Origin of the sequence: Rathayibacter sp. AY1E3, assembly GCF_002932235.1 — a bacterium.
Classification (GTDB): domain Bacteria; phylum Actinomycetota; class Actinomycetes; order Actinomycetales; family Microbacteriaceae; genus Rathayibacter.
Genome location: NZ_PSVN01000003.1, coordinates 1 through 57,671 on the forward strand (window position 1 = coordinate 1; position 57,671 = coordinate 57,671).

Here is a 57,671-nt window from a genome sequence, read left to right on the forward strand (position 1 = left end):
GGGAGGGGGCTGGGAGGGGGCGGCCGGGGCGGCGGGCGCGGCGGGCTGGACGGCGCGCGGGCCGGAGGTGCGGCGGGACCTGCCGAGTCTCATCTGCCCAGACTAGGCCCCGGCGCATACCCCGCGCGGTATCCCCGGGGAGTGCTCATGCAGCGGCGCCGACCGCCGCCTGCTCCGGTGCCGGAGCGACCGCGACCGGGCGCCGCGCGGGCAGCACGCCGACCCGCTCCCCCGGCTCGAGGCGGTGACCCGACGCGTGCTGGACGGTGACCTCCTCGCCCGTCGACAGCCGGACGGTCGAGCGCCGCACCGGCCCCAGGAAGCTCGAGGCGAGGACGACTCCGGGCAGGGAGTCGGGAGCGCCGTCGGCCACGACGGCGAGGTCCTCGGGGCGGAGGAACACCGACACGGGACCGTCGGCCGCCGCCGCGTCGACGAGCGGCAGGCGCACGCCGAGCGCGAGGACCGATCCCGACGAGACCGTCCCCGCGACCACCGTCGAGAGGCCGACGAAGCGGGCCGTGAAGGCGGTCGCCGGGCGCGCGTAGAGGTCCTCCGGTGCACCCAGCTGCTCGATCCGCCCGGCGTTCATCACCGCGACGCGGTCGGCGACGGCGAGCGCCTCCTCCTGGTCGTGCGTGACGAAGAACGTGGTGATGCCGATCTCGGACTGCAGGCGCTTGATCTCGTCGCGCAGCTGGACGCGGACCTTCGCGTCCAGGGCCGACAGGGGCTCGTCCAGCAGCAGCACCCGCGGCCGCGTGACGAGGGCGCGCGCGAGCGCCACCCGCTGCTGCTGGCCGCCGGAGAGCTCGTGCGCGTAGCGGTCGCCGAGGGCGCCGAGGCCCACGACCTCCAGCACCTCCCCCGCGGCCGCCCGGCGCTCGCGCGCCCCGACTCCCCGGGTGCGCAGCCCGAACTCGACGTTCTCGCGCGCCCGCAGGTGCGGGAAGAGCGAGTACGACTGGAAGACCATGCCCATGTCGCGCTTCGCGACGGGGACGTGGGCGACGTCCTCCTCGTCGACGAGGATCCGCCCCGCGTCGATCCGCTCGAGACCGCTGAGGGCGCGCAGGGCTGTGGTCTTGCCGCAGCCGGAGGGGCCGAGCAGCGCGATGAACTCACCCGGGGCCACGTCGAATGAGACGCCGTCGAGCGCTCGCGCGGAGCCGTAGTGCCGCTCCACGTCGACGAAGCGCACGCGGGCGCCGGGGAGGGTGGGAGCGGTCACGAGGAGCCTTTCGAGGAGCGCGCCCGGCCCGTCGGCAGGCCGATCCGCGCGAGGCGGCCGATCCCGAGCAGGAGGGCGAAGGCGAAGAGGAGCGAGAGCAGCGAGAAGATCACGGCGACGTAGGCGTCGGACTTCGACACCTGCACCAGGCCGGTCTGGAGGGTGGTGCGGCTGAGGAGCGAGGCGATCGTGTACTCGCCGAGAACGACTGCGACGGTGATCAGCGCGGCCGCGACCAGGCCCCGGCGCAGGTTCGGCAGGAGGACCCTCCCGAGCACCGCGAGCGGGCCCGCGCCGAGCGAGCGGGCCGCCTCCGAGAGCGTCACGGCGTCGAGACCGGCGAGGTCCGCCGCCACGGCGCGGTAGGCGTAGGGCAGGACCAGCACCCCGTAGGCGAGAGCGAGCGTCCACGGCGCGGAGCCGGCGAGCTCGGTGACCACGGAGTAGACCGGCGCGAGGCCGACGACGAGGACGATGGCGGGCACGGTCAGCGGGAGCAGGCAGACCAGCTCCAGAGCCCGGCGCAGGCGCGGGAGCCGGATCTCGACGAGCAGCATCGTCGGCACCAGCAGGACCAGGACGATGAGGGCGGTGACGACGGCGAGGACCAGCGAGTTTCCGATCCCCTGGAACAGCGAGCGGTAGGCGCGCTCGTTCTCCGGGTCGAGGATCGCCGTCCAGTGCGAGAGGTCGTGGCCGCCGGCGCCGCGGAGCGTGAACTCCGCCATCGCGACGATCGGAACGGCGAACACCAGCCCGGTGATCACGAGCACCGCCCCGGACAGGAGCCGCGCGGGCCTCATCGCTGCCACCGCCGGGCCCGGCGCTGCAGCAGCGCGTACCCGGACATCAGGACCACCATCACCGCGAGCATCCCGAGCGCGAGGGCGCCCGCGAGGTTCTCACGGCCCAGCACCGTCTCGCTGACCAGCGCGGCGCGGATCTGCAGGGGGACGATCTGCGCGCCCTGGCTGATCAGCGCCGCCGCGGTGGCGAAGGAGGAGAACGCGTTCGCGAACAGCAGCAGCACGCAGCCGAGGAACGACGGCGCCAGCACCGGGAGGGCGACGTGCAGCCAGTAGCCGAGCCGGCCCCCGCCGAGCACCGCGTTCGCCTCGGCCCACTCCGGGCGCAGACCCTCGAGCGCGGGCAGGAACGTGAGCACCGTCAGGGGCACCTGGAAGTAGAGGTAGGGCAGGACGAGCCCGGGAAGCTGGTAGAGCCACACGCCGTCGGCGTAGAGGTCGACGCCCGCTCCCGCGAGGAGGGTGGTCACCAGCCCCTGCACGCCGATCGTCGCGATGAAGGCGAACGCGAGCATCACACCGCCGAACTGCGCGAGGACACTCGCCGCCGCATCGACGACGGTCCGGAGCGCCCCGCGCGGATCGGAGCCGAGCAGGGCCAGGCACACGACCGCGCCCAGCACCGCGCCGACGACGGCGGTCACGGCCGAGAGCCCGAGCGACGCGCCGAAGGCGGACAGCACGACGGGATCCCCGAGCGCGAGCACGTTAGCCGTGGTGAAGCGGCCGTCTCCGTCCGTGAATCCGGTCGCCACGGCGAGGACCGTGGGGACGGCCAGGAACAGCAGGACGTAGAGCGCGAAGGGGGCGACGCCCAGCACGGCCGGGGTGCCGCGCCGTCCCCGGGGCGCGGACGCCCCGGAGACGGCCTCGGCGGGAGCGGTGGTCACTGGATCGCCGCGGCCCACTTCTCGGCGAGGAGCGACGAGGCCGCCTCGGTCTGCTCCTCCGTGAACTGGACGAGGTCGGAGGGAGCGGCGCCGACGGCGTCGAGCGCGTCCTGGTCGACCGTGCCGGCCTCGGTCATCGCGGCCAGGCGCACCGGGTAGGCGCCGGCGGCGAGGTAGAGGTTCTGCGCGGCGTCGGAGTAGAGGTACTCCTGCCAGAGCCGCGCGGCCGCGGGGTGCGGAGCGTCGGCGTTGACCGCCTGGTTGTAGTAGCTGCCGACGGCGGAGCCCGGGAGGACGGTCGTCGTCCACTCGCGGGTGCCCTCGTTCGCCTTCCCGGCGGCGAGGTTGTTGTAGCTCCAGTCGAAGACGACAGGGGTCTCGCCCGAGGCGATGGTGGCGTCGGTCGGGTCCAGCGGCAGGAAGTTGCCGGCGTCGTTCAGCTTCTCGAAGAAGTCGATCCCCGCCTGGACGTCGTCGGCGGAGCCGCCGGACTGGAGAGCCGCGAGCTGCACTGCGGCCGCGGCGGCTCCCGCCTGGGTCGGGTCGCCGTTGATCGCGACCGAGCCGCGGTAGTCGGCGCCGAGGAGGTCCTCGAGCGACGCGGGCGCAGGCACCGCGGCCGCGTCGAACCCGATCGACATCAGGCCGGTGTAGTCGTTGACCCAGAGGCCCGACTCCTCCTTGTTCCCCTCGGGGATGTCGTCCCAGGACTGGACCTTGTACGGCGCGAACACGTCCGTGTTCGCCAGAGTGACGGCCGGTCCCAGGTCGAACACGTCGGGAGCGGTGTCCTGCCCGGCGAGGTTCTCCGCCGTGCTGATCTCCTCCGCGGAGGAGACGTCGGGGTCGGCGGAGTTCACGGTGATGCCGTACTCGTCCTCGAAGCCGCTGATCAGCTCGCCGTAGTTCGCCCAGGTGTCGGGCAGGGCGATGACGTTGAGCTCGCCCTCGGCCTTCGCCGCCTCGACCAGGGCGTCCAGCCCGCCGAGGTCCGCGGCGGACGTGGCGGACGCCGCGTCCGCGCTGCCGCCGTCGGACGAGGCGGTGGCGCCGCCGGAGCAGGCCGAGAGCGTGAAGACGAGGGCGGTGCCGGCGGCGGCGACCGCGGCGGTGCGCGACAGGCGCTGAATGGTCAAGGGTCCTCCAGTAGTCGGGTGGGCCGCCCCTGTGGGACGGCCTCGGGAACGGTAGGAGCGCCACGAGACGGCGAGGGAGCGCGGCGGTGAGTGCCGGGCGAACGCCGGGGGCCGAATCGGGGACGGCGATGTCGGGGGCGTTCGCTAGCGTGGGCGGACCATGACCGAGCAGCTCTCCCCCGCGCTCGCGCGCCGCATCGCCCTGGCGGCGCAGGGGTTCGGCGTCCCCCGTCCCTCCCGGGTCGACGCGCGCCGGGTGCGCGCCGCCGTGGACCGGATCCGCCCGCTCCAGCTCGACTCGGTGAACGTCTTCGAGCGGAGCCACTACCTGCCGCTGCTCGCGCGGCTCGGCCCGTACGATCGCTCCCTCCTCGACGCCGCGGCCCTCTCCCCCGACGGCCCCTACGTCGAGTACTGGGCCCACGAGGCCGCCCTCGTCCGCCGCGAGGACCTCCCGCTCTACCGCTGGCGGATGGAGCACTACCGCCGGGTCCGCCTGCCCGAGCACGAGGGCTGGGCCCACGAGAACCGCGCCACCCTCGACTGGCTCCGCGCCGCGCTCGCCGACGGTCCCCTCCGCGCCTCCGAGATCGAGCACGAGGCCAACGTCCGCACGGGCCCCTGGTGGGGCTGGTCCGACATCAAGCGCGGCCTCGAGGTCCTGTTCCGCTGGGGCGAGGTGGTGACGGCGGGGCGCACGCGCTTCGAGCGCTCCTACGGTCTCGCCGAGCGGCTCCTCCCGAGCGCGGTGCTCGACGCCGACGTGCCCCTCCCCGACGCCGTCCGCGAGCTCGTGCGCCGGGCGGCCCGGGCCCACGGGATCGGCACCCTCGGCGACCTGGCCGACTACCACCGGCTGCTCCAGTCCCCCACGCGCGTCGCGATCGACGAGCTGGTCGAGGCGGGCGAGCTCGAGCGCGTCGAGGTGCGCGGCTGGGAGCGGGGCGGGCGGCCCGTTCCGCTCTGGCGGCACGTCGACGCCCGACGCCCCCGCACGCTCCGGGCGGACGCGCTCCTCTCGCCGTTCGACCCCGTGGTCTGGCACCGGCCGAGGGCCGAGCTGTTCTTCGGCTTCCACTACCGGATCGAGATCTACACCCCGGCCGAGCAGCGGGTCCACGGCTACTACGTCCTCCCCGTGCTCCTCGACGACGTGATCGCTGCCCGGGTCGACCTCAAGAGCGAGCGCAAGCGCCGGGTCCTCCTCGTGCAGGCCGCCTGGCTCGAGCCGGGGGCCCCGGCCGACACGCCGGAGCGGCTCGCCGCACTGCTGGTCGAGGCGGCGGCCTGGCAGGGCCTCGGCGCCGTCGAGGTCGTCGGTCGCGGCGACCTCGCGGCCGCCCTCGCCGCAGCACTGCGGAGGATCGCGTGAGCGCGCCCGGCGGCGTCCTGGCGCTGGCGCTCTCGGAGCGCTGCGTCGCCCGTCTGCTCGAGCGCGGGAGCGTCGTCGGGGTCGGCACGGGCGAGCTCGCCCACGCGGCCGGCGTCTCCCTCCGGACCTTCCACCGGTACCTCGGCGGGAAGGAGGACTGCGTGCGCCCGGTGCTCGCCGCCGCGATCGCCGCGATGGGACGCGCCCTCCTCGAGCGCCCGGCCGCCGAGCCGCTGAACGCGGCGCTCGGCCACGCCTTCGCCGCGGCGGCCTCCGGTCCCCAGCTCGACCGCACCCTCCGGCTGATCCCCCTGCTCACCGAGACCTCGGCGATGCGCGCCGTCTGGGCGCAGTCGCTGCACGACGGCGAGGAGGCGCTGACGCCGTTCCTCGCGGAGCGGATGGGGCTCGGCCGCACGTCCCCGCACCGGGCGGCCGTCCTGGCCACCGTCGTCCTCGCCCTGGTCCGGCGGGCGCTGGTCGACGCGGCCGCGAGCGGCATCGACCCGGCGCCGGTCTTCGCCGAGTACCTGACGACCGTCGACGGCGGTCCGCTCGCGGCTCCGACCGGGTGAGGTCCCGTCCGGCACGGTGACGGGCGCACCTCTGGCCGAAGCGGGAGGCGGTGCGGGGCGGCGATCGACGACCGGGCGTCGGCCGGATCGGCCTGCTAGAAGCGCGAGCCCATCTCGGAGAGGCGGGCGACGCGGTCCGCGATCGGCGGGTGGGTCGCGAAGAGGCGCGCGACCACTCCCGGCTTCGACGGGTCGGCGATCCAGAGGTGCGCCATCGAGCTGTTCTGCCGCTGCATCGGCCGGCCCGCGGACTCGAGCTTGAGCAGGGCGCGGGCGAGGGCGTCGGGGTGGCGGGTCGTCAGCGCGCTGGTCGCATCGGCGAGGTACTCGCGCTGACGGGAGATCGAGAGCTGCACGACCGAGGCGACGATCGGCGCGAGGACCATCGACACCAGCCCGACGATCAGGAGCGCCGGGTTGCCCCCGCCGTTGCCGTTGCCGCCCCGCCCGAAGAAGGCCAGGCGGAGGAAGGCGTCCGAGAGGAAGCCCACCGCGACGACGAGACCGAAGACGATCATCGAGACGCGGATGTCGTAGTTGCGGACGTGGCCCAGCTCGTGGGCCATCACGCCCTCCAGCTCGGCGTCGTCCATGATCGCGAGCAGGCCCGTCGTCGCAGCGACGACGGCGTGCTCGGGATCACGGCCGGTCGCGAACGCGTTCGGCGCCGGGTCGTCGATCAGGTACACCTTCGGCATCGGCGTGCCCGTCGCGATCGAGAGGTTCTCGACGATGCGGTACAGCCTCGGCTCGTCCGCCTTCTCCACCGCCACGCCGCCGCTGAGGGCGACCGCCTGGCGAGCGGCGAAGAAGTACTGGAAGAACGCGTAAGCGGCGGCGATCACGAGCACCACCACGACGATCGCCGTGCTGCGGTAGACCGCTGCCGCCAGGGCGCCCAGGCCGCCGATGATCACGAGGAACAGGACGAGGATCAGGACCGTGTTGCGCTTGTTGCGGGCGATCGCGCTGTACACGGCGGCTGCCTAGAACTGGACGCGCGGGGGCTCCGAGATCGCGGCGAGATCGCCGACCTCGAAGAACTCGCGCTCCGAGAAGCCGAGCCGGCGCGAGAAGAGCGTGTTCGGGAAGACCTTCACCTTGGTGTTCATCTCGCGTACACCACCGTTGTAGAAGCGCCGGGCCGACTGGATCTTGTCCTCGGTGTCGACCAGCTCGCCCTGCAGCTGGAGGAAGTTCTGGCTCGCCTGCAGCTGGGGGTACGCCTCCGCGACCGCGAAGATCGACTTCAGCGCGCTCTGCATGTGGTCCTCGGCGACCGACGCCTCCGCCGGGCCCTGGGCCTGCAGCGTCTCGGCGCGAGCCTGCGTCACCGACTCGAAGACCTGGCGCTCGTGCGAGGCGTAGCCCTTCACGGAGTCGATCACGTTGGGGATCAGATCCGCACGGCGCTTCAGCTGGACGGTGATGTCGCTCCACGCCTCGTCCACGCGGACGTTGAGGGTGACCAGCGAGTTGTACGTCGCCCAGAGGTAGACCCCGAGGATGACGACGAGCGCGACGACGACGATGAGCGGGACGAGCCATTCCATGCCGTCCAGTGTAGGGACGGCGCGCTCCCCGGCACCTGTCGATGAGGCGCATTCGCAGGGGCGGGTCGGCCCTACTTGAGGGTCTTCTGCAGCAGGACGGTGCTGAGCCAGCGCTCGAACTTGAAGCCGACGCGGCCCATCCGGCCGACCTCGACGAATCCGAACTGCGCGTGCATCGCCAACGACGCCTCCGCGCCCTTGTCGGCGATGACGGCCATGATCTGACGGATCCCCACGGCCTTCGCGCGCTCGAGGAGCTCGGCCATCAGCGCCCGGCCGAGGCCCTTGCCGGTGGAGGCCGCCCGCAGGTAGATCGAGTTCTCCACGGTGAAGCGGTACGCCCGCTTGGAGGACCACGGCGACACCATCGCGTAGCCGAGGATCTGGCCTGACGGCGAGACGGCCACGATGAAGGGCAGCCCGAGCTTCTGGTTGCGGGAGAACTTCCTCCGCCACTCCTTCAGCGTCGAGTCGTCCTCGTCGAAGGTCACCACCGTGTTGCGCACATAGTGGTTGTAGATCTCGCGGATGTCCGGCAGGTCGGCGTCGCGGGCGTCGCGGATCTCGAACGAGAAGCCGGGCTCGGGAGGCGGCGCCTTCCGCAGGTGCGGCGGCAGGACGCGCCGGCTCTCGTACTCTTCCTCAAGCATCCGGCTCCCCTTCGGCTCCGCCCATCGATCCGGGCCAGCGTAGCCGCCCCGCGGGCGAGCACCCGGTCACGCGAGAGCACTCCAGTCGACCGGCTCCGCGCCGCGCTCCTCCAGGAGGGCGTTGGCGCGGCTGAACGGCCGGGAGCCGAAGAAGCCGCGCGAGGCCGACAGCGGGCTGGGGTGCGCGCTCTCGATCACTCCGGCCTCCCCCAGCATCGGGCGGAGCGACGCGGCGTCGCGGCCCCAGAGGATCGCGACGAGAGGCGCGTCCCGGGCGGCCAGCGTGCGGATCGCGTGCTCGGTGACCGCCTCCCAGCCCTTCCCGCGGTGCGAGGCGGGAGAGCCGGGGGCGACGGTGAGGACCCGGTTGAGCAGCATCACGCCGCTCGAGGTCCAGCCGCTGAGGTCGCCGTGCTCGGGCGGCTCGACGCCGAGATCGTCCCGGAGCTCGCGGTGGATGTTCTGCAGGCTCCTCGGCAGCGGGCGCACGTGCCGCTCGACCGCGAAGGACAGCCCGATCGGGTGCCCGGGCGTCGGGTACGGGTCCTGTCCGACGATGAGGACGCGCACGTCCGCGAGCGGGGCGGCGAAGGCGCGGAGCACGTCGCGGCCCGCGGGGAGGTAGGGCCGACCGGCCGCGACCTCGCCGCGGAGGAAGTCGCCCATCGCGGCGATGTCCCCGGCGACGGGGGCGAGGGCCTCCGCCCAGCCCCTGTCGATCAGTCCCGAGGCCGCGAGCTCAGCGAGGTCCACCGGGTCAGCCCGCCGCGAGCGTCGCGACGACGACTCCGGCGTCGCTGCCGCTCACGCACCACACCGAGCCGGCGCCGCCGACGCGGAGCGCGCCGGTGCCGACGATCAGCACGGTGGACTCGTCGAGCGCGACGCCGCCGTCGACCAGGCCCGCCTCGACGGCCGCGACCAGGCGGCCGAGGGTCCCCCACTGCGCCGCGTGCACGTCGACCGTCACGTCGATGAGGCCGATGCCCTCGAGCACCGTGACCTCGTCGAGCTCCTCCGCCGCACCCTCCGGGACGACGGCGACGCCGCCGATCCGGTGGCCGCCGACGAGGGCGCGATCGGCCGCGACGGCGGCTCCCGCCGAGTAGCCGGCGTACGGCACCCCGGAGGAGACGAGATCGCGCAGCCGCGGGAAGCAGGCCTCGAGCGCGTCGCGGTAGGCCGGGGTCAGGCCTCCGCCGACGAAGATCCCGTCGACGTCGTCGAAGACCGCGGGATCGATCCGGCCGCCCTCCGGCTTCATCACGGCGAACGCGTCGAGCGGGCCGACCGTCGCGAGCAGTGCCGCGTAGCCGGCGTAGGCCTCGGGGCCCAGCCCGTCGTGGACGACGACGATCGCGATGCGCGGGCCCTCGATCCGGCCGGCGTCGACCGCGTGGGCGCGCGCCTCCGCGAGGAACGCCCCGTACAGCTGCTGGTCGTGCTCGACGCCGCCTCCGCCGCCGATCAGGTGGACGCTCACTCGTCGTCCTCGGCGAGGGCTCCGTCCACCGGGGGCAGAGCCGACCAGGGGAAGACGATCCAGCGCGGGGTGCGGCGCCAGAAGAAATCGGGCTCGAGCACCGTGCGCGGCTTCGTGTACAGGGTCACGGTGCGCACCTCGGCACCCATCGCGCGGATGAGCTTCACCGAGAGGGCGAGGGTGTGGCCGGAGTCGGAGACGTCGTCGACCAGGAGGATGCGCTTGCCGCGCACGGACGCCTCGTCGAGCAGCGGCGGCAGCACCACGGGCTCCGCCAGGCGCGCCTCGACACCGGTGTAGAACTCGACGTTCAGCGCGCCGCAGCTCTTGATGCCGAGCGCGTAGGCCACGGCGCCCGCGAGGAGCAGACCGCCGCGCGCGATGGCGACGACCAGCTCCGGCCGGTAGCCCGACGCGACCACGTCGTCGGCCAGGTGCCGAGCGGCGTCGCCGAACTCGAGCCAGCCGAGCACCTCCTTCTCCGTGGCGGCGAGGAGGGCGGCGGAGTCGTCGGCGTCGGAAACCATGAGGGACAGGCTAGGCCGTCGCGGGCCTCCGCGTCACATCGGTCAGGCGCGCGGGGCCAGGGGTCCCTTCGCGACCTTGTGCGGGGCCGCCTGCGCGACCGGCTTGATGGTCACGAGGTCGAGGTTGACGTGGGCGGGGAGCTCCACCGAGGAGACGATCGCAGCGGCGACGTCCTCCGCGACCAGCGGGTCGGGGACCTCGGCGTAGACCGCGTCGGCGCGCTCCCGGTCGCCGCCGAAGCGGACCAGCGAGAACTCGTCCGTGTGCACCATCCCCGGCGCGATCTCGATCACGCGGATCGGCTCGCCGGCCAGCTCGAGCCGCAGCACGGCGACCAGCGCGTGCGCGGCGTGCTTGGCGGCGTTGTACCCGCCTCCGCCCTCGTAGGCGACGTGGCCGGCGATCGAGGTGACGGTCACGATGTCCGCGGAGGTGCCGCTCCCCCGGATCCCGGCCCGCAGCAGCGGGAGCAGCGCGCTGGTCACGAGCTTCACCGAGAGCACGTTGATCTCGAACATGCGGCGCCAGTCCTCGGGGTCGGACCTCTCGACCGAGTCGAGTCCGAGCGCGCCGCCCGCGTTGTTCACGAGCGCGTGCACGGGCCCGGAGGAGGCGAGGTGGTCGCGCAGAGCGTCGACCTGGGAGGCGTCGGTGAGGTCGGCGGCGAAGTACCCGGCGCCGGTCTCGGCGGCGAGCGCCTCCAGCCGGTCGCGCCGGCGCGCGACGGCGACAACCTCCCAGCCGTGCTCGCGGAACAGGCGGACCGTGGCCGCCCCGATCCCTGAACTCGCTCCTGTCACGACAACGCGTCGATCCACGCCCGTCCCCTTCCGTCAAGCCTCGGACACCCTCGACTCCGTCGTCGCAGGCCAACGCTAGTCTGGCCGCGTGCCGCCCGCCGACCCGGTTCCCGCGACCGCCGGGACAGCCGTCACCCCGAAGCGCCGCGTGCCCCTCTGGGACAACGCGCGCTTCGTCTGCGTGACCCTCGTCGTGATCGGGCACGGCGTCCAGAGGCTGACGGCCAACTCCGACACCTCGCTCATCGTCTACCTGACGATCTACGCCTTCCACATGCCGGCCTTCGCGATCATCTCGGGCTACTTCTCCAAGAGCGGCGCCCCGAGCGGGCGTGCGATGCGGCGGGTGCTGACCGACATCCTCCTGCCCTACCTGATCATGGAGACGATCTGGACCCTGGTGCAGTTCCTGGTCGAGGGCAAGCAGGAGTTCAACCCGACGAAGCCGAGCTGGACGCTGTGGTTCCTGCTCGCGCTGGGCATCTTCCGCCTCGTCCTCCCCTACCTGGCGCTGCTGCGCTGGCCGCTGCTGATCAGCGTGGTGCTCGCGGTCGGGGTCAGCTACTACGACAACATCGACTCGACCTTCTCGCTCGCACGCGCGATCGGGATCCTGCCGTTCTTCGTGTTCGGCTGGCGCCTGCGCGGCTTCGCCCCCGGCGGCCGCTCCGCCGTCGAGCGCTGGCTCGATCAGCCGCCGTCGCGGGTCCTCCTCGCCCGGATCCTCGCCGTCGTCCTCTTCGCGGTCACGGCGGTCGTCATGACCGTCAACATCGAGGCGTTCCGAGCGGCGGACCTGCGCTACTGGTTCTTCTACGACCGCCCCTACGACGCCCTCGGCGAGACCCAGTGGTGGGCCGGGCTGGTGCGGCTGGCCCTGATGGCCGGAGCGGTCGTGCTCTCGCTCGCGCTCTTCGCGCTGGTTCCGCGCCGCCGCACCCCGCTCACCGCCTGGGGGCAGTCCACGATGTACGTCTACCTCCTCCACAGCTTCGTCCTCTATCCGCTGCGGGAGTCCGGGATCCTCTCGCGGACGGAGAGCACGCTCGCCCTCGTGCTGATGATCGTGTTCTGCGTCGCGGTCTCGGTCGCGCTCTCGCTGGGCTGGACCCGCACCGTCTTCCACCGGCTGGTCGAGCCCCGCGCGGCCTGGCTCTTCGCCCCGGTGGCCGACGAGAGGCCTCCGCGCCCGGACCGCGCAGACCCCACGGGCGCCAAGCGCGACCGGCAGCCCGAGCGGCGCTGACGGCCGTTACCCCGTGTGTCGGCGGTCCTGGCCGTCCGGCGGGCCCCCGCGTACGCTCGTCGCGACGGAGAACGGCCCCGTCACCGACCCCGACGATCCGATGGGAAGCACCATGACCGACTCCGAGAAGTGGCAGTTCGAGACCAAGCAGATCCACTCGGGCGCCGCGCCGGACCCGGTGACCAAGGCCCGCGCGACGCCGATCTACCAGACCACCTCCTACGTCTTCGACAACGCGGAGCACGCCCAGAACCTGTTCGCGCTGGCCGAGTTCGGGAACATCTACACCCGCATCCAGAACCCGACCCAGGCGGTCGTGGAGGAGCGGCTCACCGCCCTCGAGGGCGGCTCCGGCGCCCTGCTGCTCGCCTCGGGCCAGGCCGCCGAGACCGCGGCCGTGCTGAACATCGCCCAGGCCGGCGACCACATCGTCTCGTCGTCCTCGATCTACGGCGGCACCTACAACCTCTTCAAGTACACCCTCGCCAAGCTCGGCATCGAGACGACCTTCGTCGAGAACCAGGACGACCGCGAGGAGTGGCGCCGCGCCGTCCGTCCGAACACGAAGCTGTTCTTCGCCGAGACCGTCGGCAACCCCAAGATCAACATCCTCGACATCCGCACCGTGGCCGATGTCGCGCACGACGCCGGCGTGCCCCTGATCGTGGACAACACCATCGCGACGCCCTACCTGATCCGCCCCTTCGAGCACGGCGCGGACATCATCGTGCACTCGGCGACAAAGTTCCTCGGCGGCCACGGCACGGTCATCGGCGGAGCGATCGTCGACGGCGGCCGCTTCTCGTGGACCGCGAACGCCGAGCGCTTCCCCGGCCTCACCACGCCGGACGAGTCCTACCACGGTGCCGTCTACACCGACGCGGTCGGCGACTCCCTCGCCTACATCATCAAGGCCCGCGTGCAGCTGCTGCGCGACCTCGGCGCCTCGATCGCCCCGGCGAGCGCCTGGCAGCTCATCCAGGGCATCGAGACCCTCTCGCTCCGGATCGAGCGCCACGTGCAGAACGCGCAGGAGATCGCGGAGTACCTCGAGAACCACTCCGACATCGCCTCGGTGAACTACTCGGGCCTGCCCACCTCGCCCTGGTACGCCGCGGCCAACCGCTACGCGCCGAAGGGCGTGGGCGCGGTGCTCTCGTTCGAGCTCAAGGGCGGAGTGGACGCCGGCCGGGCCTTCGTCGACTCGCTGGAGCTGTTCTCGCACCTGGCCAACATCGGCGACGTCCGCTCGCTCGTCATCCACCCCGCGTCGACCACGCACTCGCAGCTCTCGCCCGAGCAGCAGCTGACCGCCGGCGTCACTCCGGGCCTGGTGCGCCTGTCGGTGGGACTCGAGAACGTCGACGACCTCCGCGCCGACCTCGACCAGGCCCTCCGCGCCGCGCGCGCCGTCGTCGAGGCCTCTCGCGCGAACGCCTGAGGCCCCTCGGCGCCCTGACGGGGTCCCCGTCCTCGGGGATCGCGTCAGGGCGCTCCGCGCGCGGGCGGAGGAGCGCGGGAGCAGGGCGTAACAAACGGCTCCGCCCCGCGGCGCTCTGACACGATGGACAGCGCTATGGACTGGCAGCAGACACTCGAGGACACGGTCCCGTCGGCGTTCGTCACCGAGCGCCAGCTCCTCTCGGTCATCGGCAAGCCGCCCGCCACCGGAGCCTGGCGCGACGGCGACCACCCGGGCGGACGCCGCTTCGTCGACCTCGGCCCGTTCGGCTTCGAGGCGGGCGGCCGCCTCCCCCACGCCCGCATCGCCTACGAGAGCTGGGGCGCTCTGAACGAGCGCCGCGACAACGCCGTCCTCGTCCTGCACGCGCTGACCGGCGACTCCCACCTGCTCGGCCGCGGCGATCCCGGCCACGCGACGGACGGCTGGTGGTCGGGACTCGTCGGCCCCGGCCTCGTCATCGACACCGACCGCTTCTTCGTGGTCGCCCCGAACATGCTCGGCGGGTGCCAGGGCTCCACCGGGCCCGCGTCCCTCGCCCCGGACGGCCACGAGTGGGGCGCACGGTTCCCGTACACGAGCATCCGCGACCAGGTGCGGGCGCAGGTGCAGTTCAGCGACCTGCTCGGCGTCGAGCGCTGGCACACCGTCATCGGCGGCTCGATGGGCGGGATGCAGGCGCTGGAGTGGGGGATCGACCACGCGGAGCGGGTCGCGCGCCTCGCGGTCCTCGCAGCTCCCCCGCGGGCCACGGCCGACCAGATCGCCCTCAACTTCGTGCAGCTCGAGGCGATCCGCAACGACGCGGCCTTCGCGGGCGGCTCCTACTACGACGCGGGCGACGGCCAGGGCCCGTACCACGGCCTCGCGCTCGCCCGCCGGATGGCACTGCTCAACTACCGCAGCCCCTCCGAGCTCAACGACCGCTTCGAGCGAAGCTGGCAGTCGGGGCTCAGCCCGCTCGGCGGCGGCGGCCGCTTCGCCGTGGAGTCGTACCTCGACTTCCACGGCAACAAGTTCACCCGCCGCTTCGACGCGAACAGCTACATCACGCTGGTCGAGGCGATGAACTCGCACGACGTCGGCCGCGGCCGGGGCGGCGAGGCGGCCGCCCTCTCCCGGATCACCAGCCCGACCCTCGTCCTCGGCATCGACAGCGACCGGCTCTTCCCGGTCGAGGGCCAGCGGATCATCGCGGCGCACGCTCCCGGCGCTCTCGACGGCGGAGAGGTCGCGGTGATCACCTCGACGTTCGGCCACGACGGGTTCCTCATCGAGGACGACGCGGTCGGCGCGCACCTCGCCCGGCTGCTGGCGCATCCCGTGACGGCCTGACCCGCCCGACTCCGGCGCGGTTCGACGCCCCGAACCGCTCCGGCCGGCTCGGCCAGTGGCTATCGTGAGACGGGGGCCAGCCCCGCGCCACGACCGGAGGGGGCCAGAGCGTGCCGATGATCCGCAGCGCCCGCGAGCGCGACCGGCTGCTGCGCCACTCCGCCTGCGGGATCGGCCTGCTCACGGAAGCGGGGGCGCTCGGCATGGCCCTCATCCCCGGGACGCTCCAGCCCGCCGCCGTGCCGTTCGCCGTCGCGCTGCTCCTGGGCATGATGGCCGCCCACGTCGAGCTCGCCCGGACGGGGCGCCGCAGCCGCGTGATCGCGGTCGCCGTCGGCGGCCTGCTGCTGGGCTGGGGCCTCGCGCTGGGGCTCGCTCCGGGCGCCGACTTCGCCGGGTTCGTCCTGGTCAACACCGCGAACGCCGTGACCGCGAGCATCGCCGTGGTCGTGACGACGTCCGCGCGCCGTCTGCTCCTGCTGCTGCCGGTGCTCCTCCCGAGCCTGATCCCGTCGGTGCTCGTCTCGAGCGGCACCATGATCCCCACCGTGGTCGTCCAGAGCCTGCTGCCCTGGGGCACGCTCTGCGGCTTCGCCCTCTGGATCAGCACAGCGGTCCCGCGGGTGGTGCGGCGGATCGACAGCATCGGCAACGCCCACCGCGTGGAGCGCCTCGCCAGCGAGACGGAGGCGCAGCGCCGGCAGGGCGCGCGGCTCCTGCACGACACGGTGCTGGCCACCCTCACGCTCCTCGCGCACTCGGGCCGCGGAGTGTCGGTCGACGCGCTCCGGCAGCAGGCGGCGCAGGACGCGCAGCTCCTGCGCCAGCTCCGGCTCGGCGGGACCCCCACCCCGAGCGCGTCCGGCTCCTACCAGCTGACCAGCGTCACCTCCGCCCCCGCGGCCAACACCCTCGAGACCGTCCGCAACCGCTTCGGCCGGATGGGGCTCGACGTGATCTGGCACGGCTCCGGCCAGGTGGCGCTCACCGGCGCGGCCCTCGACTCCTTCGTGCTCGCCCTGGCGGAGTGCCTCGAGAACGTGCGCCGCCACTCCGGCGTCGCCTCGGCCGACGTGACGATCACCGAGGACGAGACGACCGTCCGCGCGATGGTCACGGACGCGGGCGCGGGCTTCGACATCGCGACCGTCCCCGACACGAAGCTCGGCTTCAAGGAGTCGGTGATCGCCCGGCTCGGCGACGTCGGCGGCCGCACCCGCCTGTTCAGCGCCCCCGGATCGGGGACGACCGTGGTGCTGGAGGTCCCGAAGTGAGCCCCGCACCGGAGTCGCGGGCCCCGCTGCTGGGACGCGTGCCCGCGACGCACGGCCGCTCCTCCCGGTCCGCCCGCTCGGTCCGTCGCCAGCAGGAGGGGCTCGGTACCAACTACCTCGGCAGCGGCCTCAACGGCATCGCCGCCGCGATCCTCGCCTACGAGCTGCTGATCTTCCTCTCGACCTCCGCCCGCTACAGCGACCTCGCACCCGCGGCGATCGCCTGGGTCCTCGTCGTCCTGGCCTTCGGATCCACCGTCCTCGCGATCCACCTCGGCGGACGCCGCCTGCCGCTCCCGGTCTACCTCTGCTTCCTCGTCGCCCTCGGAGCCGCCGTCGTACTCGACCTGGTGGCCGTGACCGACTCCGGCGCGGCCCGCACCGTCCCCACCGCCGCGGTCGCGGGCGCCGTCGCGCACGCCGCGCTGATCGTCCACCGGCGCGGGATCGAGATCCTCGCGGTGAGCGCCCTCGTCGCGATCGCCGAGGTGATCGCGTTCCTCTCGATGGAGTCGGGCGGCGCGGGCGCGCTCTCGGTGCGCATCAGCGCCCTCGTGGTGACGATCGCGCCGGCCGTCGTCGTGGTCGTGATGATGCGCGGATTCCGCCGGATGGTCCAGCTCGAGATCGACCGCGCCCTCGTGCAGAGCACCACGCTCGGCCCGCGCTACGCGGTCGGGATGCTCGCCTCGGAAGAGCTCGCACGGCTCGACCTCGCCGCCGAGCGCCTCCTCGCCGAGGTGGGCGACGGCTCGGTCCGCCTGCCCCTCGACGCCCAGCGCGCCGCCCACGCGACCTCGCTCGCCACCCAGCTCCGCCTCCACCTCATCAAGGGGCGGCGCGAGACCTGGCTGCACCATGCCGTGCTCGAGTCCGAGCTGCTCGCGCCGCTCGTCGAGCTCGTCGACCCGGACGGCACCGCCGGACTCCTCGGGCACCAGCAGCGCGACGGGCTCCTCTCGGCGATCTGGCTGATGGCCGACAGCGCGACCGGGCTCGCCGTGGTCCTCCACGTCGAGTCGGGCAGCCCCCGCGATCCCGGAGCCGGGACGGCCGCCCGAGGACTGCTCGTGCCGATCACGCTCCGCTCCTCAGGCGCGCCCTTGCGCGGCGTCGATCCTGCGACGTGGGAGGCTATCGCTCAGGTCGGCGTCTTCCGCGACATCTCGCGCGACGGGGAGCTCCGGATCGAGATCGACTGCCTGGTCGAGAATCCCGCCGACCGGTGAGCAGCCGCCGAGAGACCGCCGACGACCGCCGACCGAAGGACACCGATGACACCCACCGCTGACGCGAAGATCACTCTCGCGGTCGTGGACGACCACAAGATGCTCCTCGGAGCCCTCACGGAGTGGATCCGCGGAGCCGCCTCCGACATCCAGCTGGTGGCCGCGGTCGCCTCCTGGCCCGAGCTGCTCACGCACCCCGAGTTCCCCGTCGACGTCGTGCTCCTCGACCTCGACCTCAAGGACAACATCCCGATCTCGGTGAAGCTCTCGACCCTCAAGACCACCGGGGTGAAGACCGTGCTGATGAGCACCTACTCCGAGCCCGCCGTGGTCCGCGAGGCGCTCGCCTCCGGAGCCCTCGGCTACCTGGTGAAGACCGAGGACGCGGACATGATCGTCGAGGCGATCCGCGCGGCCAAGGACGGCCACTCCTACATCTCGCACGAGCTCGACATGGCGCTCTCCACCGGCGACTCCGACGGAGCGCCGAAGCTCAGCGCGCAGGAGCGCCGCGTGATGGCTCTCTACGGCGGCGGCGAGCCGGTGAAGTCGGTCGCGTTCGAGCTGGGCATCTCGGAGGAGACGGCGAAGTCGTACCTCAAGCGGATCCGCGAGAAGTACCGCGTCGTCGGCATCGACGTCGGCACGAAGGTGGCGCTCCGCAAGCGCGCCATCCACGACGGGATCCTCATCGAGACTGATTGAGTCCTCTTCCGTGGCGGTCCCTGCCCGCCACGGCGCGGTCGGCTTCACGACGTGGTGCGTTCCGCAGAGCGGGGCGCGTCGCCCGGCATCGATCCGCTGACACGCGGATCGCTGTCGGCGGGCTCCACGAGGGCACGGCGGTCCCTGCCCGCCGCGGCGCGGTCGGCTTCACGACGTGGCGGGTTCCGCAGAGCGAGGTGCGTCGCCCGGCATCGATCCGCTGGCACGCGCATCGCTGTCGGCGGGCTCCACGAGGGCGCGGCGGTCCCTGCCCACCACGGCGCGGTCGGCTTCACGACGTGGTGCGTTCCGCGGAGCGAGGTGCGTCGCCAGGCATCGATCCGCTGACACGCGGATCGCTGTCGGCGGGCTCCACGAGGGCGCGGCGGTCCCCGCCCGCCGCGGCGCGGTCGGCTTCACGACGTGGTGCGTTCCGCAGAGCGGTGCGCGTCGCCCGGCATCGATCCGCTGACACGCGGATCACTGTCGGCGGGCTCCACCTCGTCGAGCGGCGGCCAGCTGCTCCTGCGATCGAGCAGGGCGGGCGTGCCTGAGTCGTGCCGGTCGAGTAGCCGCGGGACGCGGCGTATCGAGACCCACCAGGCACGGGCAACGGGTCGATGCTGGTCGAGAGGCCGCGGGACGCGCGGCATCGAGACCCACCGGACCGGGACTGCCCGTGCTCCTGCGGGCCCGCGTCAGGGGGCCAGGACGGCGACCGTCATGCCGGGCGTCGCGGCGGGGGCGTCCATCGCGGCGAGGGCGTCGGGCAGGTCCTCGAAGGCGATGGTGCGGCCGACGGAGTCGGCGGGGCGCAGACGGCCGGCGACGATGTCGTCGAGGAGGGCCGTGTAGCCGCTCCGGGCGATGCCGTGGCTGCCCAGCAGCTCCAGCTCCTGGGCGATGACCCGGCCGAGCGGGATCGCCGGTGCCGCGTCGGGCCCGAGGAGCAGACCCACCTGCACGTGCCGGCCCCGCGGACGCAGGGCGGCGATCGACGCCTCCGCCGTGACGCTGCTTCCGACGGCGTCGATCGCCAGATGCGCACCTCCTCCGGTCGCCGCCCGGATCGCCTCGGCGGCACCCTCGCCTCCGGGGACGGTCACCGCCCCGAGCGCGGCTGCGGCCTCCCGCGCCGGGGCGGAGACGTCCGACGCCACCACACGGGCCCCGGCCGCGAGCGCGACGATCACCGCGGAGAGGCCGACTCCGCCGCAGCCCAGCACCGCGACCCACTCCCCCGGGGCGACCCGGCCGCGCTCGTGCAGGGCGTGGTACGCGGTCCCGAAGCGGCAGCCGAGACCGGCCGCCTCGACGAAGCCGACGGAGTCGGGCAGGCGCACCAGGTTCAGGTCCGCACCCGGCACGGCCACCGCCTCGGCGAACGACCCGTCGAGGGTGAATCCCGGCTGCTGCTGCCGGAGGCACACCTGCGTCGCCCCCTCCCGGCACTGCTCGCAGTCGCCGCAGGCGACCACGAACGGCGCTGTGACCCGGTCACCGACCGCGAAGAGCGACACCTGGGCTCCCGTCGCGATCACCGTCCCGGCGAACTCGTGCCCGGGGATCTGCGGCAGGACGACCGAGTCGTCGTGCCCCTTCCACGCGTGCCAGTCGCTCCGGCACACCCCGGTCGCCGCGACGCGGACGACGACGCCGTCGACGGGGCAGACGGGCTCCGGGACCTCGACGATCGCGGGGAGGGCGGAGAAGGACGAGTAGCTCACGGCGCGCATGCCGAGAGTCTTCCAGAGGCCCTGGCCGGGCTCTGCTTACAGTGCGTCGACCGGGATGCCGCCGGTGCCCGGCTGGGCGGGCTCGCGGTGGACCGGGTAGACCGTGCCTCGGGCGCGGTCGATCGCGATGCTGCCGAGAGCGAGCACGATTCCGGCCGCGGTCAGGCCCACGCCGACCCAGATGGGCGACAGGTAGCCCAGTCCGGCGGCGATCGTCAGGCCGCCGAGCGCGGCACCCACCGAGTTGCCGATGTTGAGGGCGGAGTGGTTGAGCGCGGCCGCGATCGTCTGGCTGTCGCGCGCCACGTCCATCAGCCGGGTCTGGATCGCGGGCGACGCGGCCGCCGAGAAGCCCGCCGAGAGGAACGCGAACACCACCAGCCCGACGACCGACGAGGCCGACAGCGCGAGCCCGATCAGCGAGACGCCGACGCCGGCGAAGAACACCACCAGCGCCCGCCGCACGTCGCGGTCGGCGGCCCAGCCGCCGACGAGGTTGCCGACGGTCATCCCGAGGCCGATGACGACCAGGATCCACGGGACCGCGCCGAGCGGCAGGCCCGTCACCTCGGTCGCGAGCGGCGAGATGTAGCTGTACATCGCGAAGAGTCCGCCGAAGCCGATGGCGCCGACGAGGAGGGTCATCCAGACCTGCAGGCGCCCGAACGCCCGCAGCTCGTTGCGGACGGTCGCCGCCGGATTCCCGGGCTGCGCGGGCACCAGCAGCTGGACGGCCACGACGGTCAGCGCGAAGAGCACCGCGACCACGAGGTAGGCGCTGCGCCAGCCTGCCACCTGCCCGACCCAGGTGATCGCGGGCACGCCGATGACGTTCGCGATCGTGAGCCCGGAGAGGACGAACGCGACTCCCTTGCCGCGCTTGCCGGGACCCATCAGGTCGGCGGCGACCAGGGAGGCGATGCCGAAGTAGGCGCCGTGCGGGAGCGCGGCGACGAAGCGCGCGGCGAGGACGAGCGGGAAGCTCGGGAGCAGCGCCGAGCCGATCGTCCCGACGGTGAAGGCGACGAGGAGGGTCAGGAGGAGCCTCTTGCGCGGCCAGCGCGCCGCTGCGGCGGCGATGGTGGGGGCGCCGACCACGACACCGAGCGCGTAGGCCGAGATCAGCATCCCCGCCTGCGAGACGGCCTGCTCCTGGCTCACGGCCCAGACCCCGGGGAGGAGGTCGGCGGCGAGCTGCGGGAGGAGCCCCATCGCGACGAACTCGGTCGAGCCGATGCCGAAGCCCCCCATCGCGAGGGCGAGCAGGGCGAGGCGGGTCCGAGCGGGCGAGAGCGTCACCGGTCAAGGCTACTCAGGATCGGGCGGATGTCGAATCGATTCGAGAAAGCCCGGACACGAGAGGTCTCGGCGCGGACCCGCTACTCCCCCAGCGCGTCGTTCAGCCGGGCGATCTTGCCGTCGATCTCGCCCGAGTAGCCGGGGCGGATGTCCGCCTTCAGGACGAGCGACACGCGCGTCCCGAACGCTCCGACGGCCTCCGTTGCGCGCTTGACGACGTCGAAGACCTCGTCCCACTCCCCCTCGATCTCGGTGAACATCGAGGTCGTCCGCGACGGCAGGCCGCTCTCGCGGACGATGCGGACGGCGGCGGCGACGGCGTCGTGGACGGACGCGTCGGGCGCCTCGCCCCCGGACGGTGCGACCGAGAATGCGACGAGCATGGGAGCCTCCTTGACTGCGCGCACCGCGTGCCGGCCCCGCGCCCTCCGAGCCTACGAGCCCTGGGGCGCCAGGCGGGTCTCGCCGGTCAGCGACGACGCGGAAGTCGTGGCGCCGGGTGCGACGACCCGCGCCGTCCCCATCCTCCACAGCTCGCGCAGCAGCCAGCCGAGCAGCACCACGAGGAGGATGTTCCGCACGGTCAGCACGAGCACCATCCACCAGTGCGACCAGAGGAGGAAGAGGTAGAGGTACGGGTAGACCACCTGGGTCAGAGCCGCAGTGACGAGCGTCAGCTTCGCGGGCCGGTCGAACGCGCCGTCGCGGCACGCGATCAGCCCGGCGATCACCGGCGGCGCGAGCCAGACGATGTACTGCGGCGAGAGCACCTTGTTGGTGTCGATGAACACGACCACGAAGGTCAGCGCGAGCAGCGGGAACAGCCTGGCGGGGTCCGCCCGGCGGGCGAGAGCACGGGCACCCAGCAGGGCCACGCCGAGCATGGCCAGAGCGAGCAGCGGCGTCATCAGGGTCGCCGCGAACTCGGTGCCGGGCCCGTGCATCTCGAAGGTGTTGATGTCGGCGGCGTAGTAGACGTAGCTCCCCGATCCCGGGAGGACCGACAGCCACATCCAGGGAGTGCTCACGACGGCCTCGATCTGGAGGCCCCGATCGGTCTGGTCGGTGACGAAGCTGAAGACCTGGTCCCCGCCGCCGACGAGGACGACCGCGAGCACGATGATCACGGAGGCGACCGCGGGGACGAGGATCATCCGCAGCCGTCCGCGCAGGACCAGCACGGCAGCGGCGAGGATCGCGGCCGGCCACACCTTGATCCAGGTGGCCACGGTCAGCAGCAGCGCCGCGACGCCCGGACGGGTCGCCGCCCAGAGCATCCCGGCGATGGCCGGCGGCGCAGTGAAGGCGTCGATGCGGCCGATCGCGATCGGCCCAAGGAGGACGAGGAACAGCAGCCACCAGCGCGCCGCGGCGAGGCGCGGTGCCGACCGGCCGCGCAGCAGCAGGGCGAAGGCGGCGGCATCGGCGAGCGCGACGAGGACGAGCCACATCAGGTCGTAGCCCGCCGAGCCGAAGAGCCAGGAGGCGGCGATCGGGCCCCAGGCGAGGATCGGGTAGACCCAGCCCGTGTCGATCCCGGCTATGCCGCCGCCCTCGACGGCGGTCCTCATCCACTCCTTGTAGACGATGCTGACGTCGCCCATCGGCAGACCCGGAGCGAACAGCGCCAGGAGGGAGAGCACCACGTGCACCAGCGCGAAGGCGCCCCAGAGCACGGCGACGGAGTCGCGGTTCTCGCGCAGCCGGGCGAGGGGGCGGGAGGACGCTCGAGGAGGGGAGGACGGCACCGCGTCATTGTAGAGGGGCCGCTGAACGGGACCCTGGCAGCACCTGAGCCCGCCTGAGAGCGCCGCTCCCGCCGGGCATCGGTCCCCCGGCGGCGTCGGTCGCCGCCGGGCGTCAGCAGACGGCATCACGACCCGATGAACTCAGTAACCGGCGAACGCGTCGGTGCGGATCCGCTTCGCCCCGGCACCGCGCAGGGCGCCGCGGACCGAGTCGACGAACGACGGCGACCCGGAGACGTAGCCCACACGGCGACCGGCGTCCGGCACCGCGTCCGCGAGCAGCTCGGCGGTCAGTCGGCCTGTGACGTGCGACCACCGTGCGGGCAGGTCGGTCGGCGCCTCCTTCGAGCAGAGCACGACCCGGGCCCCCGACTCCTGCAGCAGGTCGCGGTACGCGACCTCGGCGAGGCTCGGCGCGGCGACCACGACGACGACGTCGCGCCGCGGACCGTCCGCGAGCGAGCGGAGCTGACTGGCGAACGGGGTGATCCCGATGCCGCCCGCCACCAGCAGCAGTGGCACGGCGGGATCGGCAGGCAGGACGAAGTCACCGCCGACGCTCGTCGCCCGGAGCGAGTCGCCGGGCTCCAGAGCGGCGAGGGCGCGCTTGAAGCTGCTCGCCTTCTCCGGCATCCGCAGGGCGATCGCGATCTCGCCGTCGGACGGAGCGGAGGAGACCGAGAAGGTGCGCCGGCTGCCCCGGCTGTCGGCGCGGTGCGGCAGGTCGAGCTCGAGCCACTGGCCCGGCTCGAAGGTCAGCGGCGAGCGGGAGCGGAAGCGGTACTCCGCGATGCCCGGCGCCAGCACGCGGGTCGAGGCGAGCTCGAGCGTGTGCCGCCGACGCTGGCGGAATGCGAAGGCGAACGCGAGGGCGTTGCCGACCACGAGGCCCAGCTCCGGAGTGGCGGAGACGACGCCGATGTGGAAGGGGACGCTCGCCACGAGCGCTGCGACGACCGCGATGATCAGCTGCTGCGAGCGGCGCGGCGCGAGCGTGAGCGGCTCCGTCAGCATGAAGGCGCCGGCGAAGACGAAGGGGTAGGCCGTGAGGACCAGGGCCGCCGCGGCGCCGAGGTCCTGGCCGTTCTGCACCGCCTGCTGCACGGACACCCCGCCGGCGACGACGACGAAGACGGCGAAGACGGCCCAGCGGCGGACCCGCGCGACGATCAGGAGGGAACCCACGACGACGAACGGCCAGATCGCGCCACTGGCGATCCACCAGGCTCCGGCGTTGAGCCCGGTGAAGCCGATGATCAGCACGGCGACCGCGGCCGGGTTGAAGAGGTGGCGGCCCCGCCAGGCCAGGACGTACTTGGACGCGGCGGCGATCGCGCCGACGAGCGCGATCACGGCGAGCCCGCGGGGGTCGGCCGTCGGGAAGAGCAGGCAGGCGATCAGCAGACCGGTGACGAGCGAGGACTCCAGGTGCGCGCGGCTGCGGAACAGCCGCGCGAGGACCGCGCTGACCAGGGCCGTCGAGGCGACGGCGACGAGCGTCGTGCCGAGGATCTCGAGCGGCGTCGAGAAGATCAGGCCGGCTGCGGCGTAGCCGACGGCGACGAGCAGGAGCGCGGCGAGCGTCATCCAGACCAGCCGGTAGGTGGTGACGCGGCCGAGGGCGCGGTCGAAGGTGCCGATCATCGGAAGACCTCTCCGGGGAAGGAAGGCGAGTAGTGGAGGGTGCCGTCGCTGCGGACGCGGACGAACTCGAAGTCGAAGCGCTCGGCGAGGGCCTCGGGCGGACAGACGAACAGCGCGGTCGCGAGCCCGTCGGCGACGAGGGCCGTGTCGGCCACCGCCCAGGCGGCGACGATGCTCTCGACAGGAGCTCCGGTCCGCCCGTCGAGGACGTGGTGGAGGCCGCTGCCCCAGGCGCGGCGGTTGCTCGCCGAGCCGCAGAGCGCGCGGTCGCCGGGCACCGCCACTCCCAGTGCGCTGCTCGGGTCCCACGGGTGCTCGAGGCCGACCCGGACGGGTCCGGCTCCGATGCCCCGGAGGTCGCCGCTCGCGTCGACGACGGCGGGCCCGGCTCCGTCGAGCTCCTCGAGGACGAGGTCGACGAGCTGGCCCTTGCCCGCGGCGCCGACGTCGACGACGGTCCCGGGCTCGACCCGCAGTCCCGCCGCCCCGCGTCGGGCGGCGGCCCAGGAGGGAGCGGGGACGGCGGGTCCGCGCGGGACGAGGGTGTACGCGGAGTCGTAGCCGAGCTGCTCGAGAGAGCCGCCGACGAAGGGGGTGACCGCCCCGCCGGTCAGCTCGTCGAGCACGTCGTACAGTGCGAAGAGGTCGGCCGCCTCGTCGGGGAAGACGTGCTCGCCTCCGACCCGCAGCTGCGAGACGGCGGAGTCGTCACGGAACCGCGACCAGGTGCGGTCGTACTCCGCGATGCGCGCCTCGACCCGCGAGCGGTGGAAGGGCTCGAGCGGCTCGGCGGTGTCGATCTGCCAGCCGGTGCCGATCGCGTCGAACCGCCACGCGTGGCCGAGGACCGTCGGGGCGTCAGGCCGTGGCATCGGCCTTGATGGTCTCGACGGCGTCGTTGAAGCCGCCGGAGGTGAGGGAGGACCCCGACACCTTGGAGACCTTCAGCTCGTCGAGCTGCTTGCCGACGACCTCGCCCGCGATGCCGCCCGCGAAGCGCGACTGGTACTGCTGGCCGGTGGGGTTCTCCGACTCCGGGGTCACGGTCACGTCGGTGACGACGCCGTCGGCGATGCTCAGCGAGACGCCCACCTTCTCGTTCCCTCCGGGCGAGGTGTAGGCGCCCTCGGTCTCGTAGGTGCCGTCGGCGTAGCTGCTGCCGCTCGCGGCGGAGGACGCGGCGCCGGTGGCCTCGGGGGCGGAGCTGGTGGCGGTGCTCGGAGCGGTGGTGGTCGCCGCGTCGGCGGCGTCGCTCCCGGTCGTGGTGGTGCTGGAGCAGGCGGCGAGCGCGGCGAGGGTGCCGGCGCCGGCGAGGAGGGTCAGGGCGTAGCGGGCGGGAGTCGTGGTCTTCGCGGTCATGTCTGTTCTCCTGGTCAAGGCGGACGCGGCGGATCCGACGGTAGAGGTGCTCGCTTCGAGCACCCGATGAGGCGGCGGTGCGGAGCCGGTGAGCCGGGCCGCGGGCGTCGCTTCCTCCAGGACAACGGCGGCGGTCCCGGTTCGGTTCAGCGCTCGTCCGACGGGCGTGTCAGCGCAGGAGTGCGGCGACCACTCCGGGCAGGTGCTCCGCGATGTCGAGCGCGGCGATCGGGCCGCCGGCGGAGGCGCTCCGTCCGGCCTCCGCGTGCAGGACGGCGGCCGCGGCGGCCACGGGGGCGAGGTCCTCCGCGGTCAGAGTCGCCCCGGCCGCCTCGGCGTCCGCGACCCGACCGGCGAGGAGTGCGCCGAGCACGCCGCCGAGGACGTCGCCGCTGCCCGCGGTCGCCAGCCAGGGCGTGGATCCGGAGACCTCGAGCTCGACGCCGCCCGCGACGACGTGGGTGGTGCCGCCCTTGAGGAGCACGCAGACTCCGAGGCGGTCCGCCGCCCGGCGCGCCCACTCCCCCGGGGCCTCGGCGATCGTCGCGGCGTCCGCGTCCAGACCCGCTCGGCCGAGCACTCCGGCGAGCTCGCGGTAGTGCGGCGTGATGACGACCGGGCCTGCGGCCTCGTCGATCAGGTCGAGCGCGCCCGCGTCGAGCACCACCGGGACTCCCGAGTGCAGCTGCTCGATCAGGGTGCGCCGCTCCTCGTCGCTGCGGTCCTCGGCGCTGGTGCCGGAGCCGACGAGCCAGGCCTGCACGCGCCCCACCGCGGTCACGACCTCCGGCCGCCGGGCGAGCACCAGTCCCGCGGGCCGCTCCGGTCCGAGATAGCGGACCATGCCGACTCCCGTCCGCACCGCCGCCTCGACGCCGAGCACCGCCGCTCCCGGGTACCGCTCCGACCCGGTCGCGATCCCCAGCACCCCGCGCGTGTACTTGTCGTCGTCCTCCCGCGGCACCCTGATGCTCCGCGCCGCCTCCGCCGTCCCGACCCGCTCACCCATCCCGCCACCCTACGTCGCCCTGCGACCGGGCCGCCCGGTTCCCGCCCGGTGCCGGCGCAGCCGCACCCCTCCCCGCACCGTGCCGGCGCAGCCGCGCGTCCCAACAGACCGTGCCGGCGCAGCCGCACCCCTCTCCCCTTGCTCCAGAGGGGGCGCGGGTGCTTGAGAGGTCGGATGCAAGGCGGACGAGGAAGCGATACCGGCGGTATCGCGCCCGACGACAACGCCGCGAACGATCCTCCAGCACCCGCGGGCGCGGGCCGCGGAGGGGTCGGATGCAAGGCGGAGGAGGAAGCGATACCGGCGGTATCGCGCCCGACGACAACGCCGCAGACGGCCCCTCCGCGGCCCGCGCCTAGCGGCGGGTGGCATCGTCGACTTCGCCGACGAGCTCCTCGATGATGTCCTCGAGGAACAGCACTCCGGTGGCGCGGCCCTGCTCGTCGAACGCCCGGGCGAGGTGGGCGCCGGTGCGCCGCATGATCGCGAGGGCGTCCTCGAGGTCGGTGGCCTCGAAGATCGAGGCGAGCTGGCGGATGCGCTTGGCGGGGACGGGGAGGCGGAACTTGGCGCCCTCCGTGTCGCCGTCGAGGTCGAGGACGTCCTTGAGGTGGATGTAGCCCTCGGGGGTGCCGTCCTCGCCGAGGATCACGTAGCGCGAGAAGCCGTGCTTGGCGACGGCGCGCTCGACGTCGGCGGGGGTCGCTCCGCTGGGGAGGCTGACGATCCCGTCGAGGGGCAGGGCGACGTCGTGGACCTTCTTCTCGGTGAACTCGAACGCGGCGAGGAGGGTCCCGGTCGAGTCGCGGAGCGTGCCCTCGCGGGTGGACTGGTCGACGATCGTCTGCACCTCCTCGAGCGTGAAGGTGCTGTTCGCCTCGTCCTTGGGCTCCACCTTGAAGAGGCGGAGCACTCCGTTCGAGACCGCGTTGAGGGCGACGATGATCGGGCGGAGGACCCGGGCGATGGCGACGAGCGGCGGCGCCAGGAGGAGCACGGCGCGGTCGGGCATCGAGAACGAGATGTTCTTGGGGACCATCTCGCCGAGCACCACGTGCAGGAACGACACGATCAGCAGCGTGATGACGAAGGCGACGGTGCCGGAGAGCTCGTCGGGGATGCCGACGGCGTGCAGCGGCACCTCGAGCAGGTGGTGGATCGCCGGCTCGCTCACGTTGAGGATCAGCAGCGAGCAGACGGTGATGCCCAGCTGCGTGGTCGCGAGCATCAGTGTGGCGTGCTCCATCGCGGCGAGCGCGGTGATCGCGCTGCGGCGTCCGCTCTCCGCGAGGGGCTCGATCTGGGAGCGGCGCGCGGAGATGACCGCGAACTCCGCTCCGACGAAGAAGGCGTTCGCGGCGAGGAGCACCACGAGCCAGGCGATTCCGGCCCAGTCACTCATCGTCGGACTCCTTCCGTCCGCGGTGTCCGCGGGCGACGTCGGCGAGCGGATCGGGGATCCCGTCGGGATCCGCGTCGGGGTCGGGCGTGAAGCGGAGGCGGTCGATGCGGCGGCCGTCCAGGCGCTCGACGCGCAGCGAGCCGCCCTCGACGTCGACCCGGTCGCCGACGGCGGGGAGGCGGCCGAGCTCGCTCATCACGAATCCGGCGACCGTCTCGTAGGGCCCCTCCTCGGGGATGTGCACGCCGGCGCGGTCGAGGACCTCGTCGGGGCGGAGCATGCCGGGGAAGGTGGTGGAGCCGGGGAGCTTGACGACGTCGGCCCGGGAGCGGTCGTGCTCGTCGGCGACCTCGCCGACCAGCTCCTCGACCAGGTCCTCGAGCGTGGCGACGCCCGCCGTCCCGCCGTACTCGTCGACGACGACCGCGAGCTGGAAGCCGCGTCCGCGCAGCTCCGTGAGCAGCACGTCGAGCTTCATGGTCTCGGGGACGCGGAGCGGCTCGGAGCGCAGCGCCGTGACCGGCACGTCGGACCTCTTGCCGCGGGGCACGGCGACGGCCTGCTTGACGTGCACGACTCCGACGATGTCGTCGATGTCGTCGTCCGTGATCGGGAAGCGCGAGAACCCGGTGGTGCGGGCGAGGTCGAGCACGTCCTGCGCGGTGCTCGCGCGCTCGACCGTCGACAGGCGCAGGCGCGGCGTCATCACGTCGCCCGCGGTGAGGGCGGAGAAGCGGAGGGTGCGCCCGAGCAGGTCGGCCGTGTCCTCCTCGAGCAGTCCGGCACTGGCGGAGTGGCGCACGAGGCTCGAGAGCTCCTCGGCGCTGCGGGCGCCCGAGAGCTCCTCCTTCGGCTCGATGCCGACCAGGCGCAGCAGGGCGTTCGCACTGCCGTTCAGCAGGGCGACGGCCGGGCGGAACACCGTCGTGAACGCGGTCTGCAGCGGCACGACGAGCTTCGCGGTCGCCCGCGGCAGGGCGAGGGCGAAGTTCTTGGGGACCAGCTCGCCGAGGATCATCGACAGCAGGGTCGCGATGACGATGGCGACCACCGTCATGACCGGCGCGAGCGCCTCCTCCGGGATGCCGAGTCCGCTGAACGGCTCCTGGAGCAGCGTCGAGAGGGCGGGCTCCATCGTGTAGCCGGTGAGCAGCGTCGTGAGAGTGATGCCCAGCTGCGCGCTCGAGAGGTGCGTGGAGGTGACGCGCAGGGCCGCGATGGTCATGCCCAGGCGCGTCTCGCCGCGGTCGCGACGGGCCTCGAGGTCGGCCCGGTCGAGGTTCACCAGCGCGAACTCGCTGGCGACGAAGACGCCGGTGCCCAGGGTCAGCAGCAGGCCGACGCCGAGGAGGAGCCACTCAGTTCCCACGGTGGTCGCCCCCGGTCACGAGAGGGAGGTGCGAGGAGGGCCGGACAGTGCGGGCCGGCGGAGCGGCGGCACCGGAGCGTCGAGCGGGAGTCCGAGGAGCACGGCGGCGAGCGGAACAGGCCGGATGCGCAGAGGGAGGGTCGTCCATTGTGGCGCCGAGTCTACCCGCCGCGGAGCGCCGCCGGGCGTGCTCCGACGCGGCGGCTCAGAGCCACTTCTTCCGCTTGAACACCGCGTAGAGCGCGAAGCCGAACAGCACCATCAGGCCCAGCGCCCAGGGGTAGCCGAGCCGCCAGTGCAGCTCCGGCATGTCGTCGAAGTTCATCCCGTAGATGCCGGCCACGAGCGTCGGGGCGAAGAGGATCGCCGCCCACGAGGAGATCTTGCGGACCACGTCGTTCTGGGCGAGCCCGGTCTCGGTCTGCCGGCGCGAGACGAGCGTCGAGTGCACCGTGAGCGCCTTGTCGAGGATCGCGCGCAGGGAGTCGACCGCCTCCGTCACGCGGATGGTGTGGTCGAGCACGTCGCGGAGGGAGCGGCGCAGCTCGATCCGCTCCGGCGAGGGCGAGGGCTCCCCCTCCACGGGCGTCGACTCCTGCAGCAGCTCGTGCAGCAGGGCGGTCAGCGGCTGCACCGAGCGCTGGAAGTGGATGACCTCGCGCGAGAGCCGGTAGATGCGCTCGGAGAGCCCGTCGTCGGAGTCGTCGCCGAAGAGCTGGTCCTCGATCTCGTCCACGTCGCCCTGGACGCCGAACACCACCGGCGCGTACTCGTCGACGACCTGGTCGAGGATCGCGTAGAGCACCGCTTCGGGCCCGCGGGCGAGGAGGGCCGGATCCTCCTCCAGGCGGCGGCGCACGCGGGCGAGGTCCGGGGAGTCGGCGTGCCGGATGGTGACCACGAAGTCGGGGCCGACGAAGACGTGCAGCTCGCCGAAGACGACCGTCTCGGCGGCGTCCGCGTAGCGCGCCGGCCGCAGCACGACGAAGAGCCCGTCGTCGTAGCGCTCGAGCTTGGCCCGCTGGTGCCCGGTCAGCGCGTCCTCGACGGCGAGCGGGTGCAGCCCGAACTCCTCGGCGACCGCCTCGACCTCCTCGCGCGTCGGGCGGTAGAGGCCGATCCAGGCCATGCCGTGCTCGTCGCGCATCAGCTCGAAGGTGTCCTCGAGCGAGTCGGGGTTCCGGATGCGGCGGCCGTCGACGTACACGGCGTTGTCGACGATGGTCATGGGCTCGGTTCTAGCACGCGGCGCCCGCTCACCAGCTGACCGGCAGCGCCTTGCCCTCCTCGTAGCCCGCGGCCGACTGCAGGCCCACGTGCGCCCGCTCGTGGAAGTCGGCCACGCTCCGGGCGCCGGCGTAGGTGAAGGACGAGCGGACCCCCGAGGTGATCATGTCGAGCAGGTCCTCGACCGAGGGCCGCAGCGGGTCGAGGTAGATGGTGGAGGAGGAGATGCCCTCGGCGAAGAGGCGCTTGCGGGCGAGCTCGTAGGCGTCGAGGCGGTCGAAGCGCTCCTGCACCGCCTTGGCCGAGGCCATGCCCCAGCTCTCCTTGTAGACCCGGCCGGCCGCGTCGCTGCGCAGCTCCCCCGGAGCCTCGATCGTGCCGGCGAACCAGGAGCCGATCATCACGGAGGCGGCGCCCGCGGCCAGCGCGAGGGCGACGTCGCGCGGGTAGCGCACACCGCCGTCCGCCCAGACGTGGGCGCCCAGCTCGTGCGCGCGCTCGGCCGTCTCGAGGACGGCCGAGAACTGCGGGCGGCCGACCGCGGTCATCATCCGGGTGGTGCACATCGCGCCGGGGCCGACGCCGACCTTGAGGATGTCCGCTCCCGCGTCGACGAGGTCGTGCACCGCGTCGGCCGTGACGACGTTGCCCGCCGCGATCGGCACTCCGAGATCGAGCGCGGAGACCGTCCGGAGCGCCCGGAGCATCCCCTCCTGGTGGCCGTGCGCGGTGTCGAGGACGAGGACGTCGACGCCCGCGGAGACGAGCGCGCGCGCCTTCGCCTCGACGTCGCCGTTGATGCCGATCGCCGCCGCGACGCGCAGACGCCCGTCCGCGTCGAGCGCCGGGTCGTAGACGGTGGAGCGGAGGGCGCCGGTGCGCGACAGCGTGCCGACCAGGGCGCCGTGGTGCAGCACCGGGGCGAAGTCGAGGTCGGCGGCCACCATGAGGTCGAAGGCGGCCCGCGCGGTGGGCACGTCGTCGGCGTCGATCGAGGGGGTGGCGGAGTGCACCAGGTCGCCCAGACGCGCGTCCGGCAGCGCGGTCGCCAGGCGCGCGGCCGGGACGCAGCCGAGGATCGCGCCGCCCTCCTCCTGCACCACGAAGCCGTGGCCGGCGACGGCCGGCAGGATGCGCAGCGCCTCCTCCACGGTCGTCGCCGGCGAGGCGGTGAGGGCGCCGGAGAAGGCGACCGGCTGGCGCTTCACCCAGCGGATCGCGGCGTCCAGCGCCTGCAGGGGCATGTCCTGCGGGAGGACGCCGAGCCCGCCCCGGCGCGCGAGCGTCGCTGCGAGGCGCTGACCGGTGACCGAGTTCATGTTGGAGGAGACGACGGGGATCGTCGCCCCGGTGCCGTCGCCCGGTGCGAGCGAGACGTCGAGGCGGCTCGTCACCGACGAGCGGCCGGGGACGAGGAAGACGTCCGAGTAGGTGAGGTCGCCTGAGGGTGTTCCGCCGGAGAAACGCATGGGGGAAACGCTACTCCGGCGCGGCCCCGGGTCGGCCGTGCAGGGAACGGGGCTAGGCTTGGCGACCGGGACGGGACCAGGCGACGGCACCGGTTCCCGCTGGTGCGAGGACGACCTCCTCCGCCGCGGTGGCAGGCGCCGAGGGATGCGACGGGCCCGTCCGGATGATCGAGGACGAATCAACGGAGAGAGTGGGCGATCGGCTGTGTCGAGCCAGTTGACCGGAGCAGGAACAGAGCAGGGCGCGGAGGACTTCGGAGCCAACGAGTGGCTCGTGGAGGAGCTGTACGAGCAGTACAGCGCCGACCGCGCCTCGGTGGACGAGTCCTGGTGGCCCATCCTGGAGCGCTACGGCGCCCAGCTCGCGAACTCCGGCAAGGACGCTCCGGCTCCGGCTCCCGCCGCGGCCCCCGCGCCCGCCGCCTCGAAGCCCGCCGCTGCCGCCGAGCGCGTCTCGTCGAGCGGCGGAGGCGCCGTGACCCATCCCGCCGCGGCCTCCTCCTCCGAGTCGACCCCCGCCTCCCGCACCACGTCGAAGCAGCCGAAGGCGCAGCCGATCCCGGCCGACGCTCCGGTGAGCAAGCCCTCCGCCGAGGACTCGACGCCGGACGAGGACGTCGTCACCCCGCTCCGCGGCATGGCGAAGAGCCTCGCGACCAACATGGACGCCAGCCTCAGCATCCCCACCGCGACGAGCGTCCGCACGATCCCGGCGAAGCTGATGATCGACAACCGCATCGTCATCAACAACCACCTGCGCCGCACCCGCGGCGGCAAGGTCTCGTTCACGCACCTGATCGGCTGGGCGCTCATCCGCGCGCTCAAGGACTTCCCGAGCCAGAACGTGTTCTACGACGAGGTCGACGGCAAGCCCGCGGTCGTCGCCCCGGCGCACGTCAACCTCGGCATCGCGATCGACATGCCGAAGCCCGACGGCACGCGCGCCCTGCTCGTGCCGAGCATCAAGCGCGCCGACACGCTGAGCTTCACGGCCTACCTCTCGGCCTACGAGGACCTGGTCAAGCGCGCGCGCGGCAACAAGCTCGTCGCCGGCGACTTCGCGGGCACCACGCTCTCGCTGACGAACCCCGGCGGCATCGGCACGGTCCACTCCGTCCCCCGCCTGATGAAGGGCCAGGGCTGCATCATCGGAGCCGGCGCCCTCGAGTACCCGGCGGAGTTCCAGGGCGCGTCCGAGAAGACGCTGGTCGAGCTGGGCATCGGCAAGACCATCACCCTGACCTCGACCTACGACCACCGCGTCATCCAGGGTGCCGGCTCGGGCGAGTTCCTCAAGATCGTGCACGAGCTCCTGCTCGGCGGCCGCGGGTTCTACGAGGACATCTTCGCCGCGCTGCGCATCCCCTACGACCCGATCCACTGGTCCACGGACATCGCCGTCGACCTCGCCGAGCGCGTCTCCAAGACCGCCCGCGTGCAGGAGCTCATCAACTCGTTCCGCGTCCGCGGGCACCTGATGGCCGACGTCGACCCGCTGGAGTACGTGCAGCGCTCGCACCCCGACCTCGCCATCGAGAGCCACGGCCTCACCTTCTGGGACCTCGACCGCGAGTTCGTCACGGACGGCTTCGGCGGCAAGCGCCAGCTCAAGCTGCGCGACATCCTCGGGATCCTCCGCGACTCGTACTGCCGCACCGTCGGCGTCGAGTACATGCACATCCAGGACCCGGAGCAGCGCGCCTGGATGCAGCAGAAGCTCGAGCGCGGCTACGAGAAGCCGGGCCACGACGAGCAGCTGCGCATCCTGGGCAAGCTCAACGAGGCCGAGGCCTTCGAGACCTTCCTGCAGACCAAGTACGTGGGCCAGAAGCGCTTCTCGCTCGAGGGCGGCGAGTCGCTCATCGCGCTGCTCGACGCCGTCCTGCAGGGCGCGGCCGACGAGCACCTCGACGAGGTGGCGATCGGCATGGCCCACCGCGGCCGCCTGAACGTGCTGACCAACATCGCCGGCAAGACCTACGGCCAGATCTTCCGCGAGTTCGAGGGCACCCAGGACCCGCGCACGGTCCAGGGCTCCGGAGACGTGAAGTACCACCTCGGCACCGAGGGCACCTTCCGCGGTGCTGCGGGCGAGGAGATCCCGGTCTACCTGGCGGCGAACCCCTCGCACCTCGAGGCCGTGAACGGCGTGCTCGAGGGCATCGTCCGCGCCAAGCAGGACCGCAAGCCCATCGGCACCTTCACCACGCTGCCGATCCTCGTGCACGGCGACGCCGCGATGGCGGGCCAGGGCGTGGTGGTCGAGACCCTGCAGATGTCGCAGCTGCGGGCGTACCGCACCGGCGGCACGATCCACATCAACATCAACAACCAGGTCGGGTTCACGACTCCCCCTCACGAGGCCCGCACCTCGATCTACTCGACCGACGGCGCGAAGACGATCCAGGCGCCGATCTTCCACGTGAACGGCGACGACCCCGAGGCTGTCGTCCACGTCGGGCAGCTCGCGTTCGAGTACCGCCAGCGGTTCCACCGCGACGTGGTCATCGACCTGATCTGCTATCGCCGGCGCGGGCACAACGAGGGCGACGACCCCTCGATGACCCAGCCGCTGATGTACAGCCTGATCGAGGCCAAGCGCTCGGTCCGCAAGCTGTACACCGAGGCGCTCGTCGGCCGCGGCGACATCACCGAGGAGGAGTACGACCGCGCCCACCAGGACTTCCAGGACCGTCTGGAGCGCGCCTTCGCCGAGACCCACGCCGCGCAGACCGGCGCGATCCCCGTGATCACCGCCGACGGCGACTCCGTGGCCGACCTCGAGCTGCCCGACGCGCAGCAGGGCGAGGACTACCCGGGCGAGCCCGAGGTCACCGGCGTGAAGACCGAGGTCGTCACGCGAATCGGCGACGCGTTCACGACGCCGCCCGAGGGCTTCACCGTGCACCCCAAGCTCCAGCAGCTGCTGGCGAAGCGCCGGGAGATGAGCCGCTCCGGCTCCATCGACTGGGCCTTCGGCGAGCTGCTCGCGCTCGGCTCCCTGCTGCTCGAGGACACCCCTGTGCGCCTCGTCGGCCAGGACACGCGCCGCGGGACCTTCGTCCAGCGCCACGCGGTCCTCCACGACCGCGAGAACGGCCAGGAGTGGCTGCCGCTCATGAACCTGTCCGAGCAGCAGGCCCGGCTCTGGATCTACGACTCGCTGCTCTCGGAGTACGCGGCGATGGCGTTCGAGTACGGCTACTCGGTGGAGCGGCCCGACTCGCTCGTGCTGTGGGAGGCGCAGTTCGGCGACTTCGCGAACGGCGCCCAGATCGTGATCGACGAGTTCATCTCCTCGGCCGAGCAGAAGTGGGGGCAGCGCTCGTCGCTCGTGCTCCTGCTCCCGCACGGCTACGAGGGCCAGGGCCCCGACCACTCGTCGGCGCGGATCGAGCGCTACCTGCAGATGTGCGCGGAGCGGAACATGACCGTCGCGCGCCCGTCGACGCCGGCGTCCTACTTCCACCTGCTGCGCCGCCAGGCCTACTCCCGGCCCCGCCGACCGCTGATCGTCTTCACCCCGAAGGCGATGCTGCGCCTGCGCGGAGCCTCGAGCCCGGTCGAGGACTTCACCTCGGGCCGCTTCCAGCCGGTGATCGACGACGCGCGGATCGAGGACGCCTCCGCCGTGAAGCGCGTCCTGCTCCACGCCGGCAAGGTCCACTACGACCTCAAGGCGGAGCTCGAGAAGAAGCCCGACGACGGCATCGCGCTGGTCCGGGTCGAGCAGTACTACCCGGCGCCGATCGAGGAGCTGCGCGGCATCGCCGAGCGATACCCGGACGCGGAGCTCGTCTGGGTGCAGGACGAGCCCGAGAACCAGGGCGCCTGGCCGTTCATGGCCCTCGAGGTCGCTCCGAAGCTGGGCCGGTCCATGCGCGTGGTCTCGCGGCCCTCCGCGGCCTCCCCCGCGGCCGGCTCGGCCAAGCGGCACGCCTCCGAGCAGGCCGACCTGCTGTCGCGGGCGCTCACCCGCTGATCCGCGGTCCGCACGACGCGGTCGGGCCCGTCGGAACCTCGTGTTCCGGCGGGCCCGTCGCGTTGCGGGCGGACCGTGCCTGACCGCAGGCCCGCAGAGACCGGCAGGAGCGCGCGCGACGTGCGGGTGCCGCGGCGCCCGGAGGCCGCCGGACACGACGGAGCCCCGGCCCCTCGAGGGCCCGCGGTGCGCGGGAGGTCTCGAACGGCCGGGGCTCCCCGGGTCGTGCGGCGCCTAGAGGCGGGCGGGCGCCTGGGAGTGCGCGGCGTGCTCGTCGCGGAGCATGCCGAGCACCTGGGCGCGGAGGTCCTCCGGCGCCGTCTCCTTGCACGCCCGCTGCACGGCGACCGTCAGCACCACGCCGACCTTCGCCTCATCGGCGCAGTCGACGCATCCCGCCATGTGCTCGCGGATGTCGGCGGCGTCCTCCTTGCACAGCTCGTTGTGGAGGTACTCCTCGAGCTCGGCCTTCGCCTTCGTGCAGCCGCTGTCGGTCATTTCGTGCTCCCGGAGGTGAATGCGGCGCGGAATCCGCGCTCGCGTGCGTAGTCGGTGAGTCGTTCGCGCAGCATGCGCCGGCCGCGGTGCAGCCGGCTCATGACGGTCCCGACGGGGGTCTTCATGATGTCCGCGATCTCCTGGTAGGAGAAGCCTTCGACATCGGCGAAGTAGACGGCGAGCCGGAAGTCCTCCGGGATCGCCTGGAGCGCCTCCTTCACCGCGGTGTCGGGGAGGTGGTCGATCGCCTCCGCCTCGGCCGAGCGGCTGGAAGTGGCCGTGGTCGACTCGGCCCCGCCCAGCTGCCAGTCCTCGAGCTCGTCGATCGCGCTCTGGTAGGGCTCGCGCTGCTTCTTGCGGTACGAGTTGATGAACGTGTTCGTGAGGATGCGGTAGAGCCAGGCCTTCAGGTTGGTGCCCTGCTCGAACTGGCGGAACGCGCCGAACGCCTTCGCGAACGTCTCCTGCACGAGGTCCTGCGCGTCGGAGGGGTTCTTCGTCATCCGCAGACCGGCCGCGTAGAGCTGGTCGATGAAGGGCAGCGCCTGCTGCTCGAAGAGGGAGCGGAGATCGACGGGAGCCTCGACCGGGGCGTCGTCCAGCGACTCCTCGACGGTCTCCACGATCGTCTGCTCCGCGTCGGCGGGCTCGGGAGCCTCGTCGGCGGGGGTGGTGCGGGGTTCGTCGTCGCGAGTCATCACGAGCGATTCTAGAGCGGCGGCGCGGCGGACGACCGGGGTTGCGGCGCGAGGGCGCCTCCGGGCGACGGGCCTGCTGCTCCGGAGGACCGGGGGTGCTGCCGTCATGCTCCGCCTCCGTCACGCTCCTGACGACGCCCTGCGCGCCGACTATCCTGACAACCGATGGTCTTCTCGCGTTATTCCGCCCCCGAGTTCGATCCGTACGGCGACGCCCGTGCGCTCCCCGGCGACGACGCCTGGCCCGCACCCCTCGCGGCCGGCGCTCTCGACGCCGAGGTCGGCCTGCCCGGCTCCAAGTCGCTGACCAACCGGGAGCTGGTGCTCGCCGCTCTGGCGGACGGACCCTCCACGCTGCGGGCGCCGCTGCACTCCCGCGACAGCGCCCTGATGATCGAGGCGCTGCGCTCGCTCGGCACCACGATCCGGGAGTCCGGCTCGACCGGCGGCTTCGGCGCCGACCTGGTCGTGGAGCCCGCGGAGGAGCTGCTCGGCTCGACGACGATCGACTGCGGGCTCGCGGGCACCGTGATGCGCTTCGTCCCGCCGCTGGCCGGCCTCGCGCTCGGCCCCACCACCTTCGACGGCGACGCGTACGCGGCGAAGCGGCCGATGGGGGCGACGATCGCCTCCCTCCGCGCGCTCGGCGTCGACGTCGCCGACGACGGCCGCGGCGCGCTCCCCTTCACCGTCCACGGCTCCGGGGCCGTCCGGGGCGGCGACGTCGTCGTCGACGCCTCGCGGTCGAGCCAGTTCGTCTCGGCGCTCCTGCTGGCCGGCGCCCGCTTCGAGGAGGGACTGCACCTGCGCCACGAGGGCAGCGCCGTCCCCTCCCGGCCCCACATCGACATGACCGTCGCCGCACTGGCGGCACGGGGCGTCGAGGTCGGCACGCCCGCCGACGGCGAGTGGACCGTCGCGCCGCAGCCCATCGCCGGCGCCGACGTGCTGATCGAGCCCGACCTCTCGAACGCCGCGCCGTTCCTCGCTGCGGCCCTCGTCACGGGCGGCCGCGTCCGGCTTCGCCACTGGCCGGCCGTCACCACGCAGGTCGGGGCGCACCTCGAGCGGATCCTGCCGCTGTTCGGCGCCCGCGTCGAGCGCGACGGCGAGGACCTCGTGGTCACCGGCGGCGACGAGATCCTGGGCGTGGACCTCGACCTGTCGGAGGGAGGCGAGCTCGCCCCCGCCCTCGCCGCCCTCGCCGCGCTGGCCTCCACTCCCAGCACCCTGACCGGGATCGGCCACATCCGCCACCACGAGACGGACCGCCTCGCCGCCCTCGCCGCCGAGATCACCGGCCTCGGCGGCCGGGTCACGGAGCTCGAGGACGGTCTGCGCATCGAGCCCGCCGAGCTCCACGGCGGCCGCTGGCGCACCTACTCGGACCATCGCATGGCCCACGCCGGCGCCCTGATCGGCCTCGTGGTCCCCGGCGTGGTGATCGAGGACGTCGCGACGACAGCGAAGACCCTCCCCCAGTTCCCGGAGCTGTGGACGACCCTCGCCGGATCGGTCTGACCCGTGTCGTGGTGGACGGACAGCGGCCTCGACGCCGACGGTGCTCTCGACGACTTCGACGGGTACGACGAGTCGGACGCGCGGGTGCGCCCGAACCCGAAGGGCACGAAGCCCCGGACCAAGAACCGGCCCGCCTACGAGGACGCCGAGATCGCGATGGTGCTCGGCGTCGACCGGGGTCGCTACACGGTGATGATCGGCGACGGGACGCCCGAGGAGCACGAGTTCACGGCGGCCCGGGCCCGCGAGCTGCGGCGCCAGGCGATCGTGGCCGGCGACCGCGTCGACGTGGTCGGGGACTCCAGCGGCGACGAGGGGACGCTCGCGCGCATCGTCCGCATACGCGAGCGGTCGACACTCCTCCGCCGCAGCGCCGACGACACCGACGCGATCGAGCGCGTGATCGTCGCCAACGCCGACCAGATGCTCTGCGTGGTGGCCGCCGCCGACCCCGAGCCCCGGACCCGGCTGGTCGACCGCTACCTCGTCGCCGCCTTCGACGCCGGGATCACTCCGATGCTCTGCATCACCAAGACCGACCTCGCGGACCCGGCCCCGTTCCTCCGCAACTTCGAGGGGCTCGACCTCCGCGTGTTCCTCTCGAGCCAGGACGAGCCGCCGGTCGACGAGATCGCCGACGCCCTCCTCGGCCACGAGACCGTGGTCGTCGGGCACTCCGGAGTCGGCAAGTCCACCCTCGTGAACAAGCTCGTCCCGGACGCGCACCGGGCCATCGGGCGCGTGAACACGGTGACGGGCCGCGGCCGGCACACCTCGTCCTCCACCGTCTCGCTGCGCGTGGAGCGCGGCGACCGGCACGGCTGGGTGATCGACACCCCCGGCGTCCGCTCGTTCGGACTCGGCCACGTGAACACCGACAACATCCTCGGCGCGTTCACGACCCTCGCCGTGATCGCCCGGGACTGCCCGCGCGGCTGCACGCACCTGCCCGACTCCCCCGACTGCGCCATCATCGAGGCGGTCGAGGGCGGACTGCTGGGCGCCAGCGGACCGGAGCGCCTCGACTCGCTCCAGCGCCTCCTGACCACCTTCGCCACGACCGACGGAAGCAGACGATGACCGACCTCTCCCCCATCCCCGCCGAGGCGCGCCTCGCCGCCGGCGACTCCGCTCCGGAGTTCACGCTGCCGAACCAGGACGGCGAGCCCGTCTCGCTCGCGGACTACCGCGGACGGCGCGTCATCCTGTTCTTCTACCCCGAGGCCGACACCCCCGGCTGCACCACGGAGGCCTGCGACTTCCGCGACAACGCGGCGTCCCTCCGCGACTCCGGCTACGAGGTCCTCGGGATCTCGCGGGACGCTCCGGAGGCGCTGCGCCGCTGGGCCGACGCCCAGGGAATCGCGTACCCGCTGCTGAGCGACCCCGACATGACCGTGCACCGCGCGTACGCGGTGTGGGGCGAGAAGAGCCTCTACGGCAAGACCGTCGTCGGCGTGCTGCGCTCGACGTTCGTCGTCGGAGCCGAGGGAGCACTCGAGTTCGCGCAGTACGGCGTCCGGGCGACCGGGCACGTGCAGGCGCTCCGCAAGAAGCTGAAGCTCGTCTGACCCCGGGGCGCGCGGTGCGGGTCATCGCGCGCCACCGGCTCTCGGGTTGCCGCTCATCTGCGAGCATCTCTCATGTCGACGTGAGCGGCACCGCCCGGTGCCCCGTCGGGACGAGGGGTGGTCAGGGTGCGCTCGAATACTCGCAGGACGACGGCCGGAGCGGCGATCGCGGTCGTGGCCGCCGTGCTGGCGGGCTGCACGCCACCGGAGCCGGCGCTCACCGCCGCCAGGGTGCTGCAGGCGGTGTCCGTCGCCGTCTCGTCCGACGGGGGTGTCCGTGCGATCGAGGGGACGGCCCTCGCCGTCGGCGACGACCCGTCCGACACCTCGGCGACCACCACCGTCTACGATCCCCCCGAGGTCGCCGCCGACCTGCCGGTCCGTGTCCGGCCCTCGTGGCGCACCGCCGACGCCTCGGGCACCGATCCGGCCGACCTCGCCGGGCGCTCGGGTCGGATCGAGATCTCGCTCGCGGTGGAGAACCTGACGGTCCGGCCCGAGGAGGTCGCGTTCGACGCGGCCGGTCGTGCAGCCCGCCGCAGTGCACTCGTCGGCGCTCCGCTGACGATCGCAGCCTCCGCGGTCCTGCCGGGCGTCTCGCCGAGTCGCGTCGTCACCGAGAGCGAGTCGGGTGCCGTCACCAACGGCGTGCTCAGCCGTGACGAGCACGGAGACGCCGTCGTGCAGTGGGCCGCTCTCCTCGCTCCCCCGGGCGGTGGCGCGACGGCGAGGCTGACCCTCGTCGCCGACGTCGCCGACTTCGCCGTCCCCGCCTTCGACCTGGCGGTCCAGCCCGGCCTGAGCACCGACCCGACCACCGAGGGGGCGCTGGGCGCCGCGTTCGACTCCTCCGACGCCTCGCCGCTCGCCCTCGAGCGCCGCACGATCGAGGTCGTCACCGCGGTGGACGACCTGCTGACGCAGGCCGGCACCACCGTCGCCGAGGTGCGGGCCTCGCTCGACGCGACCTCCGAGACTCTCGGTGTCCGCACGGCCGAGGAGCTGCGGGCCGGCGCCGCCTCGACGGCGGCCTCGATGCAGAGCCTCTCCGGGCAGCTCGGCGCGCTCCGGGCGCAGCTGTCGTCGACGGTCTCGGGCACCGAGTCCGGCCTGCTGGCGCAGCTGTCCGAGGCGATCGACGCGGTGGACGCCCTGCTGGGCGACACATCGGCCGCGGTGCCGCCGCCGACGGTCTCGGGCAGCGGATGCGGAGTCGCCGTCGACGGCGGCCGCTCCGGCTCGATCCACTCGGAGCTGCTGCGGCTCACGGCCGATCTCGACGCGTACGGGACGGCGGCCGAGTCCTGCCGGGACGAGGTCGTCGCGGCTGTCCGTGCTGCCGCGGGGCCGGCACAGCCCTCCGCCGAGACCTGCACGGCACCCTCGACCACCTGCTCCCTCGCCGCCTCCGGAGCCGCCGTCGACACCGTGCTGCTCGGGATGCTCGATCGCGGGCAGGACCTCGTCGACTCCCTGCAGCCGGAGCTGACGGACGGCGTGCAGGCCGGGTTCGCCGCCCTCGCGAGCAGGGTGGACGCCGCGTCGGCCTCGGTAGACACCCTGGCCGACCCGGAGGGATCCGTCACCCGGGCACTCGCCGCCCTGTCGGCGACGCTGGACGAGCTCGACGCGGACACCGCGGGCCTGGAGACGACGGTCGCCTCGGTCGGCACCGCCGCCACGACCGCCCTGGACGAGCTCGGCACGCCGACCAGCACGGGGTCGCTGTCGGCGCAGAACCAGGAGCTGGCCGATCGGCTCTGCGAGCTGTCGCCGGCGACACAGTCCCCTGCTGCCGCACCCACGCCGACCGGGCGCCCGACGCGCGCACCCGTGGAGGTGACCCGGGGCTCCGTCGAGGAGCTCCGCGCCTACCTGACCGCGACGCCCTGCTCCGGCACGGGCCGCCTCGACGCTCCCGACGGCTATCCGGCCCCCCTGGCCGACCGGCTGAGCGACCAGGTCCACGCGTGGACCGCCGTCGCCTCCACCGTCGGCAGCACCGGCGCTAGCGCCGACCTCGCCGCCCTGCGCGCCGCGCTCGCCACGGTCCGCGGAGGCGTGGCCGAGGCCGGCGCGACGGCCGGCTCGGACGACACGCGCCTCACCGGCCTGCTCGCCTCCCTCCGCACCGGCGTCGACGCGCTGACCGCTCAGCGCGACGCACTCGGCACCCGCATCGACGCTCTCGGTGCCCAGCAGGACGCTCTCGCACCGGCGATCCAGAATGCGTTCGCCGAGGCGGACACGGCAGCCGCATCCGCGGTCACCGCACTCCTCGACGAGCAGGTGCGGCGGATCTCGACGCGCTCCGGCGCCGACGCCGACGCGGTCGTCGCGATGTTCGACCGGTCGGTCTCGAGCCTGCGCACGGCCTCCTCCGGCATCCGCTCCGACGGTGCAGCGACGGTGGACGCCGGGCACCGGGCTCTCCGCACCGCGGAGGCCCGGATCGGCGGGGCCGTCTCTGAGCGGACGCGCGCCTCCCTGGCCGGCATCGCGACGACGATCGACGCCTCGACCCGCGACACCGACGCGGCCGCCGCGCTCCTCGCAGCCGATCTGCACAAGGTGCTCCTGGACCTCGGCGACCGGACGGTCGGCGGCTCCGGCCTGCTCGGATCGATGACCACGAGTGCCGCGAAGGTCGGCACCGCCGACGTGCAGCTCGCCCTCGCCTCGCAGAGCGCACGGGGCCACGCCGCGGTGCGGTCCGAGGACGTCTCGGGCATCCTGCTGGCGCAGGCCCAGGAGCGGGCCTCCCTCCGGGCCGGGGATGCGCTTCCCGCGTTCCACCTCGACCTGCCCGAGGGCACGCGGACCCGGACGGTCTACTCCTTCCGGATCGGGGACGAGCGATGACCCGCCTGGGCAGGCGCGCGGCGCAGCACCCCCGCACCGCCCGACGGACCACGATGCTGGTCGGCGGCGCCGTCGCCCTCCTCGGCGTCAGCGGTGCCCTCGTCTCCCTCCTGCCCCCGCAGTCCGCCCCGATGACGGAGGTCGCCGCTCTCCCGGTCGGCTTCTCGTGCGCCCGGGTGCCCGAGCAGCTGACGCTCGGGGTGGTGGTGTCGCTCAGCTCGGCTCCGGGCGAGGGCGCGGAGTGGAAGGACGCGGCGAACGGTGCCGTCGTCGCAGCGCACCGGTCAGCGATGGGCGGCTGCGAGATCGGTCTCGTCGCCGTCGACGACCACGGGACGCCCGAGGGTGCCCGCGCCGCCGTCGAGGAGCTGACGGGGCAGGGCGTGTCCGGCCTCGTCCTCGCGACCCACGGCACCCACACCGCTGCGGCCGTGGACGCCGCTCGGGCAGCGGGGACAGCGGCCGTCCTCCCGTACGGAGGCGGCCCCGCCCTGCCCGGCGACGGCGTCTGGTCCCTCGGACCCGACACCGCCTCGGCCGACGCGGCACTCGTGGAGGAGGCCGGCGGAGGCGCCCGGGTACTCCTCGTCGACACCGGTGGAGGCACCCCGACCGGTCTCTCGCCCGCCGCGACGGTGACCGCCGATCCGGGCGCCGCCGCGGACGTGATCATCACCGCCGCCCGCCCGCACCTCGAGGGCGAGCCGGCGGTCGAGCGCGTCGTCGTGTCCGGCCCCGCCGCGGCGCAGGCGACGGCGGTCGCCGCTCTGCAGGCGGCGGGGGCGTCCGTCCCGATCCTGCTCACGCCCGACGCGCTGAGCCCCGCCTTCGCTCCCGCCCTGGCCGCGGCCGGAGGCACCCTCTCGGGAGATCTGACGACGATCGGCACGGATTCCGGCGACGCGGTCGCCCTCCGCGGCGACGAGCGCGGACGCGCGGCCTCCGCGTTCCTGGGGGCCGTACGGATGACCGCCGACGATGCCGCGCGGGCGACCCTCCTCGGCGACCGCGCGTTCCGCGATCTCGCCGCGGTCGCGGACGCCCCCAGCCACGACGCCGTCGTGGCGCTCGTGCGAGCCGCGGCCGTCGCAGGCAGCAGGGCACCCTCGGCGGTCGCCGCCGCACTCCGGGGATGCACGATCGGAGCGGCGGACGGGCTCGCCGGTCCGCCGCTCGACTTCGGCGCCGCGCACGCTCTGGACGCCCCGGCACTCCCCCTCCACACCTCGCCGCAGCGCCTCGGCCTGCGGCCCGCCGACCCGCCGCTGCTCTGGTTCGCCGGACAGCCCCGACCGTGAGCCCCCGGTGCGACTCCTCCTCGATCTCGACGGCACCCGCTCCGACATCGACCTCGGCCGCCACCGCGACTCCGCGACACTCGGCGAGCTGATCGCCACCGCCACCGGGCACCGCCTCCCGCCCGGGACGGCCCTCGCCGTCGACACCGCCCTGCATCCTGTGGAGACCCGGCTGGCCGATCTGCTGCTGCTCGAGGGAACGCGGATCGCCCGCTCCCCCCTGCCCCGACCTGCCGCGGCCCGCGGGTGGACGGCCGTGCTGTCGGGCGGTCTCGGCGCGGGAGCCGTGGTCGAGATCCCGCGGGGCCGTGCGCTGATCGTGGGCCGCTCCCCGCACGCCGACGTCGTCCTCGACACGGCGAGCGCCTCCTGGGAGCACTTCTCGGTGACCCGCGAGGGCGACGGCCTGCGGGTGCGCGACGCCGACAGCACCAACGGCACTCTGGTCGACGGCGTCTCCGCGACGGGGGACGGGGTCCTCGTCTCCGACGCCGCGGTCGTGATCGCCGGTGGGGCGGCTCTCCGACTGCGCCCCGCGCCTCCCGAGCTCCTCGCGCCCGAGCCGGGGAGCACGGACAACGTCACCGCGACGGCGACCGTGCCCTTCAACCGGCCGCCGCGACCGGGACGTCCGGCGGCCGGCGAGGCGGTCGTCCCGCCGGCCCGCCTCGAGATCGCCTCCGCCACGACCTTCAGCGTGATCACCGTCGCCGCGCCGCTCGTCCTCGCCTTCGCGATGGTCCTCATCATGGGCGATGCGCGCTACGCCCTCTTCGCCGCGCTCAGCCCCGTGGCCGGAGTGGGCCTGTGGTTCGAGCAGCGGCACCGGCACGCCCGAGCGACCCGGTCCGAGGAGCAGCGCTACGGCGAGGCGCTGCAGACGCTCCGCGACGACATCGCCCGTTCCGCGCGTGTCGAACGGGCCCGCCTCGAGGAGGACGCGCCCGACCCGGCGACGACGATCCGCCGGGCGGCGCTGCCCGCCACGTCGCTGTGGCAGCGGCGCGCGACCTCCGCCGATGTGCTCCGCCTGCACATCGGCGTCGGCGACGTCCCGTGGTCTCCCCCGCTCGATCAGCGCGGAGTGCCGCGGCTCGAGGAGGAGGTGCGCGCGATCCTGGCGGTGAGCGTCGTCCCGAGCGCGCCCGTGTCCATCGATCTCGCGGACTCGGGCGTCGTCGGGATCGTCGGCGACCGCGAGGGCGGCCTCGCTCTGGCGAGGAGCCTGCTCTGCCAGGCGGCGGTCCACTGCGGTCCGGCCGACCTGGCGATCGGGGTGTTCTGCGACCGGCGACGCGACTCCGACTGGAGCTGGGCCTCCTGGCTCCCCCACACGCGTCTGCCCGGGGGCGGACGTCGACTCTCCGACCGGCGCGACCGCAGCTCCGAGCTCCTCCGCGCCCTCCGCGAGGAGGACTCGCCGCGCGTGCTCCTGGTGCTCGACTCCGACGTGCTGACCGAGGGACGCGCCGCTCCGGCGCGCGAACTCCTCGGACTCGGCCGCGGCGAGCGCGAGGCGGCGACCCGGATCTCCGGCCTCGTCCTCGCGGCGTCGGAGGAGCAGCTCCCCGCCTCCTGCACGGTCGTCGTCCGGGTCGGAGCGGACGCCTCGGCGGTCCTCTCCCGGCCCGACGAGCGGATCACCGTCGAGGACGTGGTTCTCGCCGGTCTCGCCTCCTCCACGGCCGAGCGCTGTGCGCGCGACCTGGCGCGCTTCGAGGACCCGGAGCTCGTCACCGCGGGGGCGGCCCTCTCCGCGCTCGTGCGGCTGCCGCCGCTCCTGGGCGCCGATCGTCCGACCGCCGCGGACGTCCGGGGGTGGTGGTCGAGCGCCCGGGGCGTGCGCGCGCCCGTCGGCTCGTCCGAGCACGGTCCGCTCGTGCTCGATCTCGTCGCCGACGGCCCGCACGGCCTGGTCGGCGGCACCACGGGCTCGGGCAAGAGCGAGTTCCTGCGCTCCTTCGTGGCCGGCCTCGCGGCCTGGAACGATCCGACGCGCCTCACCTTCGTGCTCATCGACTTCAAGGGAGGTGCAGCGTTCGCGTCCTGCGAGCGGCTCCCGCACACGATCGGCACCATCAGCAACCTCGACGCCCAGCTCGCCGACCGCGCGCTGCGCTCGCTCCAGGCCGAGATGCGGCGTCGTCAGCGGCTCTTCGCCGCCGCCGGCGAGGGTGTCGACGACCTCGACGCGTACTGGGCCACCTCGCCGCCGGAGCCGATGCCGCGGCTCCTGCTCGTCGTCGACGAGTTCGCCGTTCTCGCGAAGGAGCATCCCGACGTCCTGACGTCCCTCGTGAGCGTCGCCGCGGTCGGCCGGACGCTCGGCGTGCACATGATCCTCGCCACCCAGCGTCCTGCCGGAGTGGTGAACGACGACATCCTCGCCAACACCAACCTCCGCGTCGCCCTCCGGGTGCAGAGCCGGGACGACTCCGCCGACGTGATCGGAGTCGCGAGCGCGGCCGGGATCTCCCGCTCCCAGACCGGCCGAGCGTACGTGAAGCGGGGCCAGAACGACATCTCGCCCGTCCAGACGGCGCTGGTCACCGGTCGCGCGGAGGCGCCGGCCGTCGAGGCGATCGAGGTCCGCCCGGTCGGACCCACGGGCGTCCCCGTCGAGGGCCCCTCCCCGGTCGCCGCCGACGAGACGGCCCCGACCGATCTCGACCTCCTGATCGACGCGGTGGTCGAGGCGGACGCCGCTTCGGGCTTCGGCCCTCCCCGCCCGATCTGGCCGGAGCCGCTCGAGGACACCATGGCCCTCAGCGGGTTCGGTGCGGAGGAGTCCGACCTCGGTCGCGTCGTCGGCGACGTCCTGCACGTCGCACTCTCGGACGACCCCGACCGGCAGCGCCGGACGCCGACCGGCTGGGATCTGGGCGAGGGGAACCTGCTCCTCATCGGCATCCCCGGCAGCGGCACCAGCACGGCGCTCGCGTCGATCGCACTGACGGCCGCCCGCCACTTCCCCCCGGACGAGCTCGACCTCTACGTCCTCGATGCCGGTTCCCGCCACTCCGCCCCGCTCGCGCGACTCCCGCACACCGTCTCCTACGTCGGCGCAGGTGGCGGATCCCACGAGAAGCAGACTCGGTTCCTCCGTCACCTCCGCGACGAGGTGCGGCGGCGCCGAGCATCGCCCGGGGGCCACCGTCGTGCGCTGGTGCTCATCGACGGTCTCGCGACTCTGAAGGACGAGTTCCAGGACTGGGAGGGCCTGGCTCTGATGGAGGCGTTCACCCGCGCCTACGCCGACGGACCGGAGCTCGGCCTGCACTTCGCGGTGACGAGCACCCGGGCGAGGGCGATCCCCTCGGTGATGGAGGAGGTCACGACGCAGAAGTGGCTGTTCCGCCTCGCCGACCCGCAGGACTACGCCGCCGCCGGGGTGAAGCCGGTGCAGGCGCCGGCAGCGGTGCCGGGGCGCTGCGTTCTCACCTCGTCGCTCCTGCAGACGCAGGTCGCGACTCCGAGGGCCGGTCTCGACGACGCGATCGCCGAGCTCGCGGCCGCCTGGCCGGATGCGCGCGGCAGGACGAGCACGGTCGGCACGCTTCCCGACAGGGTCGCCGTGAGTGCGCTCGGGATCGAGGCCCGCTTCGATCGCGAGCCGTGGCTGCTCCCGATCGGCCTCGGCGAGTCGGACCTCGCCCCGCTGGCGTTCCAGGTCTTCGAGGGCGAGCACGTCGTCATCGCCGGACCCGCCCGATCGGGCAAGTCGACCGTGCTGCTCGCCCTGGCCGAGGCGGCGCGGGCCGCCGGCTCGGTCGCCGTCTGGGGAGTGTGCGATCGACGCTCCCCGCTGAGGGGCGCCGACCTCGACCGACTCGCCGTGGGCGCGGAGGAGCTCCGCACCCTCCTCGCGTCGCTGTCGACGGAGGAGGGCCCCGTGCTGCTCCTCCTCGACGACGCCGAGCGCTGGGACGACACCGACCAGGCGCTGATGAGGCTGGTCTCGTCGGGTCGCCCGGGACTCTGCGTCGTGCTGGCCGGCCGGTCGAGCGAGCTCCGCAGCCATTTCGGGAACTGGACGAAGAAGGCGGCGGCCTCCCGCTCCGTGCTGCTGCTCCAGCCCGACGTCGACAACGACGGCACTCTCCTCGGCGCGCAGATCCCGCGGCGCTTCCCCGTCCCGCCCACGGTGGGCCGGGGCTTCGTCAGCCTCGACGGCGAGATCCACTTCGTGCAGTCGGTCTCGCCGACGCCGGCGGACGGCGGCTGATCAGCGCCCTCGGGCGGATGATCGCGCCTCCGCCACCGAGTCGATCGGCGCGTCCTCCTCGAGAGCGCTCCGATCACTCCGAGACGCACCGATGGAGGTGCGCGGAGGAAGGAGCGCGGAGACGACGAGCACGTCCCGCCCCCGCTCGCCGGAGCACGCAGGGGCGGGACGGCCGGTCAGCTCCCTCCGCCGGCGGCGAAGATGTTCTGCGAGATCGTCGCCAGCTGGCTGCGCAGCTCCTCGAGCTCCTGCTTGGCCTTCTCGAGGGCCGACTTCGTCTCCGGCCAGGTCGACGAGCGGAACTGCGAGGCCAGCGGACCGTCCCAGACGTTCGGATCGGACAGTGTCCGCCCCTGTGCGTCGAGCCGGCTGATCTGATCGGCGAGGCCGCCGTTGACGATCGACTGGATCTGCTGGATCGCGGACTTCGCCTCGTCGGTCGAGAGAACACGTGACATGGATCACACCTTTCTACCCCTGCGGACGGGACCGTCCCGCCCGCTCCCCACTCCACCGTCGTTTCATGAGGATGTCTCGTCATGGTAGAAGGCAAGACAGCACAGACGGCTCGCGTGACGTCGACGGCTCGACACTGGCGCGGGAGGTCGACTCACTCGCGAGTGGTGATCGCGAAGGGACTGCTCGAGAGGTCCGAGAACGCGCCCACTCGGGCGCGCAGCTCGCAGGACGGAGTCACCGTGAGGGCGGTCACCGTCAGCCCGTCGGACGACACGGCGACCGCGCCGCTGCAGCCGTCGCTGAAGCGAACGCCCTCCACTCCGCCCGCGATCGCCTCGAGCATGCTGCTCGCCGGCGCGGACGACGGCGTCGCGAGCAGGGGGTTCACGGGGTCGGCCCCGCTCGGCCAGACCGGCACCAGCGTCACGGGCAGCGGGGTCCGGCCGACCGTCCGCGCGGGAGTCTCGATCCGCACATCCCGCAGCCGCTGCACGGGATACGCCGTCCCGGTGACCGCAGGGTCGGCCACGGCCTGTGCCGTCGCAGACGCTGCCGCCGCCAGCCACCCGTCCAGGGCGCTCTGCTCGGCCACCGCGATCGGCACGGTCGCCGTGACGTCGACGATCCCCTGCGCCGGGACGTGCAGGTCCGTCAGGCTCCAACCGCAGCCGACCCCGACTCCGGTGACGCTCGGCCGGTTGCGCACCGCCGTCACTCCGGACCAGCTGGCCGCGGGGCACGCCGCCGCGGCGTCCGGGCCCGGCAGCACCTCGAGGAAGGACCCCGAGAGGGGCGCGCTCTGGGCGGAGTAGGAGATCTCGACGACCACGGCCCGTCGCTCCGCGTCCCAGGTGGCCGATCGCGTCACTCCGAGGCCCGTCGGCAGCGGCCGGTCCTGCTGCCGGGCCGACAGGTCGGCATCCGGCGCCGAGGCCCGTGCTCCGCCGCCGCGCGGCTGGACGGCGAGGAGCACCGCCCCGATGAGCAGGACGCCGGCGCCGAGGGCGGCGAGGATCATCCGCAGACGTCCGCCGCGCCCCCGCCGTGCTGGAGCCTCGAACGGCCGTTCCACCAGGCGCAGCTCGCGGCGCGGCACCGGGCGGAGCACGGTCGCCTGCGACGACGGGCCGAGCTCGGGAGCGGGCCCCTCCTCCACCGGCTCCGACGACATCTGCACCGCCATCCCGCGGAGGACCGTGCCCGGGCGCTCGGCCTCCTCGAACTCCGCCACGCCCGCCGCGAGCGGCAGCGCCGGCAGCCCGGCCAGTGCCGGGGAGAGGCGTCGCAGGATCCCCGCCGCCTCCGCAGCCGTCGGCCGCGACGCCGGATCCTTCGCGAGCATCCGGTCCAGGAGCGACGCGAGCCGCGGCGGCAGCTCCAGCGGCGGCGGGAGCATCGCGACGTGCCGGTAGGCGACCGCGACGTCGGCGCCGGGGCCGGCGAACGGGGTCCGGCCGCACAGCAGCTCGTAGAGCAGGATCCCCGTCGAGTAGACGTCGCTCGGCGGGCCGGCCGCTCCGGTGGCGAGCATCTCGGGCGAGAGGTACTCCGGCGTCCCGATGACACCCGTCGTCGCGCGCGGCCCCTCGGCGACCACGTGAGCGATGCCGAAGTCGGAGACGCGGACGGCGGAGCCCGCATCGTCCGCACCCTCCGCGAGCAGGACGTTGTCGGGCTTCACGTCCCGGTGGACCGTGCCGATCGCATGCGCGGCGGCGAGAGCGTCGAGGATCGAGGCCGCCACGGGCAGCGCATCGACCGCCGGGAGGGTGCCCTCGTCCCGCAGCAGCTCCCGCAGCGATCCGCCGCCGACGAGCTCCATCACGATCCCGAGCGTCTCCCCCTCCACGACGAGGTCGAGCACCTCCACGACGTGCGGGTGCCGCAGACGGGTGAGCACCGACCTCTCACGGACGAACCGCTCGACCAGGCCCGCGTCGTGCACGTGCTCACCGCGGAGGAGCTTCGCCGAGCGGTCCGGCCCCTGCGCGTCGGCGACGCGCCACACCTCACCCGCGGCACCCGAGCCGATCCGCTCGAGCAGGCGGTAGCGCGCCCCCAACGGATCCCCGGCACTCCTCGCCATGCCGCCTCCCGATCCGAGCTTCCGTCATCTTCGAGGGGAAGAATAGCGGAGACCGCTCGGGCGGATCAGCGGTGGCGCATCGGCCGGATCAGAACCCCTCGTTGGCGCGCGGCGCGTAGTCGGCGCCCAGCGCCTCCAGCTCGTCGGTGGTCAGCTCCACGTCCAGCGACGCGACCGCGTCGTCGAGGTGGTGGAGCTTCGTGGCTCCGACGATCGGAGCGGTGACCGCCTCCTGCTGCCGGACCCAGGCGAGCGCCACCTGCGCACGGGGCACGCCGCGCTGCTCGGCGATGCGTGCGACGGTCGCGACGGTCCGCCGGTCGGCCTCCTCCTGCTGGCGGTAGAGGGTGCCGCCGAAGACGTCGGTCTCGGTGCGCGCCGTGGTCTCGTCCCAGTCGCGGGTGAGCCGGCCCCGGGCGAGCGGCGACCACGGGATCACGCCGACTCCCTGGTCGACGCAGAAGGGGTGCAGCTCGCGCTCGTCCTCGCGCTGGATCAGGTTGTACTGGTCCTGCATCGAGACGAACCGCGTCCAGCCGCCCAGATCCGCGGTGTACTGCGCCTTCGCGAACTGCCACGCCCACATGCTCGAGGCGCCGATGTAGCGCGCCCTGCCCGAGCGGACGACGTCGTGGAGGGTCTCCATCGTCTCCTCGATCGGCGTCTCGGGGTCCCAGCGGTGGATCTGGTAGAGGTCGACGTAGTCCGTGCCGAGACGCCGGAGGCTGTCGTCGATAGCGCTGAGGATGTGCCGCCGCGAGAGGCCGCCGCCGTTGGGGCCGGGGCGCATCCGCCCGTGGACCTTCGTGGCGATCACGACCTCCTCGCGGACCGCGAAGTCCGCGAGCGCACGGCCGACGAACTCCTCGCTCGTGCCGTCGGAGTAGACGTCCGCCGTGTCGAACGTGGTGATGCCGAGCTCCAGCGCCCGCCGGAGGAAGGTCCGCGACTCCTCCTCGCCCATGCTCCAGCCGTGGGCCCCGCGGTCGGGAGCGCCGAAGCTCATGCAGCCGAGGACGATCGAGGAGATCTGCAGGCCGCTGGAGCCGAGTCGGGTGGAGTCCATGCGCGTCGCTTCCGTGTCGAGGAGGGGGTCCCTCCAGCGTCGCACCCGCGAGCGGCGGCGCGCCAGCCGTCCGGCTACACGGCCGGATCGCGACGAGTGGCGGCGACCACGCTCGGGAGGAACAGCGCGACGACGGCTAACACGGCCGGCGCCAGCAGCGCCCAGCCGATGTCGGGCACGGCGTACTGGCCCTGGAAGGCGCCGAGCGCCACGGCCATCATCACCAGCTGGATCGTCAGCGCCGACGCGCGCATCCAGCCGCGCCGTCGCACGGCGCCGAGCGTCGTCGCGGCGGCCCAGCACACGGCGATCAGCGCGAGGACGACGATGGCGATCCCTCCGCCGACCGTGTCGGCCCGGGTCGTCAGCAGCTCGAGCACGAGCCACGCCGCGACCCCGGCCACGGCGAGCGTCTCGAGGGCCAGGACCGCGATCAGCACCACCAGACCGAGCGGCCGGGAGGCGGTCGGGCGGGGTCCGCGGGACCCGTTCGCGTCAGCGGTCACAGGCACATCCCATCCAGGACTCTTGATTCGGGCTCATCCCCGTGACAGGCTAGTCCAGTTCGTTTCACCGCTCACAGGGTCGTGGGTTTCCGCCGATGTGAACATCCGATCCCGCCGTGCCGTCAGGCACGGGGGCGAGCCGGATGACCAGCACTGGAGCCGGGCGGCCGACGCAGTGCTCGCGCATCGCGTCGAGTGCACCGGCAAGAACCGAGCATTCTCCCGTCCACCACCCCGATCCACCCCGCGCTCCAGCACGGGGCCTCGTGGCGTGCGCCGGTGAGGGCGCGGAGGTCGAGTACTGGTCGGGATCGTCGGCGTGGATCGATCATCCCACCCGAACACTGCGTGGTTCCTCCACGCACGCCTTCACACAAGGAGCACCCGCATGGACTGGCGCGACAAGGCCGCTTGCCTCACCGCAGACCCCGAGCTTTTCTTCCCGGTCGGCAACACCGGCCCGGCCGTGGACCAGATCGAGAAGGCGAAGTCGGTGTGCGCACGCTGCACCGTCACCGAGGTCTGCCTCCAGTACGCCCTCGAGACCGGCCAGGACTCGGGAGTGTGGGGCGGCCTCAGCGAGGACGAGCGTCGCGCCCTGAAGCGCCGCGCCGCCCGCGCACGCCGCGCCTCCTAGGCGCACGAGCCGCTCGGCGGCACGAACGACCCCGACCCCCGTCGCCTCTCGGCAGCGGGGGTCGCGTCGTCTCCGGGCTCAGGAGCGGGCGCGCTCCAGCCATCGCAGCGGCACCTCGATGGTGACCTCGGTGCCGCGCCCGACCAGCGTGTGCCAGTCGATGGTGCCGCCGAGCTCGCCCTGGATGAGCGTGCGCACGATCTGCGTGCCCAGGCCCGATCCGACCTTGCCCTCCGGCAGCCCGACGCCCGTGTCGCGCACCTTCACCGTGAGCTCGTCATCGCTGCGCGAGGCGACGATCTCCACGTCGCCCTCCCGTCCGGCCAGGCCGTGCTCGACGGCGTTGGTGACCAGCTCGGTCAGGGCGAGGGCGAGCGGAGTCGCGTACTCGCTGGGCAGATTGCCGAAGCTCCCCGTCAGCTTCGGGTGCACCGTGGTGTTGTGGGTCGAGGCGACCTCGGCGATCAGCAGCAGCACCCGGTCGAAGACCGCGTCGAAGTCGACGTTCTGGTTCAGCCCCTCCGAGAGCGTGTCGTGCACGACCGCGATGGCGGCGACGCGGCGCATCGCCTGCGTGAGCGCCTCCCGGGCGAGGTCGGAGTGGGTGCGCCTGGCCTGGATCCGCAGCAGCGAGGCCACGGTCTGCAGGTTGTTCTTCACGCGGTGGTGGATCTCGCGGATCGTCGCGTCCTTGGTGATGAGCTCCCGCTCCTGGTGGCGCAGCTCCGTCACGTCGCGGCACAGGACGACGGCGCCGACCCGCTCGCCGCGGTCGCGGATCGGGATCGCGCGCAGCGACACCGTCACTCCGCGGGCCTCGATGTCGGTGCGCCACGGCGCCCGGCCGGTCACGACCAGCGGGAGCGACTCGTCGATGACGACCTTCCCCGCGATCAGCTTCGTGGTGACCTCGGCGAGCGACTCCCCCTCGAGCTCGTCGGCGAAGCCGATGCGGTTGAACGCCGAGAGGGCGTTGGGGCTCGCGAACGTGGTGACGCCGTCGACGTCCAGGCGGATCAGGCCGTCGGACGCGCGCGGCGCCCCGCGGCGAGGACCGGTCGGCGCGCCCAGATCGGGGAAGTCGCCCGAGGCGATCATCGAGAAGAGGTCGTTCGCGCAGTCGTTGAAGGTCAGCTCCTGCCGGCTCGGCGTGCGCGTCTCGCTGAGGTTGGTGTGGCGCGTGACGACCGCGATGGGGCGGTCCGTCGTCCCGCCGTCGGAGGCCCCCAGGCGGCGCAGGACGGGCACCGCGCGCACGCGGGTGGGCGTCTCCTCGAACCAGTCCGGGGCGGAGGTGTCGACGATCCGCGCGGTCTCGAACGCCTCGACGACCTGGGCGCGCCACTCCGACTTGATCCTCTGCCCGACGAAGTCGCGGTAGAAGAGCGTCGCCGCGCTGCTGGGGCGCGCGTGGGCGACGGCGACGAAGCTGTCGTCGGCCGTGGGCACCCAGAGCACGATGTCGGCGAAGGCCAGGTCGGCGAGCAGCTGCAGGTCGCCGACGAGCAGGTGCAGCCATTCGACGTCCGCTTCGTCGGATCGGCCGTGGGAGAGGACGAGGTCACTGAGGGTCGACACCCGACAAGCCTAGGGCGCGGCCGGGCGGCGCACGCCGGGCTCGCTGTCCACAGCTCGGGACGGCCGACGATTATCCACAGTCTGCGCCTCTGCCTTCCATGAGCATCCCTCGACTGCTTCGATGAGGTCGTCCTCGCGTGCCGACCCAGCGCGCCCCGCCCGTCGAGCAGAGAGGTGACCCGGACCCGTGAACAGCTCGTCCTGCCCCAGGAGATCGCCGCATGAGCCTTCCCCTCCACGCCTTCGACTACCGCACCCTCCCCCTCGACCCCGAGGCGGCCGTGGAGCGGCTCACCATCGCGGAGTTCTTCGCCCCGCAGCCTGCGACCCGCGCGGAGCTGCCCGACCCGGAGCCCCTGCTCGCCCGGCTCACGCACCTCGTGATCGAGATCCTCGAGGGCTCGCGCGAGATCGACCAGATCGCGCGGTGGCTGAGCGACGAGGTCTACCACCACCTGCAGAAGCGGGTCGTGCTCGCGGCCCGCGCCCGCAGCCTGCGGAAGCGGACGGCGCAGCGCGTCCCGTTCACGGTCGGACGGGTGATCGTCACGGAGCCGCGGGACGGTGTCGTCGAGGGAGTCGTGCTGGTGCATCACCGCGCACGGAGCCGGGCCGTCGCGATCCGGCTCGAAGGCACGGACGCGCGCTGGCGTGCCACCGCGATCAACGTGCTGTGAGGAGCGGGTCAGCGCTCCCGGGCGGCCGCACCGGCCGGGAGCACGATCTCCACTCCCCTGTCGCGCAGGGCCTCCTCGAGCTCCGGGGGCGGCGGGGCGTCGGTGACGAGATGATCCGCGCGGCCGAGCTCCGCGACCTCCTCGGGGACGGCTTCACCGCCGCGGACTACGACCGCGTCGGCGGACTCCCTCCCCAGCCCGGCTCGCAAGCGGTGTACGCAGCGGTGGAGTCGGCGCTCGAGGCCAGCTGCGTCCCCGGGCTCGTCCTCGAGACGGACCGGCCGACGACGATCGGCCTCGGCGACACCTTCGCCGGCGGCTTCGTCTCGGCCCTCGCGCGCGGCGAGTCCTGACGGCGGGCGAGGCGGGCTCCGAGCCTCCGCAGGAACGCCGACGGCCCCGGACCCCGCTGCTGCGGGACCGGGGCCGAGGGCGTCGTCCGGGGAGGACTCAGCGGCGCTTGGACTGCGCGCGTCGCTCCTCGCGGTTGGCGGGGGCGTCCGAGCCGCCCGGCTTCTGGCCGAAGGCGCCGGTCGTCGGAGTATCCTCCGCCTCGCCCTCGGGGAGCGCCTTGCGGGCCTCCTCGGCGCGGGCCTTCGCGGTGGCCGCCTGCTGCACCTGTCCGCGCTGGTTGCGGACCTCGACGCCGCCGGTGTCGCTCGGGGCCGAGTAGCTGAGCTTCTCGGCCGGAGCGACCGGCTGAGCGAGGCCCTTGGCCGCGACTCCGGCGACCTCGCCCTGCTTCTGGGTCACCTCGACCTCGAGGTTGAAGAGGAAGCCGACGGTCTCCTCGCGGATCTGCCCCATCATCTGCTGGAACAGAGCGAAGCCCTCGCGCTGGTACTCGACCAGCGGGTCGCGCTGGGCCATCGCGCGCAAACCGATGCCGTCCTTGAGGTAGTCCATCTCGTAGAGGTGGTCGCGCCAGCGGCGGTCGATCACCGAGAGCACGACACGGCGCTCGAGCTCACGCATGGCGGGAGAGCCCAGCTGCTCCTCGCGGCGCTGGTAGGCGAGCTGCGCGTCCGAGAGGATCTCGCGGCGCATGAACTCCTTGTTGATGCGGCCGCGGCTGCCCGCCTCCTGCACCACCTCGTCGATGGTGAGGCTGATCGGGTACAGCGTCTTCAGCTCGGTCCAGAGGGCGTCGAAGTCCCAGTCGTCGCCGTTGCCGTCGCCGGTGTGCACCTCGAGGATCTCGTCGATCACGTCGACGAGGAACTTCTGGGTGCGCTCGTGCAGGTCGTCGCCCTCGAGGATGTGGCGGCGGTCCGAGTAGATCGCCTCGCGCTGGCGGTTGAGGACGTCGTCGTACTTGAGGACGTTCTTGCGGATCTCGGCGTTGCGGGCCTCGACCTGCGACTGGGCGCTGCGAATGGCGCGCGAGACGACCTTCGACTCGATGGCGATGTCGTCCGGGACGTTGCCCCGGCCCATGAGCGCCTCGGCGGCGCCGGAGTTGAACAAGCG

General features: G+C 73.3%; 49 protein-coding genes (1 of these 49 running past the window's edge). 18 read left to right on the plus strand and 31 right to left on the minus strand.

The window, feature by feature from the left end:
- Positions 1–145 precede the first annotated feature (145 nt).
- Genes C5C53_RS02945 through C5C53_RS02960 form a run of 4 tightly spaced genes read right to left on the minus strand, consistent with a single transcriptional unit; the run spans position 146 to position 4,063 of the window.
- Positions 146–1,231, minus strand: a complete 1,086-nt coding sequence (locus C5C53_RS02945) for an ABC transporter ATP-binding protein (protein WP_104266786.1) — start codon at positions 1,229–1,231, stop codon at positions 146–148.
- Entirely contained in the window at positions 1,228–2,034 is an 807-nt protein-coding gene (locus C5C53_RS02950) for an ABC transporter permease (protein ID WP_104251292.1), read from the minus strand. The genes C5C53_RS02945 and C5C53_RS02950 overlap by 4 nt, the downstream gene beginning before the upstream one ends.
- Entirely contained in the window at positions 2,031–2,927 is an 897-nt protein-coding gene (locus C5C53_RS02955) for an ABC transporter permease subunit (RefSeq protein WP_104266908.1), read from the minus strand. The genes C5C53_RS02950 and C5C53_RS02955 overlap by 4 nt, the downstream gene beginning before the upstream one ends.
- The gene (locus C5C53_RS02960) at positions 2,924–4,063 is read right to left on the minus strand and encodes an ABC transporter substrate-binding protein (RefSeq protein WP_104266787.1); all 1,140 of its coding nucleotides are present in this window, start codon (positions 4,061–4,063) and stop codon (positions 2,924–2,926) included. Before C5C53_RS02960 ends, C5C53_RS02955 begins: the two co-directional genes overlap by 4 nt.
- Positions 4,064–4,223: 160 nt before the next feature.
- Here C5C53_RS02960 and C5C53_RS02965 point away from each other — a divergent pair, with 160 nt between their 5' ends.
- Positions 4,224–5,435, plus strand: a complete 1,212-nt coding sequence (locus C5C53_RS02965; protein ID WP_104266788.1) for a winged helix-turn-helix domain-containing protein — start codon at positions 4,224–4,226, stop codon at positions 5,433–5,435.
- Positions 5,432–6,010 (plus strand): TetR/AcrR family transcriptional regulator, encoded by a 579-nt coding sequence (locus C5C53_RS02970; protein WP_104224435.1) that lies wholly within the window; start codon positions 5,432–5,434, stop codon positions 6,008–6,010. Before C5C53_RS02965 ends, C5C53_RS02970 begins: the two co-directional genes overlap by 4 nt.
- Before the next feature lie 95 nt (positions 6,011–6,105).
- Here C5C53_RS02970 and C5C53_RS02975 read toward each other — a convergent pair whose 3' ends face one another.
- The 7 genes from C5C53_RS02975 to C5C53_RS03005 form a co-directional block, all read right to left on the minus strand.
- The gene (locus tag C5C53_RS02975; RefSeq protein WP_104266789.1) at positions 6,106–6,987 is read right to left on the minus strand and encodes a M48 family metallopeptidase; all 882 of its coding nucleotides are present in this window, start codon (positions 6,985–6,987) and stop codon (positions 6,106–6,108) included.
- 9 nt (positions 6,988–6,996) lie between these two features.
- A complete protein-coding gene (locus tag C5C53_RS02980; protein ID WP_104225511.1) occupies positions 6,997–7,563 on the minus strand; it encodes a LemA family protein in 567 nt (188 codons plus the stop codon).
- Positions 7,564–7,634: 71 nt separating this feature from the next.
- On the minus strand, positions 7,635–8,213 hold the full coding sequence (locus tag C5C53_RS02985) for a GNAT family N-acetyltransferase (RefSeq protein ID WP_104266790.1): 579 nt from the start codon (positions 8,211–8,213) through the stop codon (positions 7,635–7,637).
- 66 nt (positions 8,214–8,279) lie between these two features.
- Entirely contained in the window at positions 8,280–8,966 is a 687-nt protein-coding gene (locus C5C53_RS02990) for a uracil-DNA glycosylase (protein ID WP_104232774.1), read from the minus strand.
- Between the two features lie 4 nt (positions 8,967–8,970).
- A complete protein-coding gene (locus tag C5C53_RS02995; RefSeq protein ID WP_104266791.1) occupies positions 8,971–9,696 on the minus strand; it encodes a peptidase S51 in 726 nt (241 codons plus the stop codon).
- Complete coding sequence (locus C5C53_RS03000) at positions 9,693–10,223, minus strand: phosphoribosyltransferase (protein ID WP_104224441.1); 531 nt, start codon at positions 10,221–10,223, stop codon at positions 9,693–9,695. The genes C5C53_RS02995 and C5C53_RS03000 overlap by 4 nt, the downstream gene beginning before the upstream one ends.
- Positions 10,224–10,265: 42 nt before the next feature.
- A complete protein-coding gene (locus C5C53_RS03005) occupies positions 10,266–11,042 on the minus strand; it encodes an SDR family NAD(P)-dependent oxidoreductase (protein WP_258075363.1) in 777 nt (258 codons plus the stop codon).
- Positions 11,043–11,112: 70 nt separating this feature from the next.
- Here C5C53_RS03005 and C5C53_RS03010 point away from each other — a divergent pair, with 70 nt between their 5' ends.
- The 6 genes from C5C53_RS03010 to C5C53_RS03035 all read left to right on the plus strand — a co-directional run bounded on the left by C5C53_RS03010 (position 11,113) and on the right by C5C53_RS03035 (position 18,275).
- Complete coding sequence (locus C5C53_RS03010; RefSeq protein WP_258075364.1) at positions 11,113–12,270, plus strand: acyltransferase family protein; 1,158 nt, start codon at positions 11,113–11,115, stop codon at positions 12,268–12,270.
- A gap of 112 nt (positions 12,271–12,382) precedes the next feature.
- Positions 12,383–13,711 (plus strand): bifunctional o-acetylhomoserine/o-acetylserine sulfhydrylase, encoded by a 1,329-nt coding sequence (locus tag C5C53_RS03015; RefSeq protein ID WP_104237865.1) that lies wholly within the window; start codon positions 12,383–12,385, stop codon positions 13,709–13,711.
- Between the two features lie 135 nt (positions 13,712–13,846).
- The gene (locus tag C5C53_RS03020; protein ID WP_104266793.1) at positions 13,847–15,067 is read left to right on the plus strand and encodes a homoserine O-acetyltransferase; all 1,221 of its coding nucleotides are present in this window, start codon (positions 13,847–13,849) and stop codon (positions 15,065–15,067) included.
- A 116-nt stretch (positions 15,068–15,183) separates the two neighbouring features.
- Positions 15,184–16,341: a sensor histidine kinase gene (locus tag C5C53_RS03025; RefSeq protein WP_104266794.1), complete on the plus strand. Its 1,158-nt coding sequence runs from the start codon at positions 15,184–15,186 to the stop codon at positions 16,339–16,341.
- Entirely contained in the window at positions 16,338–17,570 is a 1,233-nt protein-coding gene (locus tag C5C53_RS03030) for a hypothetical protein (RefSeq protein WP_104266795.1), read from the plus strand. The genes C5C53_RS03025 and C5C53_RS03030 overlap by 4 nt, the downstream gene beginning before the upstream one ends.
- Before the next feature lie 45 nt (positions 17,571–17,615).
- The gene (locus tag C5C53_RS03035) at positions 17,616–18,275 is read left to right on the plus strand and encodes a response regulator (RefSeq protein ID WP_104224447.1); all 660 of its coding nucleotides are present in this window, start codon (positions 17,616–17,618) and stop codon (positions 18,273–18,275) included.
- Positions 18,276–18,973: 698 nt separating this feature from the next.
- Here the strand turns inward: C5C53_RS03035 and C5C53_RS03040 are convergent.
- From C5C53_RS03040 to C5C53_RS03095, 12 genes are all read right to left on the minus strand, one after another.
- Positions 18,974–20,011 carry an alcohol dehydrogenase catalytic domain-containing protein gene (locus tag C5C53_RS03040; RefSeq protein ID WP_104266796.1) on the minus strand — a complete coding sequence of 346 codons (1,038 nt, stop codon included), beginning with the start codon at positions 20,009–20,011 and terminating at the stop codon, positions 18,974–18,976.
- 36 nt (positions 20,012–20,047) lie between these two features.
- Positions 20,048–21,262: an MFS transporter gene (locus C5C53_RS03045; protein ID WP_104266910.1), complete on the minus strand. Its 1,215-nt coding sequence runs from the start codon at positions 21,260–21,262 to the stop codon at positions 20,048–20,050.
- 128 nt (positions 21,263–21,390) lie between these two features.
- Positions 21,391–21,693, minus strand: coding sequence for a thiamine-binding protein (locus C5C53_RS03050; RefSeq protein ID WP_104224449.1), 303 nt, complete (start codon positions 21,691–21,693; stop codon positions 21,391–21,393).
- A 51-nt stretch (positions 21,694–21,744) separates the two neighbouring features.
- The gene (locus tag C5C53_RS03055) at positions 21,745–23,058 is read right to left on the minus strand and encodes a glycosyltransferase 87 family protein (protein ID WP_181127705.1); all 1,314 of its coding nucleotides are present in this window, start codon (positions 23,056–23,058) and stop codon (positions 21,745–21,747) included.
- A 141-nt stretch (positions 23,059–23,199) separates the two neighbouring features.
- On the minus strand, positions 23,200–24,702 hold the full coding sequence (locus C5C53_RS03060; protein ID WP_104232782.1) for an oxidoreductase: 1,503 nt from the start codon (positions 24,700–24,702) through the stop codon (positions 23,200–23,202).
- A complete protein-coding gene (locus tag C5C53_RS03065; protein WP_104232783.1) occupies positions 24,699–25,574 on the minus strand; it encodes an FAD:protein FMN transferase in 876 nt (291 codons plus the stop codon). The genes C5C53_RS03060 and C5C53_RS03065 overlap by 4 nt, the downstream gene beginning before the upstream one ends.
- Complete coding sequence (locus tag C5C53_RS03070) at positions 25,561–26,061, minus strand: FMN-binding protein (protein ID WP_104266798.1); 501 nt, start codon at positions 26,059–26,061, stop codon at positions 25,561–25,563. The genes C5C53_RS03065 and C5C53_RS03070 overlap by 14 nt, the downstream gene beginning before the upstream one ends.
- A 169-nt stretch (positions 26,062–26,230) precedes the next feature.
- Positions 26,231–27,070, minus strand: a complete 840-nt coding sequence (locus tag C5C53_RS03075; protein ID WP_104266799.1) for an ADP/ATP-dependent (S)-NAD(P)H-hydrate dehydratase — start codon at positions 27,068–27,070, stop codon at positions 26,231–26,233.
- Between the two features lie 355 nt (positions 27,071–27,425).
- Entirely contained in the window at positions 27,426–28,472 is a 1,047-nt protein-coding gene (locus C5C53_RS03080) for a hemolysin family protein (RefSeq protein WP_104224111.1), read from the minus strand.
- Positions 28,465–29,841 carry a hemolysin family protein gene (locus C5C53_RS03085; protein ID WP_104225499.1) on the minus strand — a complete coding sequence of 459 codons (1,377 nt, stop codon included), beginning with the start codon at positions 29,839–29,841 and terminating at the stop codon, positions 28,465–28,467. The genes C5C53_RS03080 and C5C53_RS03085 overlap by 8 nt, the downstream gene beginning before the upstream one ends.
- A gap of 205 nt (positions 29,842–30,046) precedes the next feature.
- Entirely contained in the window at positions 30,047–31,069 is a 1,023-nt protein-coding gene (gene corA, locus C5C53_RS03090; protein WP_104266800.1) for a magnesium/cobalt transporter CorA, read from the minus strand.
- 28 nt (positions 31,070–31,097) lie between these two features.
- Complete coding sequence (locus C5C53_RS03095) at positions 31,098–32,537, minus strand: GuaB1 family IMP dehydrogenase-related protein (protein ID WP_104246650.1); 1,440 nt, start codon at positions 32,535–32,537, stop codon at positions 31,098–31,100.
- A 205-nt stretch (positions 32,538–32,742) separates the two neighbouring features.
- Between C5C53_RS03095 and C5C53_RS03100 the strand changes: the two genes are divergently transcribed.
- Positions 32,743–36,519 carry a multifunctional oxoglutarate decarboxylase/oxoglutarate dehydrogenase thiamine pyrophosphate-binding subunit/dihydrolipoyllysine-residue succinyltransferase subunit gene (locus tag C5C53_RS03100; RefSeq protein ID WP_181069048.1) on the plus strand — a complete coding sequence of 1,259 codons (3,777 nt, stop codon included), beginning with the start codon at positions 32,743–32,745 and terminating at the stop codon, positions 36,517–36,519.
- A gap of 234 nt (positions 36,520–36,753) precedes the next feature.
- On the opposite strand, the gene C5C53_RS03105 is transcribed toward C5C53_RS03100, so the two are convergent.
- Together C5C53_RS03105 and C5C53_RS03110 are read right to left on the minus strand one after the other, a co-directional pair.
- The gene (locus C5C53_RS03105) at positions 36,754–37,017 is read right to left on the minus strand and encodes a zf-HC2 domain-containing protein (RefSeq protein ID WP_104224116.1); all 264 of its coding nucleotides are present in this window, start codon (positions 37,015–37,017) and stop codon (positions 36,754–36,756) included.
- Complete coding sequence (locus tag C5C53_RS03110) at positions 37,014–37,715, minus strand: sigma-70 family RNA polymerase sigma factor (RefSeq protein ID WP_104224117.1); 702 nt, start codon at positions 37,713–37,715, stop codon at positions 37,014–37,016. Before C5C53_RS03110 ends, C5C53_RS03105 begins: the two co-directional genes overlap by 4 nt.
- Positions 37,716–37,880: 165 nt before the next feature.
- Between C5C53_RS03110 and aroA the strand changes: the two genes are divergently transcribed.
- The 6 genes from aroA to C5C53_RS03140 all read left to right on the plus strand — a co-directional run bounded on the left by aroA (position 37,881) and on the right by C5C53_RS03140 (position 49,192).
- Positions 37,881–39,236 (plus strand): 3-phosphoshikimate 1-carboxyvinyltransferase, encoded by a 1,356-nt coding sequence (aroA, locus tag C5C53_RS03115; RefSeq protein WP_104225496.1) that lies wholly within the window; start codon positions 37,881–37,883, stop codon positions 39,234–39,236.
- Between the two features lie 3 nt (positions 39,237–39,239).
- Positions 39,240–40,316, plus strand: coding sequence for a ribosome small subunit-dependent GTPase A (gene rsgA, locus C5C53_RS03120; protein WP_104224119.1), 1,077 nt, complete (start codon positions 39,240–39,242; stop codon positions 40,314–40,316).
- A complete protein-coding gene (gene bcp / locus C5C53_RS03125; protein ID WP_104266802.1) occupies positions 40,313–40,807 on the plus strand; it encodes a thioredoxin-dependent thiol peroxidase in 495 nt (164 codons plus the stop codon). Before rsgA ends, bcp begins: the two co-directional genes overlap by 4 nt.
- A 126-nt stretch (positions 40,808–40,933) precedes the next feature.
- Entirely contained in the window at positions 40,934–43,669 is a 2,736-nt protein-coding gene (locus C5C53_RS03130) for a hypothetical protein (RefSeq protein ID WP_146084630.1), read from the plus strand.
- Positions 43,666–44,967, plus strand: a complete 1,302-nt coding sequence (locus C5C53_RS03135) for an ABC transporter substrate-binding protein (RefSeq protein WP_104266804.1) — start codon at positions 43,666–43,668, stop codon at positions 44,965–44,967. The genes C5C53_RS03130 and C5C53_RS03135 overlap by 4 nt, the downstream gene beginning before the upstream one ends.
- A 7-nt stretch (positions 44,968–44,974) precedes the next feature.
- Positions 44,975–49,192: an FtsK/SpoIIIE domain-containing protein gene (locus C5C53_RS03140; RefSeq protein WP_104266805.1), complete on the plus strand. Its 4,218-nt coding sequence runs from the start codon at positions 44,975–44,977 to the stop codon at positions 49,190–49,192.
- A gap of 176 nt (positions 49,193–49,368) precedes the next feature.
- Here the strand turns inward: C5C53_RS03140 and C5C53_RS03145 are convergent, their stop codons facing one another.
- The 4 genes from C5C53_RS03145 to C5C53_RS03160 form a co-directional block, all read right to left on the minus strand.
- Positions 49,369–49,650: a pyrophosphorylase gene (locus C5C53_RS03145; RefSeq protein ID WP_104224124.1), complete on the minus strand. Its 282-nt coding sequence runs from the start codon at positions 49,648–49,650 to the stop codon at positions 49,369–49,371.
- Between the two features lie 152 nt (positions 49,651–49,802).
- The gene (locus C5C53_RS03150; RefSeq protein WP_104266806.1) at positions 49,803–51,737 is read right to left on the minus strand and encodes a serine/threonine-protein kinase; all 1,935 of its coding nucleotides are present in this window, start codon (positions 51,735–51,737) and stop codon (positions 49,803–49,805) included.
- Positions 51,738–51,825: 88 nt separating this feature from the next.
- Positions 51,826–52,803, minus strand: a complete 978-nt coding sequence (locus tag C5C53_RS03155; RefSeq protein WP_104266807.1) for an aldo/keto reductase — start codon at positions 52,801–52,803, stop codon at positions 51,826–51,828.
- 74 nt (positions 52,804–52,877) lie between these two features.
- Entirely contained in the window at positions 52,878–53,309 is a 432-nt protein-coding gene (locus tag C5C53_RS03160) for a hypothetical protein (protein ID WP_104266808.1), read from the minus strand.
- Between the two features lie 388 nt (positions 53,310–53,697).
- Between C5C53_RS03160 and C5C53_RS03165 the strand changes: the two genes are divergently transcribed.
- The gene (locus C5C53_RS03165) at positions 53,698–53,946 is read left to right on the plus strand and encodes a WhiB family transcriptional regulator (protein ID WP_055788231.1); all 249 of its coding nucleotides are present in this window, start codon (positions 53,698–53,700) and stop codon (positions 53,944–53,946) included.
- A gap of 78 nt (positions 53,947–54,024) precedes the next feature.
- Here C5C53_RS03165 and C5C53_RS03170 read toward each other — a convergent pair whose 3' ends face one another.
- A complete protein-coding gene (locus tag C5C53_RS03170) occupies positions 54,025–55,524 on the minus strand; it encodes a sensor histidine kinase (protein WP_104224128.1) in 1,500 nt (499 codons plus the stop codon).
- A 221-nt stretch (positions 55,525–55,745) separates the two neighbouring features.
- Between C5C53_RS03170 and C5C53_RS03175 the strand changes: the two genes are divergently transcribed.
- Together C5C53_RS03175 and C5C53_RS03180 are read left to right on the plus strand one after the other, a co-directional pair.
- Entirely contained in the window at positions 55,746–56,201 is a 456-nt protein-coding gene (locus C5C53_RS03175; protein ID WP_219812134.1) for an Rv3235 family protein, read from the plus strand.
- Positions 56,198–56,554, plus strand: coding sequence for a hypothetical protein (locus tag C5C53_RS03180; protein ID WP_104266809.1), 357 nt, complete (start codon positions 56,198–56,200; stop codon positions 56,552–56,554). The genes C5C53_RS03175 and C5C53_RS03180 overlap by 4 nt, the downstream gene beginning before the upstream one ends.
- A gap of 97 nt (positions 56,555–56,651) precedes the next feature.
- Here C5C53_RS03180 and secA read toward each other — a convergent pair whose 3' ends face one another.
- Positions 56,652–57,671, minus strand: partial view of a preprotein translocase subunit SecA gene (secA, locus tag C5C53_RS03185; protein WP_104266810.1) — the 3' end only. It continues 1,776 nt past the right edge of the window; the window shows 1,020 of its 2,796 coding nt (coding positions 1,777–2,796); its start codon lies beyond the right edge, outside the window; it ends in the stop codon at positions 56,652–56,654.

What these genes read in the sequence shown, in the direction of transcription:
- C5C53_RS02950 (WP_104251292.1), bottom strand. Translation starts at nt 2,034, where the DNA reads ATGAGGCCCGCGCGGCTCCTGTCCGGGGCGGTGCTCGTGATCACCGGG.
- C5C53_RS02965 (WP_104266788.1), top strand. Translation starts at nt 4,224, where the DNA reads ATGACCGAGCAGCTCTCCCCCGCGCTCGCGCGCCGCATCGCCCTGGCG.
- C5C53_RS02980 (WP_104225511.1), bottom strand. Translation starts at nt 7,563, where the DNA reads ATGGAATGGCTCGTCCCGCTCATCGTCGTCGTCGCGCTCGTCGTCATC.
- C5C53_RS02985 (WP_104266790.1), bottom strand. Translation starts at nt 8,213, where the DNA reads ATGCTTGAGGAAGAGTACGAGAGCCGGCGCGTCCTGCCGCCGCACCTG.
- C5C53_RS03000 (WP_104224441.1), bottom strand. Translation starts at nt 10,223, where the DNA reads ATGGTTTCCGACGCCGACGACTCCGCCGCCCTCCTCGCCGCCACGGAG.
- C5C53_RS03015 (WP_104237865.1), top strand. Translation starts at nt 12,383, where the DNA reads ATGACCGACTCCGAGAAGTGGCAGTTCGAGACCAAGCAGATCCACTCG.
- C5C53_RS03020 (WP_104266793.1), top strand. Translation starts at nt 13,847, where the DNA reads ATGGACTGGCAGCAGACACTCGAGGACACGGTCCCGTCGGCGTTCGTC.
- C5C53_RS03025 (WP_104266794.1), top strand. Translation starts at nt 15,184, where the DNA reads ATGATCCGCAGCGCCCGCGAGCGCGACCGGCTGCTGCGCCACTCCGCC.
- C5C53_RS03035 (WP_104224447.1), top strand. Translation starts at nt 17,616, where the DNA reads ATGACACCCACCGCTGACGCGAAGATCACTCTCGCGGTCGTGGACGAC.
- C5C53_RS03040 (WP_104266796.1), bottom strand. Translation starts at nt 20,011, where the DNA reads ATGCGCGCCGTGAGCTACTCGTCCTTCTCCGCCCTCCCCGCGATCGTC.
- C5C53_RS03045 (WP_104266910.1), bottom strand. Translation starts at nt 21,262, where the DNA reads ATGGGGGGCTTCGGCATCGGCTCGACCGAGTTCGTCGCGATGGGGCTC.
- C5C53_RS03050 (WP_104224449.1), bottom strand. Translation starts at nt 21,693, where the DNA reads ATGCTCGTCGCATTCTCGGTCGCACCGTCCGGGGGCGAGGCGCCCGAC.
- C5C53_RS03060 (WP_104232782.1), bottom strand. Translation starts at nt 24,702, where the DNA reads ATGATCGGCACCTTCGACCGCGCCCTCGGCCGCGTCACCACCTACCGG.
- C5C53_RS03065 (WP_104232783.1), bottom strand. Translation starts at nt 25,574, where the DNA reads ATGCCACGGCCTGACGCCCCGACGGTCCTCGGCCACGCGTGGCGGTTC.
- C5C53_RS03070 (WP_104266798.1), bottom strand. Translation starts at nt 26,061, where the DNA reads ATGACCGCGAAGACCACGACTCCCGCCCGCTACGCCCTGACCCTCCTC.
- C5C53_RS03075 (WP_104266799.1), bottom strand. Translation starts at nt 27,070, where the DNA reads ATGGGTGAGCGGGTCGGGACGGCGGAGGCGGCGCGGAGCATCAGGGTG.
- C5C53_RS03080 (WP_104224111.1), bottom strand. Translation starts at nt 28,472, where the DNA reads ATGAGTGACTGGGCCGGAATCGCCTGGCTCGTGGTGCTCCTCGCCGCG.
- corA (WP_104266800.1), bottom strand. Translation starts at nt 31,069, where the DNA reads ATGACCATCGTCGACAACGCCGTGTACGTCGACGGCCGCCGCATCCGG.
- C5C53_RS03095 (WP_104246650.1), bottom strand. Translation starts at nt 32,537, where the DNA reads ATGCGTTTCTCCGGCGGAACACCCTCAGGCGACCTCACCTACTCGGAC.
- C5C53_RS03105 (WP_104224116.1), bottom strand. Translation starts at nt 37,017, where the DNA reads ATGACCGACAGCGGCTGCACGAAGGCGAAGGCCGAGCTCGAGGAGTAC.
- C5C53_RS03110 (WP_104224117.1), bottom strand. Translation starts at nt 37,715, where the DNA reads ATGACTCGCGACGACGAACCCCGCACCACCCCCGCCGACGAGGCTCCC.
- aroA (WP_104225496.1), top strand. Translation starts at nt 37,881, where the DNA reads ATGGTCTTCTCGCGTTATTCCGCCCCCGAGTTCGATCCGTACGGCGAC.
- bcp (WP_104266802.1), top strand. Translation starts at nt 40,313, where the DNA reads ATGACCGACCTCTCCCCCATCCCCGCCGAGGCGCGCCTCGCCGCCGGC.
- C5C53_RS03135 (WP_104266804.1), top strand. Translation starts at nt 43,666, where the DNA reads ATGACCCGCCTGGGCAGGCGCGCGGCGCAGCACCCCCGCACCGCCCGA.
- C5C53_RS03145 (WP_104224124.1), bottom strand. Translation starts at nt 49,650, where the DNA reads ATGTCACGTGTTCTCTCGACCGACGAGGCGAAGTCCGCGATCCAGCAG.
- C5C53_RS03150 (WP_104266806.1), bottom strand. Translation starts at nt 51,737, where the DNA reads ATGGCGAGGAGTGCCGGGGATCCGTTGGGGGCGCGCTACCGCCTGCTC.
- C5C53_RS03155 (WP_104266807.1), bottom strand. Translation starts at nt 52,803, where the DNA reads ATGGACTCCACCCGACTCGGCTCCAGCGGCCTGCAGATCTCCTCGATC.
- C5C53_RS03165 (WP_055788231.1), top strand. Translation starts at nt 53,698, where the DNA reads ATGGACTGGCGCGACAAGGCCGCTTGCCTCACCGCAGACCCCGAGCTT.
- C5C53_RS03175 (WP_219812134.1), top strand. Translation starts at nt 55,746, where the DNA reads ATGAGCCTTCCCCTCCACGCCTTCGACTACCGCACCCTCCCCCTCGAC.